Genomic DNA, 57,671 nt, shown 5'->3' on the forward strand with positions numbered 1-57,671 from the left:
CGTCGCGGACCTCACCATCGCGGCCCAGTACAACCCGAACTCCTCGAAGATCCCCGCAGGCTCCGAGGCCCACGTCTCCACCTACGCCTACTCAGGCGCCGCCTGGCACCGCGACGACTCCGACCTGACGGACGACCAGTACCGCACCTGGGACCAGTTCCGGGGCTTCCGCAACGTCACCGTGCGCACCGGCAAGGCGCCCGAGCCGGTCACCCAGCTGACGACCACCTATCTCCAGGGCATGGACGGCGACTACAAGGCCGACGGCTCCCGCCGCTCGGTCGGCGTGGACGCCACGGTCGGCGGCAAGACCGTCGAGACGGTCACCGACGACGACCAACTCGCGGGGACGGCACTCCAGTCGGACACCTACACCGCCTCCGGCGGCACGGTGAACGCCACCACCGTCAACGGCCCCTTCGACTTCACCACCACCGCGCACACCGGCCGCACCTCATGGACTGCCTGGACCCAGGAGGACCACCCCGGCGAGACCGAGCCGGACAAGGCCACCCTGCCCGACCTCACCGCCCACCGGGTCAAGTCCACCCAGACGCACGGCTACTCCCTGCTCGCGGACGGCAGTTGGCGGCACACCCGCACCGACACCGCCTACGACGACCAAGGCCGGGTGCAGTCGGTGGACGCGCACGGCGACGTCTCCGTGGCCGCGCAGGAGAAGTGCGTCACGACCGGCTACGCCTCGCCGGGCGCCGACACCATGCTGCTCGGCTACCCGGACCGCATCACCACGGTCTCCGGACCCTGCGGCACCAAGCCGGGCACCGACACCCTGCTCTCCGACAAGAAGATCTACTACGACGGCAACGGCTCGGTCACCGATCTCGGCTCCTACGGCACGATCGGCGTCCCGCGCGTCACCGGCACCCAGATCGCCACCGGCTTCGCCGCCGACGGCACCGAGAACTGGCGTACCACCAGCGGCATCTCCTACGACGGCGCGGGCCGCGTCACCGACGCCCTCGACACCACGGGCAAGGGCACCCACACCGACTACCTGCCCCAGTGGAGCGGCGCGGGCGGCAACACCAACCCGACCAGCATCGTCTCCACCAACCAGAAGCAGTGGAAGGTCACCTCCACCCTCGACCGGCTGCGCGGCCTGCCGCTGGAGAACGTCGACGCCAACAACCGCGTCACCGACATCACCTACGACGCCCTCGGCCGCCGCAGTGCCGTGTGGCTGCCCGGACGCGACAAGGCGACGCAGAGCGCGGACATGACGTTCGCGTACTCCCTCAACCCCGGCGCGGTGCCCGCCCCCGGCGGCACCATCACACAGCCCGGCGACCCGACGTCCGTCACCACGCGCACCCTGCGCGAGGACGGCACGTACGCGACATCGGTCAGCATCTACGACGGGATGCTCCAGCCCCGCCAGGTCCAGACGACCGCCGACGGCGACTCCGACTCCGGGCGGATCATCTCCGACACGTTCTACGACTCCCACGGCTGGCCGAGCGCCTCCTACGCCCCCTACTCCGAGCCGGGCCACGCCCCGTCGGCCACTCTGTACGCGGCCAATGAGAACGAGATCCCGGCGGAGACGACCACGACGTACGACGGCCAGGGCCGCGCCGTCACGGGCACCCTGTGGCACCAGGCCGTCCAGCAGTGGAGCACCGCCACCACCTACCCCGGCACCGACGAGACCGACAGCACCCCGCCGGCGGGTGGCTCCTCGACTGCCGCCTTCACCAACGCCCTTGGCCAGACGGTCAAGTCCGTGGTGAAGAACACCGGCGCCACGGTCAGCCTCAAGGGCGGCAGCATCATCCCGTCCGGCACCTCACTGACCTCCAGCAGTGTGCGCCTGACCATGCAGGCCGACGGCAACCTGGTGCTCAGCGCGCTCGCGAGCGGCAAGACCCTGTGGTCCAGTGGCACGGCCGGAAACCCGGGTGCCTACGCCCAGTTCGGCGCCGACGGCAACCTCGCCCTCCTCACCGCCTCCGGCACCTCCAAGTGGAGCACCGGCCTGACCGCGACCACCGGCGCCACCCTCCAGATCCGCAACGACTCCACCCTCGTCGTGGCCGGCGGCGACGGCAGCACGGTGCTGTGGAAGCAGGGCACCGCGAGCGCGGTCCCGGCCGCCGACGCCACCACCCGCTACACCTACACCCCCGCAGGGCAGCTCGACTCGGTCAGCGACAGCGCCGGCAACACCTGGTCGTACAAATACGACCTGCTCGGCGAGAAGACCTCCCAGTCCGACCCCGACACCGGCACGACGACCTTCGACAAGTACGACGTCCTCGGTAACCTCCTCCAGACCACCGACCCACGCGGCCAGGTCCTGTCGTACACCTATGACTGGGACAGCCGGGTCACCGCGGAGTACGCGGCCCCGTGGTCGGCCACGCCCGACCCTGCGAAGCAGCAGGTCTCGCGGGTGTACGACACGCTGGCCAAGGGCTACCCGACGTCCTCGACGCGCCACGTGGGCGGCAGCGCGTACACCGAGGCAGTCACCGGCTACAACACGGCCTACCAGCCGCTCGGTTCGACACTGACGATCCCCGCCGCCGACGGCTTCCCGGGCACGCCCGGCAAGGACAGCGGCACGATCACCTACACCCTGACCTCCACCTACACCCCCAACGTGGGCCTGCTGGCGACGACCCAGTACCAGGCGGACGGCGGTCTACCGGCCGAGCGCATCGGCTTCGGCTACACGGTGCAGGGCGCACTGGACGGCTTCGGCGGGGACATCAGCCCCTCCAACACGCCCTCCTACCTCGACGGCACGGTCCACGACCCCTTCGGCCGGGTCCTCCAGGCCAACTACGGTCCCGTCGGCAAGGAACTGGCGACCTTCGCCCAGTACGACGCGACGACCGGCCGCACCACACAGACCAGCAGCATGACGCAGACGTCGGCCACAGCCCTGGACGTCGTCAACTACCGCTACAACCAGGCCGGTGGACTCACGGCCACCGACGACCTCCAGAACAACACCGCCCACGACACCCAGTGCTTCACCTACGACTCCTTCCAGCGGCTGACCGCCGCCTGGACGGACACCGCCGGCATCACCGACACCGGCAGCGCACCGGTGGGCGCGGTCGGCGGCTGCGCCACGGCCTCCGTGCAGACCAGCGCGGCGCCGGTGAAGACGAAGACGGTGGGCGGGCCCGCGCCGTACTGGCAGTCGTACACCTACGACCTGCTCGGCGACCGCACCGGGATGGTCGACCACGACACGACCGGCAACGCGGCGGCCGACACCACCCAGTCGACGTCGTACCCGGGCGCGAACGGCACGGTTTCCATCGCCCACCCCAACCAGGCGGGCGCCACGACGACCAGCAACCCGGGCACGGGTACGGCGACACAGACCCCGTCGTACACGGACGCGGCCGGCAAGAACGCCGGCAACACGGTCAGCCGGGCCACGAAGACGACGGGCCCGCTGAGCACCGGCTTCACCCTCACCGGCGGCGGCAAACTGTGCGTCGAGGAAACCGGATCGGGGGCCAAGGTCCAGGTCAACACCTGTAGTTCGTCCTCCGCCGCCCAGAAGTGGACGATCGACACCGACGGCACGGTGAAGGCGGCCGGCCTGTGCCTGGACACCGCGGGCAACGCGACGACCTCCGGCGCCGGCGTCGTCGCGGAGACCTGCTCCTCGGACGCCACCCAGAAATGGCGGACGACGTCGACCGGCACGCTGGTCAACGCCGCCAAGAGCACCCTGTGCCTCACCGACCCGAGCGCCAGCGCGACCAAGGGCACCCAACTGACGGCCACGACCTGCGGCGGCAAGGGCCAGACGTGGTCGACGGCCAGGGCCGGGGCACTGCCGGCGGGCCAGACCCAGACCTTCACGTACGACGCGGAGGGCCGCACCGCGACGGTCTCCACGCCGTCCGGCACGACGGCCCGCACCAGCAAGTACCTGTACGACGCCGACGGCAACCTGCTGGAGCAGACGGCGTCGACGGGCGGCACCGACAAGACCCGCGTCCTCTATCTCTTCGGCGGCGCCGAACAGTTGACGCTGGACGTCACCGCGAAGACCTGCACGGCACTGCGGTACTACACGGGCCCGGACGGCACGCGGGTCACCCGCACCAACTCGGGTTCCGTCACCTACCAAGTGGCCACGTCCCAGGGCACGGCGACGACCGCCGTCGACGCCTCCACCCTGGCCGTCACCCGCCGGTACTACGACCCGTACGGCAACCCGCGCGGCACGCAGCCGTCGTCGTGGGTGGCGGCGGACGAGAACCACGGCTACCTGGGCAAGCCGACCGACTCGGTGACCGGACTGGACCTGCTCGGGGCACGGAACTACGACCCGACGCTGGGGCGGTTCCTGACAGCCGACCCGGTGTTCGAACCCGGCGACCCGAACCAGATGGGCGGCTACACCTACGCGGGCGACAACCCGGCGAGCGGTTCCGACCCGTCCGGCCTGTGCAGCGCATGCGACGGCGGGAGCGGGAGCGTGCACCACACCGGGTCCAAGAAGCCGACCACGCCTTCCCCGTCACCAGAGCCCGCGCCCACCAGCACCTCCAGCGGCAACAACGGTTCGTCGTCCTCCACCGTCCCGGCAGCACAGGAACTGCCGCACGCGAACCCCAACGAGAAGATCGACCCGCACGGCTTCACCGCGGTGCTGGACGTGGTCATCACGGCGCCGTACCACTTCGCCAACTGCACGTTCTGGCTGAGCGGCAGCTCCGGTCACGATGAGTCCTGCGACATCGCCGGCGGGATCTACTCCGGCGGCGCCGGAGGCGGTGGAGTCGGGGCCGCGGAAGGCGGTCTGGGGGGTGACCTGGAGGGCTCGCTCGAAGGCGCGGGTGTGCGGGCCGCCGAGGGCGACGCGGCGGTCGCGGCCGGGGCGGGGGCGAAGGCGGTCGACGAGGCGGCCGCAGACATGCGCGACCTGGTCGCAATGAAGCGAGCAAATGCTCAGGCCCGTGCTCAGGAGGCCGACGCGGCGGCAGCCAAGCCGGACACCCCCGAGACCGGGTCGTCCGGCACCGAGGCCGCCGGGCGGACAACTCCCGGCAAGTGCAGCTTCTCGCCCGACACGCCGGTCCTCATGTCGGGTGGGAAGACGAAGCTCATCGGGGCGATCAAGAAGGGCGACGAAGTCGAGGCCGCAGACCCTGGCAGCGGCATCCACAAGGGCACGCATCGGGTGACCGCCACCTGGGTCCATCGCGACCACGATCTGGTGGACGTGACTGTCCGGACGCCCAAGGGCCACACCTCGGTGCTGCACACCACGTCCCTGCACCCCTTCTGGGACCGGACAACGCACAGCTGGGTCCCGGCAGGGAAGTTCCGGGTCGGCCACGCCCTCACCACGAAGGATGATGAGGCAGCCTACGTCGTCGGGGTCCGGGGGACCCCGGGCAGCGCCGAGCGCTACAACCTCACCGTCGACAGTCTGCACACATATTATGTTGTGGCGGGCGGCGTCCCGATCCTGGTCCACAACACCTGCGGGCCGACTTTCGTCAAGAATCAGGCGCTTACGCCGAATCAGTTGAAACGGCCTGGCTTCCGATATCAAGTGAGGGTCACGGGGCAAGACTCCGAACAGGTATGGATTAACCAGGGTCAGGAAATCCATGTGGATGGAGGGCCGACCAGTGATGGGTACATAGTTGAGGCGAAGTGGACCGGGAATGATAACCAGTGGGGTAGCTCTCCGTATCATCCTTCCAACTACTTCAATGAAGATAGCGTCGTTTCTCAAGCCAGAAAGCTCCTTGGCCTGAATTCGGACCTGGGTGGTGCTGGGGTTAGGTATGCGGTGTCAAATCCGCAAGGGACTGCTTTCTTTGGGGCCGTATTCCGAGAATGGTTCCCCGAAGAGATGGAAAATGGAACCCTATCTGTATGGCATGTGCCAGGAAATGGGATGTGATGACGGTGGAGCCGGTGGTTGGAGTCATCGGGCGTGTGGTGCGCTCGACGTACGACCTTGATGCAGAGTCCCTGGCGGTGCTGTGTGGAGAGGCCGGATGGGTGCCCGCTGGTGCTACGGTGCAGCCTTTTCCTCGAAAGTGGAGTCATGGGAAGCTTCAGGCGTCTATTTTTTCCGAAGGGGCAGACAATTTCCTGGAGTTCGTCTTCCAGGTGATTCCTCCGGATTGGGATCTTTCGGAGTACGCGGAAGCGGTTGATGGAGAGTACTTCACAGAGATCGAAACTTTTCATCGGATCCGCGATGAACTCCTCGCCGCCGTCGGCGCCGACTTTTCCGTTGAGGAAATCCCGGATGTCAAGGAAGATGCTGTGGACTTCGTCGAAAGTGGATGCTGGAAGATTGGTCGCGGATATCTCTCGGCTGGGGTGGCGCATGCCGATGAGGATTCCCCGATTCTATTGCTTGCCCGGCTCAGGCAGTCATAGGAAGAAATTCGCGTTGGAGGCGGAGCCGGACAGGGGCGTAGACCGGGACCAACGAGGCGGCCACGCGACTTCCGGGGCTGGAGGGGGTGAGCGTGATCAAGGCCAAGGACGATGGATCGGGCGGTTCGACGGTGTACGTCGTCACGGCCGAGGACTCCGCCCAACCCTGCCCCTCGTGCGGGGTCTTCGCCACCCGGCTGAAGGAACTACCGCCCAGGCACCTGTCCCGTGGTGGGCGTCCGGTGAGTATCCAGTGGCGCACAGCGCGCTGGCGCTGCACCGAACCTGCCTTGCCCACGCGGCTCGTTCACCGAGGCGATCCGCGCGGTCCTCGCGGGGATGCGGACCACCACCGCCCTGCGCCGGGCGGCGGGGGCCGCGGTCTGCGACGGCTCTCGTACCGTCGTGCAGGCCCGCCGCGACCTGTGCCTGAGCCGACCGGTCGTGCAGCGATGCTTCGAGAACCATGCTGCCGAATTCCTGCCCGCGGACCCGCCGACCACCTCGGCGATCGGGATCGACGAGACCCGGAGGGGCAAGCCGGTGTGGAAGCAGAACCCCGCCATCGGCAAGTGGGAACTCGTCGCGGACGTCTGCACATCGGCTTCGCCGACGCGATCGGCGGACGCGGTCTGTTCCGCCAGGTCGAAGGCCGCAACGCGGCGTCGGTCGCCGACCGCTCACCTCCCAGCCCGCCACCTGGCGCGAGCAGGTCCGCTACGTCGCCATCGACCTGTGCTCCACCTCCCGCGCCGCCGAGGCCACCCGGAATACCAGGACATCGGGAGTTTCACGCATGAGCATCAGGCCGTCGTTGATCCAGGCCGAACGGGTCGACTGGGCTTCTCTGCGGTGCGGCTGCGGCGAGACCGGGGCGCATATCCCCGACACCTTCGCGGCCTTGGTCGAAGCGACGACGCCGCAGGAGTTGGCGGAGGCAACCCTGGAGGGCCACGTATACATTCAGTCCCTCCTTTTCGAGGTGGCGGTTCCTGTCTCCTCGATGATCGTGGCGGCCCTGAACGAGCCCCTCTGGGAGGACGTACGCGTCAGGCTTCTGGATGACCTCGGTACCTGTGTCGGCGGGGAGTCCCACTGGACCGAGGTCGAGGCAGGCGCACTTCGCGTATTTCGACGCCAAGCTGAAGGGCCGGATTCAGAAGCGGGCGAAGCGTCGCGGACCGACAGGCTGGTGAGGCGATCCCTCAAGAGCGGCTGCCAGATCATGGCGCGTGAGGGGATCTGGACGCTCTATGAGGACTTCGAATCCCCCTTTCGGGGTCGAGGGGCCGGATGTCCTGCCCTCCGCGGCTCCTGCACTGAAAGGATGCTGTTGGTGGCACACATGAAACGTCTGAGCGCTGCCGGTCGGTGCAGCGAACGCTGTACCACTCTCGATCGAGCAGGACTCCTGAGCGTGAAGTGTCAGCTCCCGTGGCGCGCGCCCGGGACCGGTTCCTGGGGGCGGAAGGTGCGGCGGTAGGTGTCGGGCGGGACGCCGACGCTGCGGTGGAAGTGGCGGCGCAGGGTCGTGGCGGTGCCCATGCCGGTCGCCGTGGCGATGGTGTCGACGGTGGCGTTGGTGGTTTCCAGGAGTTCCTGGGCGTGGCGGATGCGCTGGCTGTGGAGCCACTGCAGGGGTGTGGTGCCGGTGAGGTGCCGGAAGTGGCGGGCGAGGTGGCGTGAGCTCATGCGGGCCTGGCGGGCCAGGTCCTCCACCGTGAGCGGCTGGTCCAGTCGTTCCAGCGCCCAGGGGAAGAGCCCGTCCAGGGGGTGGTTGCCGGGCTCGGGCAGGGGCGTGGAGATGAACTGGGCCTGGCCGCCGTCACGGTGGGGCGGGACGACCAGACGGCGGGCGATCTTGTTGGCGTCGGCCGAGCCGTGGTCGAGGCGGACCAGGTGCAGGCACAGGTCCATGGCGGCGGCCTTGCCCGCGGAGGTGAGGACATCGCCGTTGTCGACGTAGAGGACGTCCGGATCCACGGTGGCCGTCGGGTGGCGCCGGGCCAGATCCTGGGTGTGGGCCCAGTGAGTGGTGGCACGCCTGCCGTCGAGCAGTCCGGCCGCGCCCAGGACGAAGGCACCCGTGCACAGCGAGGCCACGCGGGCGCCGGCCTCGTGAGCGGCGCGTACCGCCCGGACCAGGTCGGCGGGCGGTTCGCGGTCGGTGTCGGCCCAGCCGGGGACGATCACGGTGTCGGCATGCGCGAGGTGGTCGAGCCCGTGGTCGGGCGTCAGGTGGAAGCGGCCGACGCGCACCGGACCGCTTCCGCAGACGGAGAAGTCGTACCAGGGGTCCACGACGTGGGTCAGGTCGGTGCCGAAGACCTCGACGGCCACGGACATCTCGTAGTGGAGCATGCCGTCGGTGACGGCCAGCGCAACGGTGGGCATGTCCGAAACTGTACGCGCCATGTCGTTTCCGACGCTCGTGCGCGGTGCCGCCACGAGGACAGGATGTGCGGGTCAGGCCGCGGCGGATCGCCGTCGCGGCGGGTGTTCCGGTACGGGAGGCAGTCTCATGGGGGCTCAGCAGGTTGCGGTGTTCGGCGCGTACGGCCACACCGGACGGTTCGTGGTCGCCGAGCTGGCCGCGCGCGGACACGCGCCGGTACTGTCCGGGCGCAACGCCCAGGCGCTGCGGAAGACGGCCCAGGAGTACGGCTTCGAGGCCCGGGTGGCGTCGGCCGAGGACGCGGCGTCGCTGGACCGGGCCCTGGCGGGCGCGGTGGCGGTCATCAACTGCGCGGGCCCCTTCGCGACGACCACCGGTCCCGTGATCGAGGCCGCCCTCCGCGCGAGGATCCCGTACCTGGACGTGGCCGCCGAACTGGAGGCCAACCTCGACACCTTCGCGCACTACCGGGACCGGGCCCGGGAAGCCGGAGCGGTGATCGTCCCGGCCATGGCCTTCTTCGGCGGCCTCGGAGACCTGCTGGCCACCGCGGCGATGGGCGACTGGACGGCAGCGGACGAGGCCCACATCGCCTACGCGCTCAGCAGCTGGCACCCCACCGCCGGCACCCGCCTGTCCGGTGCCGTCTCCCGCGAGCGGCGCGGCGAGGTCCGGCTGCGCTACCGCGGCGGACAGTGGGAACGCCGCACCGACGCCGCGCCCACGCTCCGGTGGACCTTCCCGCAGCCGGTGGGAGCCCGGGAGGTGATCGGCGAGTTCACCATGGCGGACGTCGTCACCGTTCCCCAGCACCTGGCCGTTCCCGACGTGACCACCTACATGACCGTCGAGGCGGTCCGTGATCTCGCGGCCCCCCACACGCCGGCCCCGGCCCCCGCCGACCGGAGCGGGCGCTCGGACCAGACCTTCCTCGTCGACGCCGTCGTACGGTCCGGCGGAGTCGAACGCCGGGCCACGGCCGGCGGCCAGGACATCTACGCCGTCACCGCACCGCTCGTCGCCGAGGCCCTCGAACGCGTCCTCACCGGCCGTACCGAGGCCGTCGGCGTCGCCTCCGCCGGTGAGATCTTCGACGCGCCGGACTTCCTGCACGCACTCGCCCCGCACATCGCGTTCGACCTCCACGGGGTCACGCACCGCCCCGGTGCGTCTCGCGGAAGGCGCCCGGAGTGACCCCCGTCCGGCGGGTGAAGAACTTGCCGAAGTTGGTGGGTTCGGGGAAGCCGAGGCGGCGGGCGATGGTGGAGACGGGTTCGTCGGTGTGGGCGAGGAGGCGGCGGGCCTCCAGGGTGACGCGGGCGTCGATGACGTGTTTGACGGGCTGTCCGGTGGCGGCCGCGCAGGCGCGGGTGAGGGTCTTGACGGTGTAGCCGAGGCGCTGGGCGTAGTCGGCGGCGCGTCGGGTGGTGGCGTAGGAGTGTTCCAGTTCGGCGCGGAAGCGGGCGTAGGTCTCGCCGCCGGCCGCCGGGTCGGTGCCGTGGTCGGGGTGGGGCAGGCGGTCGAGGTGCAACAGCGCGGTGGCGAGGAGGAGTTGGAGGATCTCCGTCGATACGGGGTGGGCGGTGCTGTCGTACTCGGTCCGCAGTTGGGCCAGGAGGGTGGCCAGGGCGGTGTAGTGGGGGCCGGTGCCCAGTTGGCGGCACACCGGTCCGTACCACTGGTTCACCAGGCGCTCGGCGCCGCTGAAGGGCGGTGGGAACGAGGGGGTGAAGAGGAGGTGCGTGCCGGCGGTGGTGCCGGGGGCGGTGAAGCGCTGCACCTGGCCGGGCCGGATCCACAGGAGGGTGCCGGGGCGGCAGGGGTACGTCACGAAGTCGACCGCGTGCTCCCCGCTGCCCCCGGTGATCAGCGTGAGGGTGTGGAAGTCGACCCGGTGGACCGCGTCGGGCCGGCGGCGGCGTTCGTGCAGGGTCGCCAGGTCGATGATCTCGAAGCCGGGGACGCGCTCGTCGGGCGGGTTGAAGCCGAGCCGGGGGATCGCGCCGCCGCGGGAGGGACCACCGGCGTCCATGCCCGCCCGCAACCGGGAGGGACCACCGGCGTCCAGGTCCGCCGGACACATCGCGGCCTCCCGAGGCTCTCGATCGTCGTTCTCGCCGGGCCATTGTGACCCATGTCCCCGATTGACCATGCCGCGTCTTCGGCATACCTCGCCCACCTGCGGCTCCACGACGAGAGTGGAGGTCACCGAGGCGGCGCGAGGCCGCCTCCACCGCAAGGAGCCTCCCATGAACGGCACGGTCACGGTCCTCGACAAGGGCGCGGTCCGCATCCACAGCTACATGTCCCCGGCGGACACCTTCCACGCCACCACCCAGCTGATCGAGACCCCGGCGCGGATCGTCGCGATCGACGCCCAGCTGAACCCCGCCTACGCCGACGAGGCCGTCGCGTACGCCAAGAGCCTCGGCAAGCCCGTCGACCGCCTGATCATCACCCACGCCCACCCCGACCACTACAACGGCGCCGCCCGCTTCGCCGCCCCCGTCCACGCCCTGCCCCAGGTCCGCGAACAGATCATCGCCCGCGGCGACAGCACCCTGCCCACCGGAGAGACCGTCCCGCTCACCGACTTCACCCCGGACGTCGCCGTCGTCCCCGGCACCGAGACCATCGACGGCGTGCCGTTCGTCTTCGAGGCCGTCTCCGGCGGTGAGGCCGCCGACGAACTCCTCGTCAAACTGCCCGAGCAGGGCGTGCTGGTCGCGCAGGACCTCGTCTACCACGACGTCCACCTCTACCTGGGCAACAACGACATCACCGGCTGGGAGAAGGCCGTCGACGCGCTGGCCGCCGAGACCGGGTACGACACCGTCCTCGCCGGTCACGGCCTGCCCGCCGGGCCGGAGGTCTACGCCGGGATCCGCCGGTACCTCGCCGACGCCCGCGCGCTGCTGGGCGACGACGGTGAGGCGTACAAGAAGGCCATCGTGGACCGGTACCCCACCCACACCGGGCCGTTCCTCATCGACATCGCCAACCGGTCGCTGTTCGGCGCCGGTCACTGACCATCAGCCTCGCCACGGACCCATGCTCCCGCTCGTCCTCGTCCTGGGCTCCCTCACCGCGCTCGGCCCGCTCAGCGACACCCTCGGCCGCCGTCTGCGGGCTCGGCGCTCCCCGAGACGCTGCCGGCCGTACGGCGTCGGCGCGGTGGGCCGGCGACCGTGCCGCGGACGATGCGCGGCCTGCTCCGCGACGGCTCCTTCACCGGCTACCTGCTCACCGGGAGCCTCGGTTTCGCCGCCCTGTTCGCCTGTATCGCCGGGTCCTCCCGGCCGTCTCCCGGGCGGGAATGCCCTGGATCGCCGCCGCGCTCGCCCCGAGCCCCCGAGGTTCTAGCCGGCGGCCATGCTCTGCGTACCGATCACCGCCAGCAGCCTCAGCTTCTCGGCGTCCTCGGTGCCCGGTTCGGCCGAGTAGCCGAGGACGCGAAGGCCGGTGCCGTCCAGCCGGAGGACGGTGCGGTCGAGGGTCATGAGGCCCACCTGCGGGTGCTCGATCGTCGTACGGGAGAGGTCCGGGCCGCCGGTGACGTCCGCCTCCCACAGTTCGGCGAACCGTTCGCTGTCCGTGCGCAACGTGCTGATCAGGCGCCGCAGTCGAGGGTCGGCGGGGTACCGGTCGGCGGCGGCCCGCAGGTCGCGGACCAGGCCGGCCTCCTGGGCGCGGGTGTGCCGGAAGCGGCCGGACGCGCCCAGGAACACCTGCCAGGCCCCGTTGCGTTCGAAGCCGCGCGAGCGGGACATGTCGCCCGTCAGCGCCCGGTACAGCGGGTTGGCCACCAGCAGGGTCAGGGCCGCGTCGGTGACCGCGGCCGGGGTCCCCGCCAGCCGGTCCAGCAGCCGCAGGACACCGGGCGGGACGTACGACGGCACCGCCTCGGGGCCCGGAAGCGCCAGCCCGGCCAGGCCGAACAGGGACGCCCGCTCGTCTCCCGCGAGCCGCAGCGCCCGTGCCAGGGCCTCGACGACCTGCCCGGAGGGCGCGGCCGCCCGGCCCTGTTCGAGGCGGGTGACGTAGTCGAGGGAGATCCCGGCGAGCCGGGCCAGTTCCTCGCGACGCAGCCCGGGCGCCCGCCGCCGCCCGCCGGCGCACAGGCCGGCCGCCTCGGGGGAGAGCCGGTCACGCCAGCGCCGCAGCGCCGGCCCGAGTTCCGGTCGTGCGCCCGGGGCACCGCCGCTCACGGCATCCTCGTCCGCGCGCCGCAGCGCCGGCCCGAGTTCCGGTCGCGCGCCCGGGGCACCGCCGCTCACGGCACCCTCGTCCACGCGCCGTACTGCAACGCGCCCAGCACCTGGCTGCCCTGTTCCCACACCGCCTCCGCCAGGCGCTGCGGCAGGGTGTCGTCGGCGGTGAGGCCCTCGGGCAGGGACAGGCCCGCCTGGGCCAGCACCGGGGCGACGCTGCGCAGCGTGTACGCGAGCCACGGGACGAGCGGGGAGTGCGGGCCCGTCGCGACGAGGGCCTCGCAGACGACGCCCGGGGCGGGCAGCCCCGCGTCGAGGAAGGTGCGGTTCAGCCGGCGGCCGAAGTCGGGGGGCGTACCGGTGGCGAGGTAGACGTCCGAGAGGAGTTGGTTGCACGCGTCCCACAGGGGGCTCGGCGGCCAACTCGGGTTGTGGCCGGTGAAGTCGACCTCGTGGAACATCAGGATCCCGCCGGGCCGCAGGAACCGGGTGAACCGGCGCAGCAGGTCCGCGGGGTCCTTCTGGTAGAGCAGGACGTAGCGGCCCACCACGGCGTCGAAGCGCTCCGCGGTGTCGAACTCGTCGAGTTCGGCGACCTCGAAGCCGAGGCCGGTGCCGAAGCCCTCGCTGCGGGCCCGGCCGCGGGCCTTCTCCGTGGCCACGGGGTCGCGGTCGACGCCCAGGACCCGGCCGCGCGGCCCCACGATCTCGGCGGCCAGCAGCGAGACGTCGCCCATGCCCGAGCCGAGGTCGAGGACGGACATGCCCGGCGTGAGGCCGCTCAGGCGCAGGAACCGTTCCGTGGCGGGCCGCAGGATCCGGCCTTGCAGCATCAGGCGCTGATGCTCCAGGTCCGTCGCTCCGAGGACATAGCCGGCGGCTTGCGTGGGGTGTTCGTCCATCGTCGTTCCTCTGTGTGTGGGGGGGGGGAGAGAGCGGCTTCAGGCCGCCGTGGGGTGGATCGGTGTGGCGGCGCCGGTCAGTGGGGTGCCCGTGCCGCCCTGCCGGGCCGCGATGATCTCCGCCGCGATGGAGACGGCCGTCTCCTCCGGCGTCCGCGCCCCGAGATCGAGGCCGATCGGGGAGCGCAGCCGCGCCAGCTCCCCGTCCGTCAGGCCGGCTTCCCGCAGCCGCCGGGTCCGGTCGGCGTGGGTGCGGCGCGAGCCCATCGCACCGACGTACGCGACCGGCATCCGCAGGGCCTCGGTCAGCAGCGGTACGTCGAACTTGGCGTCGTGGGTGAGGACGCACAGCACCGTGCGCGCGTCGACCGGCGTCCGCCGCAGGTAGTGGTGCGGCCAGCCCACGACGACGTCGTCCGCGTCGGGGAAGCGGGCCCGGGTCGCGAAGACCGGGCGGGCGTCGCAGACCGTCACGTGATAGCCGAGGAACCTGCCGACCCGGACGAGCGCGGCGGCGTGGTCGATCGCCCCGAACACGATCATGCGGGGCGGCGGCACCTGCGACTCGACGAGCAGCGTGCGGCCCTCCAGCTCGACCGTGCCGCCGCGACCCGCGTACAGCAGGGCGCGCACCTCGGCCACCGCGGCCCGGTCCAGCTCCGCACCCCCGCCGAGCCCTCCCTCGTACACACCGTCGGGCCGCACGAGCAGGCCCGCGCCGAGCGTGCCGTCCGGGCCGCGCACCACCCGGGCGAGCGCCACCGGTTCACCGCGTACGGCGGCCAGGACGGCGGAGCGGAACGCGGTCCCGGCGGGGGTGCCGGCGGGTACGGGGGTGACCAGGATGTCGATGACGCCGCCGCAGGTCAGGCCGACCGCGAAGGCGTCCTCGTCGCTGTAGCCGAAGCGTTCGAGGACCGGCTCGCCGTCGGCCAGGGCCTGGCGGCACAGCTCGTACACCGCGCCCTCCACGCAGCCCCCGGACACCGAGCCGATCACCGTCCCCTCGGCGTCCACGGCGAGGGCGGCGCCGGGGCCGCGCGGGCTGCTGCCGGTCACCGAGACGACCGTGGCGACGGCGAAGCTGCGGGCCTCCTCGACCCAGCGGATCAGCTGGTCGGCGATGTCACGCATGGCGTACCCCCGCCGCCAGCACCCGGTCCGGCCTGATCGGCAGGTCCCGGTGGCGGACGCCCGTCGCGTGCCAGACCGCGTTGGCGATCGCCGCCGCCGCGCCGACGTTGCCGACCTCGCCGATGCCCCGGACGCCCACCGGGTCGTCGGGGTCCTCGTGGTCCAGCCAGTGCGCCTCGACGGCGGGGACGTCGGCGTGCGCGGAGAAGTGGTAGCCGGCGAGGTCGGCGCCGACGACGCCGCCCGTGAGGTGGTCGCGGAACGCCTCCTCGTGCAGGGCCATGGAGATGCCCCAGATCATCGCGCCGGTGAACTGGCCGCGCGCGGTGAGGGGGTTGACGATCCGGCCGGGTGCGAAGACGCCCAGCATGCGCCGTACCCGGACCTCCCCGGTGGCGGGGTCGACGGCCACCTCCGCGAAGTGCGCCCCGAAGGTGTGCCGCTCCTTGCGGGCGAGGGCGGCGACGGCCTCGGTGGTGTCGGACCGTACGGTGACGCCCTCCGGCGGGATGCCGGGATCCTGCCGCAGCCGCTCGCGCAGTTCCCCGGCGGCGGTCTGGATCGCCCAGGACCAGGAGCGGGTGCCGAGGGAGGCGGCGCCGAACGCGGCGGGCCCGAAGTCGCTGTCACCGATGTGCACGTGGACCAGTCCGGGGTCCACGCGGAGCGTCTCGGCGGCGATCAGGGTGAGCGCGGTGCGGGCGCCGGTCCCGTTGTCGGAGGCGGCGATCCGGACGGTGAAGGTGCCGTCGGCCTCGGCGGTGACGGCGGCCGTGGAGGGGGCGGCGCCGACGTTGTAGGAGCCGGCCGCGGTCCCCGTACCGAGCAGCCGGCGGCCCTCGCGGCGCACCCCCGGGCGCGGGTCGCGGTCCGCCCAGCCGAACCTGCGGGCGCCCTCCCGGAAGCACTCGGCCAGGTACCGGCCGCTGAACGGCAGCCCCGACACCGGCCCCCGCTCGGGCTCGTTGCGGATCCGCAGTTCGATCGGGTCCATGCCGAGCTTCTCGGCGAGTTCGTCGAGCGCCGACTCCAGCGCGAACGACCCGGGCGCCTCGCCGGGCGCCCGCATGAACGTCGGGGTCGGCACGTCGAGCCGGACCGCCTCGTTGGCCGTGCGGTGCGCGTCGGCGTCGTACATGACACGGGAGATCGTGGTGGCCGCCTCGACGTACTCGTGGACGGTCGAGGTCATGCTCAGGGAGCGGTGGTCCAGGGCGCGCAGGCGGCCGTCCGGGTCCGCGCCGAGCCGGACGCGCTGGGCGGTGGCGCTGCGGTAGCCGACGAGGGAGAACATCTGGCGCCGGGTCAGGGTGACCCGGACCGGGCGCCGCAGGAGGGTCGCGGCCATCACGGCGGCGATCTGGTGGACGCCGACGTTGCCCTTGCTGCCGAAGCCGCCGCCGACGTGCTCGGTCCGCACCCGCACCGACGCCGGGTCCAGCGAGAACAGCCGGGCGAGCTGGTCGAGGACGAAGGGGCTGCCCTGGTTGGAGTCGACGACCTCCAGGCGCCCGCCGTCCCAGCGGGCGGTCGCCGCGTGCGGCTCCATCGGGCTGTTGTGCTCCTGCGGGGTGGTGTACTCGGCGTCCACGACGACGGCCGACGCGGCGAGTCCGGCCGCCACGTCCCCCTTCTCCGTACGCCCCGGCCCGCCCAGCCCGGTCACCGGGTACGCGTCGGGCCGGTCGGCGGAGAACGCCAGGTCGTACGGCTCGCGCTCATAGCGCACCACGAGCGCCTCGGCGGCCTCCCGGGCCTGCTCGGACGTCTCGGCGACGACCAGCGCCACCGGCCAGCCCGCGTACGGCACCCGGTCGCTCTGGAAGAGGGCGTACGTCCCGTCCGGCGGGTGCCCGTGGGAGAGCCGGCCGGTGTCGACGGGCAGCGCGTGCCCGTGGTGCAGGACGTCGATCACGCCCGGCATCGCCCGCACCGCGTCGGCCTCCACCGCCAGGATCCGGCCGCGCGGGACGGCCGACAGCGCGAGCCAGCCGTACGCGAGGCCCTCGAAGGGGATCTCGCCGGAGTAGCGGGCGGCACCGGTGACCTTGTCCCGGCCCTCCACGCGGACATGCCCGTGCGGGGTCATCGGGCGGTCTCCTCGGCGAGTTCGGTCAGCGTGGCCACCACGAGGTTGCGCATGAGGGTCACCTTGTAGGCGTTGTGGGGGAGGGGCCGCGCCTGCGCCAGCTCGGCGTCGGCCGCCGCGCCGAAGACCTCGGCGCGGGCCGGGGCCCCGGTCAGCATCCGCTCGGCGGTACGGGCCCGCCACGGCCGGGAGGCGACCGCCCCGAAGGCCAGCCGCACGTCCTGGACGACACCGTCCCGGACGTCCAGCGCGGCGGCCACCGACCCGATCGCGAAGGCGTACGAGGCACGCTCGCGGACCTTGCGGTAGCGGGAGCGGGCGGCGACCGGGGCGGGCGGCAGGGTCACGGCGGTGATCAGCGCGCCCGGGGGCAGGGCGGTCTCCCGGTGCGGGGTGTCGCCGACCGGGAGGTAGAGGCCGGCGAGCGGTATCTCGCCCCGCGCGCCGGCCGTCTCGTACGTGACGACCGCGTCGAACGCGGTCAGCGCCACCGCCATGTCCGAGGGGTGGGTCGCCACGCAGTGCTCGGAGGCGCCCAGGATCGCGTGGTTGTGGTGCTCGCCCCCGACGGCGGGACAGCCGCTGCCGGGGATCCGCTTGTTGCAGGGCCTGGTCACGTCGGTGAAGTAGGCGCAGCGGGTGCGCTGGAGGAGGTTGCCGCCGACCGTCGCCATGTTGCGCAGTTGCCCCGACGCCCCGGCCAGCACGGCCTGCGCCAGCGCCGGGTGACGGCCCCGGACCTCCGGGTGCGCGGCGAGCGCGCTGTTGGTGACGGTGGCCCCGATCCGCAGGCCGCCGTCGTCCGTGAACTCGACGCCGTCCAGGGGGAGTCCGCGTACGTCGACCAGGCGGGCCGGGCGCTCGACGCCCGCCTTCATGAGGTCGACGAGGTTGGTGCCGCCGGCCAGGAGACGCGCCCCGGGATCGCCGTCGAGGAGGGCGAGGGCGCCGGCGACGTCGTACGCGCGCTGGTAGCCGAACTCCCTCATGCCGCCGCCTCCGTGCCGCCGCCCGACGCGGCGAGGGCGATTGCCTCGACGATCGCGACGTACGCGCCGCAGCGGCACAGGTTGCCGCTCATGCGCTCCCGGATCTCCTGCGGTGACAGGGGCGGGGGCTCGGCGGCGCCGACGTCCTCGGTGACGGCGCTCGGCCAGCCCGCCGCGTGCTCCTCGATCATCGCGACGGCCGAACAGATCTGCCCGGACGTGCAGTAGCCGCACTGGTAGCCGTCCAGGTCCAGGAACGCCTGCTGCACCGGGTGCAGCCGGTCACCGTCCGCGAGGCCCTCGACGGTGGTGATCTCCCGGCCCTCGGCGGCCACCGCGAGCTGGAGGCAGGACACCGTCCGGCGGCCGTCGAGCAGGACCGTGCAGGAGCCGCACTGGCCCTGGTCGCAGCCCTTCTTGGCGCCCGTCAGGCCCAGGTGCTCGCGCAGGGCGTCGAGCAGGGTGGTGCGGTGGTCGACGGGCAGGGTGTGTCTCTCGCCGTTGACACGCAGCGTGATGGTGCTGGCCGTGGGACTCGCCTTGGAGGGGGCCGTCGTCTTCATGGCCTTGACGATGATCCCGGCGGCGGACGGCAACCAGGGACGGGTCGACCGGAGGACCGGCGGTACCACCCTCGTGCCTGGTACCGAGCATCCCACCGTCACGGAGGGCACTGGTTGGCCTGCCGGAACTCACGGAGAGTGATGCGTGGCGTCGGCCGGCACCCGCTCGACCGCCCCCTCGACCCGAAGGAACGCATCACCATGACGACCATCGCATCCGGACACGTCTACGACCTCTTCGAGGGGCCCGCCCTCGACATGACCCGCTGGTTCCACCTGAGCTTCCCCCTCCCCGACGGCACGACGTTCGTCGCCCACGAGCCGGAGGCCGAGGTCACGGTCGGCGGCGGCGAAGTGTCCGTCGCCGTCGACCGGTTCACCCAGGGCCACCCCGTCCAGATGGCCGACAACTGCAAGTTCCTCGTGCTGTCCACCGAGGACTTCGCCCTGCCCGGGGCGGGCACGGTCCGCTTCTCCGCCTCGCTCGCGGCCGAGCGGTTCGACGCGACGCCGTACGACCCCCGCGACGGCTTCGCGGCCTTCGTGCTCTGCGATCCCGTGGGCGGCAGGGTCTACGACCTGTGCACGAGCGGCGACACCGTCTTCGCGATCAGCGAGCAGCTGCCGTACCCCGGGGTGGCCGCGCCCTTCACCCGGCTGGTGGGCGACCCGCTGTTCGGGCCGGACGCGGTGCCCGGGCGGTACCACGACGGCGAGATCGTCATCGACACGGCCGCCCGGCGGATCACCTGGCGGATGGACGGGAGGACCCTGCACGAGGAGCTGGCCGCCGGGCTTCCCGCGTCGCTCAAGGTCGGCATGGGCGTCTTCACCGCGCACCCCGTCGTCGAGGGGGACAGCGAATCCCTGCTCGGGCAGGGGCTCACGGCCGGCTGGCGTGATCTCCGGGTCCGCTACTGAGACACCCGGGAGCCGTTCGTGACCCGCAGGAACTCCAGCTTCTCCGCGTCGGCCGAGCCCGCGGCCACCGTGTAGACGACGAGCCGGATGTCGCAGCCCGGGACGGTGAGGACGTCGCAGTCGCACGTCACCTCGCCGACCTGGGGGTGCACGACGGTCTTGCGGGCCGAGACGTGCGGGCCCACCGCACCCCCGTCCCACAGCCGGGTGAACTCCGGGCTGGTGGAGCGCAGTTCCTCGACCAGGGCGGCCAGGGCACGGTCATGGGGGTGGTCGACGAGCGCCGTCCGCAGATCGGCGACGAGGGCCGGGTTCAGGGAGTCGTCGCCCTGGACCACCGGCCAGGACGCGAGCCGGCTGGGGCCCGTGGCGAAGACCGCCCGCGCGAGGTTGCGGTCGGCGGGCGCCTTCGCGCCCGGGTCGCCCAGCAGCACCGCCCACGAGGGGGTCCAGGACAGCAACGTCCAGTCGGCGCTGAACACGCCCACCGGGAGGTCCCCCAGCCGGGCCAGCATCCGCTGGATCCCCGCCGGGACATGTGTGGAGACCGTGCCCTCCTGGGGCGGGAGCAGGCCGGCCAGCCGGTAGGCGTGGTCGCGCTCCAGCGGCCGCAGTTGCAGCGCCCTCGCCAGGCTCGCCATGACCTGCGCCGAGGGGTTCGTGGCGCGGCCCTGCTCCAGCCGGACCACGTAGTCGACCGACAGGCCCGCCAGCTCGGCCAGCTCCTCGCGCCTGAGCCCCGCCGCACGCCGTCCGGGCTGCGCGGCCCGCCCGACGTCGGCGGGGGAGAGCCGGTCGCGCCAGCGGCGCAGCGCCGTGCCAAGAGTCTCGTCCACCCGGCCATTGTGTCCGCCGTGCGGCCGTCGTGCCTGGTACTGGCGGTCCTACTGTCGCGGGGGGCACTGGTTGCCGTCCCGGCCCGCGCCGACAGTGGACACATGACCACGACCTTCATCACCGGGGCCAACAAGTCCCTCGGCTACGAGACCGCCCGCCGCCTCATCGAGGCCGGCCACACCGTCATCGCCGGCGCGCGCGACCCCGAGCGCGGGCGGGCCGCCGCCGACGCGCTCGGTGCCCGCTTCGTGCAGATCGACGTCACCGACGACGCGTCCGTCGCCGCGGCCGCCGCCGACGTCGCCGCCCACGAGGGCACCGTCGACGTCCTCATCAACAACGCGGGCGTCTTCGGACCCCACATCCCCGCCGACCAGCTCACCGCCGACGACGCGAACGAGGTCTTCGGCATCAACGTCGTCGGCATCGTCCGGGTGACCCACGCCTTCCTCCCCCTCGTGCGCAAGTCCGCCCACCCCGTCATCGTCAACGTCTCCAGCGGCATGGGCTCCTTCACCCTCACCCAGGACGCCACCCGCGCCGAGGGCATCAACATCGCCCCCCTCTACACGGCGTCCAAAGCCGCCGTCACCATGCTGACCACCCAGTACGCCAAGTCCTGGCCCGGCATCAAGGTCAACGCCGCCGACCCCGGGTACACCGCGACCGACTTCAACGGACACAGCGGGCCCCAGACGGTGACCGAGGGGACCGACGCGATCGTCGCCCTCGCGACGATGGGCCCCGACGGACCGACGGGAACGTTCGTCGACCGCAACGGCGCGATGCCCTGGTGATCCGCCCCTGCACCTGAGGCGTGCCCGGCACGGACGAGGCTCCGGCCGGCCGAGGAGGCCGTCGCGGCGGTTGCCGGGCTGCTGAGGGTGGGGCGGCCGGTGGGACCGGTTCGCGGCGATGATGCTGCTGGACGAAGGGGCTGTCGGTGAGCGGCGGTTGCTCGCGGCGGCGGAGACGGCCGGGCGCGTCGAGGACGGCAGTGAGGGCGAGCACTCCTCGGACCGCGAGCGGTACGTCGACGAACTCTGCTGGGTCTACGGGGCCGCACCTGGGCGCCACCGCGGGCTTGTCGGCCCGGACGCCCTTCCCGCCGGGCGGGCGGAAGGCTGTGGGCGGGAGTGGGCCGCGGTTCGCGCTGCCTGGTCGACGGCGCTCGGGCCGGCTCTGCGGGAGGGGTGAGCCGTTGATCCGGGGGCTGTCGGTATTCAGAAGACGAGCGGTGTCCCGGGTGGTACCGGGCCCTCGCCCGCGTACGTGTCACCCCGTGGCGCCGGTGGGGTGGTGTCCTCGGTGAGGGTCAGGGTGGGCCAGGGGCCCGCGAGGGTGGTGTCGGTGAGGGTGATGCCGAGGTGGTCGAGGAGCAGGGCGACCACGGGGGCCATTCCGGCGTCGGTGCCCGCGTGTTCGGCGAGCGCCGCTTCCGTCCGGTTCCACCAGGGGGTGGGGTGGTCGGGGCGGGTGTGCTCCATGCCGGGCTCGAAGTTCTCGACGCAGGTGCCGTCGCGCCAGTGCTGGAACACGTCGAGCCCGTCGGTGGTCAGGACGCTGTACGTCTCGGTGCCCCGGGACAGGGCCGTGAGGGTCTCGTGCCAGGAGCCGGTGGCGCCGTCCTCCTCGACGCAGAACGTCCAGCCGTTGAGCCGCCCGGAGCGCAGGAGCGGGGCCGTGCCGTCGCCGGGGGCGTCGTCCGCGGCGAGGGTGCGGGCCTGTGCCGGGTCGGCTCCGTACCGGGTGAACACCTCCTCGGGGGTCAGCCCCCGGGTGAAGGTGACGCACATCCAGGCCGCGGCCCAGCCGAGCGTACGGATGTCCGTGGGTGCCGCCATGTTCCGCCTCCGCAGGTCGTCTGTGAGGGGATGCTTTCGCAGGTCCTCCACAGACGTACGTACAACCTTCGGAGAGCGTGACGCAGATCACGGATGATGCGTTGGGGTTGACGCGGTATGTCGTGTTTTCCGGCCCTCGACCTGGCGGACGCTTCGTGTTGGTATGGCGACGCGGACGACAATCGCCGAGACCGGGGGGCCTCTCGATGCGAGAGGTGAGGGGGCTGCTTCCCCGTCGCATTCCTGCGTACCCGAACACCGAGCCCGGCGACGGCCGTCCGGTTGCCGGCGACGAACGGGGGACGCGATGAAGGAGTACGGCAGAACACCGGGGAGGCCGCCGCGCGTACGGCCGGCCTCAGGCGCCGTCGAGGCCGCGGATCCGGCGGGACGCGAGATCAGGTCCTCCAAGTAGCCGCAGACGCAACCCCGTTCGCCCACCGCTCCGCGTCCCGGCGTTCGTCGGACGCGCGGTCCTCGTGCCCAGGAGTCGACGCTTCATGCACCTTTCCACCCGCCCACGCCTCTCCCTGCTGGCCGCCGCCCTGCTCGCGGCCCCGCTCATGCTGGACGCCTCCTCGGCGTCGGCCGTGAACGGCCCTGCCGCGCCTGACCAGTTGACGTACGTCGCGAAGGTCAACGTCGGTGAGCAGAGTGCCTGCACCGGCACCCTCGTCGACCCGCAGTGGGTACTGACCGCGGCCTCCTGCTTCGGCACGGTCGGCCAACTCCCCACGGGCAGACCGGCGGTGGCCACCACGGTCACCGTGGGCCGCACCGACCTGACGCAGACCACCGGCGCCGTCCTGCCCGCGATCCGGCTCGTCCCGCACGCCGACCGGGACCTGGTGCTCCTCAAGCTCGCCGCGAAGGTCACCGACCCGGCGGTCAAGCCGGTGCCGCTGGCGACCACGCCGGCCGCCGCGGGCGAGGTGCTGACGCTGGCGGGCTTCGGGCGGACGAAGACCGAGTGGGTGCCGGACAAGCTGCACGCCGGTTCCTTCACCGTCGCCTCCACCACGGCCACGACGGTGGACCTGAACGGCTCCGACACCGCGACCGTCTGCCAGGGCGACGCGGGCGGCCCCGCGCTGCGCACGGTGAACGGCGTCACGGAACTCGTCGCCGTCAACTCCCGCTCCTGGCAGGGCGGTTGCCTCGGCATCGACCCCGCCGAGACCCGTACGGGCGCCGTCGACACCCGCGTCGACGACCTCGGTGCCTGGGTCCGGCACACCACCTCCCGCAACCCGCTCGACCTCACGGCCGACGGCAAGGCCGACCTCCCGGCGATCAGGTCGGACGACGGCGTCCTGTGGGTCTACCCGGGCACCGGCAACGCGAGCGGCGCCACCTTCGGCCCCCGCTTCCAGGCCGGCACCAGCTGGAACAGCCAGGACGCCGTGACCATCGGCGACCTCGACAACGACGGGAACGGCGACCTGCTGTCGCGGCAGGCGTCGGACGGCACGCTGTGGGTGTACCCGGGGACCGGGAAGACGAGCGGCACGTTCGGTACGCGCTACCAGATCGGCCGGAGCTGGCAGTCGCAGGACGTCACCCGGACCGGTGACTTCAACGGCGACGGGCTGACGGACGTACTGACCCGCCAGGCGTCCGACGGCACCCTCTGGGTCTACCCGGGTACCACCGAGTCCGGCCCGGCGGTCCTGGGCACCCGCTACCAGGTCGGCACCGGCTGGAACAGCCAGGACGCCGTGACCATCGGCGACCTCGACAACGACGGGCGCGTGGACGTGCTGTCGCGGCAGGCGTCGGACGGCACGCTGTGGGTGTACCCGGGGACGGGGAGGACGAGTGGCGCCTTCGGTACGCGCTACCAGATCGGGCGGAGCTGGCAGTCGCAGGACGTCACCCGGACCGGTGACTTCAACGGCGACGGGCTGACGGACGTGCTGACGCGGCAGGCGTCGGACGGCACCCTCTGGGTCTACCCCGGGACCGGGAAGGCCGGCACGGAGACGCTCGGCACCCGCTACCAGGCCGGTACCGGCTGGGGGCCGTACCGCATCATCCTCTGAGCCGACGGAGCGCTCCCTCCTGAGGGGGCGAAGGCCCGCCAGGGCGCCGGCCGTGAAAGTTTTCTTCCGTTTCTTTCCGGCCGGTCCCTGCACAGGGGTTGTCCTGACATTCCGTCCGCCTCTAGGGTCACGCGAGCAAACGCTTTCTCTCTGGTTCCGGCGGGAGTTCGCATGACCATCCGTGTCACCCATGTCCACGGCGACCACATCGCGGTGGAGGCCGCGAACGGGACCGAGATCCTGAGGTACGTGTACCGGCCGGACCCGGAGGCGTACGAGGCGCGCAAACCGTACGCGCACCCGCTCCGGACGCTGGGCGGACGGCTGGTGAGCGGGTACCGGCCCAGCGACCACCGGTGGCACAAGGGCCTCCAGATGACGGCGAGCCACCTCTCGGGGCAGAACTTCTGGGGCGGGCACAGCTATGTGCACGGGGAGGGCTACCTCGACCTGCCGGACATCGTCGGCTCGATGCGGCACGACGGGTTCGTCGAGTTCACCGTCGAGGACGAACAGCTCGCGTTCACCGAGGAGTTGACCTGGATCGAGAACGGCGGCGCCGAATGGGCCAGGGAAGTGAGGGGAGTTCGCGTCCACTCCGTCGACGAGGCCGCCGGCGCCTGGGCGTTGGACTGGTCGATCCGGCTCACCAACCTCAGGGACGTCCCCCTCGCCTTCGGCTCGCCCACCACCGCCGGGCGTGAACTCGCCGGGTACACCGGGCTGCACTGGCGCGGACCCCGCGACTTCACGGGCGGCACCGCCTTCGCCCAAGAGGGCGACGGTGCCGACAAGTTGATGGGCACGCAGACGCCGTGGCTCGCCTACACCGGTGAACACGACGACGTGGACGGCCACTCGACGCTCGTCTTCGAGCACGGGCCGGACAACGATGCCACGCACCACTGGTTCGTCCGCGCCGAACCCATCCCCACGGTCTCGTTCTCCTGGGCGTTCTTCGAGGAGTTCGAGCTGCCGCCGGGGGAGTCGTTCGCGTACCGCTACCGGGTGGTGTTCGCGGACGGCGCGTGGGACAGAGAGCGCGTCGCCGGGCATCTCGCGGGACTCCCCTGGACCTGAGGCACGAGGAGAGCGAGGCAGGCATGCACCGGACCAAGGGACTCTCGGCCGCCGCCGCGCTGCTGCTGTGCGCGACGCTGGCCGGCTGCGGCGGCTCCGCCTCGGCGGACGGCGCCGTCGTCCTGCGCTACACCTGGTGGGGCAACCCGGACCGGGCCGCGCGCACGGAGAAGGCCGTCGCCCTGTTCGAGAAGGCGAACCCGGGGATCGACATCCAGACGTCGTTCGCCGGATACGACGCCTACAAACAGAAGTTGGCCACCCAGGCGGCCGGCGGCGACGCCCCCGACGTCATGCAGCTCGACTACCGGCAGATCGACCAGTACGCCGACGGCGGCATCCTCCTCGACCTCGGCAAGGAGCAGGCCACGCTGAGGACTTCGCAGATCGACCCGGGCCTGCTGGCCACCGGCCGCGTGGACGACGTGCAGTACGCGATCCCCCAGGGGCGCGGTACGGAGACCGTCGCGTACGACGTGAAGACGTGGACGGAGTCCGGTGTACCGCTCCCGAAGGGGCCCTGGACCTGGGAGCAATGGGCCGACGCCATGCGGGAGTTGACGAAGGCGACCGGGAAACCCGGCGCCACCGACCCCGGCTGGAGCGAGGACAGCTTCGAGGTCTGGCTGCGCGGCCAGGGCAGGACGCTGTACACCAAGGACAAGCGACTCGGGTTCACCGCCGACGACTTGACCAAGTGGTGGACGTTCACGGACGGCTTGCGCCGCGAGGGCGTCGTATCGCCCGCCCAGCAGACCACACAGCTCGACGGCACGGTCGAGAACACCCCGCTCGGGCGCGGCAAGTCGGTCACGGACACCAACTGGGACGCCCCCGCGAGCGGGTTCAAGGCGCTCCTCGAAGGCGGCGTCGGGCTCGCGCAGATGCCGACCGGGCCGGACGGCACACCCGGGCAGTACTTCAAGCCGTCGATGTTCCTCGGCGCTTCGGCGGACACACAACACCCGGACGCCGCCGCCAAGTTCATCGACTTCATGATCAACGACCCGGAGGCGGCGAAGGTCCTCGGCGCCACCCGCGGCATCCCCGTCAACGAGTCGGTCCGGGAGGCCGTCGAGCCGCAGCTCGCCGACTTCGACCGGACCATCGCCGACTACCAGGCGTCCCTGGAAGGGAAGCTGAAGGACCCGCCGCAGGCCCCGCCGGCCGGGGACAGCGCGTTGCAGACCACCTTCCAGCGCGACTACGACCAGGTGTCCTACGAGCGCATGTCGCCCCGCGAGGCGGCCGAGAACTACGTCACCGAGGCGAAGGCGGAGCTGCGGTCATGACCACCACCATCGCCCGGCCTGCCGAGGCGCCCCCCGCGCCTGTCCGGCCGAAACGTCAACGCGAGGGCGCCGCCTGGGTGTTCCTCTCCCCGTGGGTGCTCGGCGCGATCGGCCTCACGCTCGCCCCGATGGCCGTCTCGCTGTATCTCTCCTTCACCGACTACGACTTGTTCAACCCGCCCCGCTGGGTGGGCCTGCGCAACTACACGCAGATGTTCACGGAGGACCCCCGCTACTGGCGCTCCGTCGTCACCACCCTGACGTACGTCGTCATCGCCGTCCCCCTCCAACTCGCCCTGGCCCTCGCGGTGGCGCTCGCGCTGAAGTCGATGCGACGCGGACGCGCCTTCTACCGCTCGGCGTTCTACGCGCCGTCCCTGCTCGGCGCGTCGATGTCCATCGCCCTGGTCTGGCGGGCGGTCTTCAACGACGGCGGCACGGTCGACAACCTCTTCGGCACCGGCGGCTGGGTCAACGAACCCGGCTGGTCCCTGCTCGCCGTGGCGCTGCTGACGGTGTGGCAGTTCGGGGCGCCGATGGTCATCTTCCTCGCCGGACTCCAGCAGATACCGAGGGAGTTGTACGAGGCGGCGGCCGTCGACGGGGCGGGTCGGTGGCGGCAGTTCGTGTCCATCACCGTGCCGATGCTGTCCCCCGTCCTCTTCTTCAACCTGGTCCTCCAGACCATCCAGGCGTTCCAGGTCTTCACGCCCGCCTTCGCGATCAGCGCGGGCAAGGGCGGGCCGGCCGACTCGACGCTCGTCTACACGATGTACCTCTACGACCGGGGGTTCGTGGCTTCCCACATGGGTTACGCCTCGGCGATGGCGTGGGTGCTGCTCGTCGTCATCGGGGTGGTGACGGCGGTGCTGTTCCGTACGTCGCGCGCCTGGGTCTTCTACGCGTCGGAGGGGGAGCGATGAGCCTGATCCGTGGGGGCGCCGTGAACCGCAGCCGCCTTGTGCTGCACGTGAGTTGTCTCGCCGCGCTGCTCGTCATGCTGTATCCGCTGGCGTGGCTGCTGATGACGTCGCTGAAGCCCGCGAACGAGGTCATCGCCAGCCTCGACCTGTGGCCCAGCCATCTCGAATGGTCCAACTACTCCACGGCGCTCGACGGCGTGAGCGGCGTCTCCGTGACGCGGCTGCTCACCAACTCCCTGCTGATCGCGGGCGGTGCGGTCCTCGGCAACGTCATCAGCTGCTCGCTCGCCGCGTACGCGTTCGCGCGGCTGCGGTTCCGGATGCGCGGTCCGCTGTTCGCGTTCATGATCGCGACGATCATGCTGCCGCATCACGCCGTGCTGATCCCGCAGTACATCATCTTCAACCAACTCGGCCTGGTGAACACGTACTGGCCGCTCATCCTGCCCAAGTTCCTTGCCACGGAGGCGTTCTTCGTCTTCCTCATCGTGCAGTTCATGCGGGGGCTGCCGCGTGAGCTGGAGGAGGCGGCGCGGATCGACGGGTGCGGGCCGTTCCGCAGCTTCTTCCACATCATCCTGCCGCTGACCCGGCCCGCGCTGATCACCACGGCCATCTTCACGTTCATCTGGACCTGGAACGACTTCTTCACGCAGCTCATCTACCTCTTCGACCCCGACAAGTTCACCCTCACCCTCGCGCTGCGGTCCTTCGTCGACGCGTCCAGCCAGTCGTCGTTCGGGCCGATGTTCGCGATGTCGGTGATCGCGCTGCTGCCGATCGTGCTGTTCTTCCTCGCCTTCCAGCGGTTCCTGGTGGAGGGCATGGCGAGTTCGGGGCTGAAGGGGTGAGGGGATGAGCGGTGTGCGTGAACCGGGTGAGCTGTTCGGGCCCCGGTTCTCCCTGTTCGCCGACACGATGAGCGTCGGGCTCGCAACGGCCGTCGCCTGCCTGCCCGTTGTGACGATCCCGGCCGCGCTCTCCACGGCCTGTGCGGTGCTGCGGGGCGCGGGGGAGGACCGGCCGGCCACCGCGGGGCGGTACTTCTCGCTGCTGCGGCGGCGGTTGAGGGGCGGTGACCTGGTCGCGGGGGGAGTGGCCGTGGCGGGGGTGCTGTGGTTCCTGGCCGATCTCGCGCTGGCGCGGGCGGGGTTGCCCGGGGGCGCGGTGTTCGCCTTGGCGGCGGGGGCGATCGGCTGCTGTGCGGCGCTCGTCGGGCTGCGGGCCTGTGGGCGACCCGAGTCGGTGAGCGACTGGCGTGCGGCGGTCGGGGCGGCTCTCGATGACGCGGTCCGGGATGCCGGGGGGAGTGCGCTGGTGCTGCTCGCGGTGGTCACGGGGGTGTTGTGTGCGTGGATGCTGCTGCCGCTGGCGTTTCTCGTGCCGGGGCCGCTGGCGCTGGCGCTGACGGCGATCGATGTGCGGACGCGGCGGGAGGTACAGGGGAGTTGAGGGGGGAGCTTTTTCGGGGCGTCTAGGAGGCGGGCGCGTGCGGGGGTTCAGGCGCGGGGGTTCAGGCGCGGGAGTTCAGGCGGCGGGCGCTTCCCACACCGTCCGGCCGTCCACCGCCAGCCGTACGCCGGTCCGTCCGTCCGCGAACACCTCGATGTCCGCGTCCGTGCGTCCGGTGAGGGCTTCGCGCAGGGCGGTGAGGAGGGTGGGGGCGAGGTGGTCGGGGACCAGGGCGTCCACGGGGCCGGTGAAGCGGACGGACGGCTGGGTGCCGAGGGCGGCGGCGGCCTCCCGCAGAAGACGGGCGCGCAGGCCCGACGGCGGTTCGGCGGGGGGTTGCTGGAGGCGGAGGATGGCGGTGCGGATCTGCTGGACGGTGGCTTCCAGTTCGGTGACGGCGGCGTCGATGGCGGCTTCGGCGCGCTGGTCTCCGACCGGCCTGCCTCCGGCCGGCTCGTGCTGGGGCGGCCCGCTCCTGGCCCGCCCGTGCCGGGCCTGTTCAACTCCGGCTCGCTCGTGCGGGGTTGGCTCGTCCCTGGCCCGCTCGTGCCGGGTCTGTTCAACTCCGGTTCGCTCGTGTGGGGTTGGCTCGTCCCTGGCCCGCTCGTGCTGGGCTCCTCCGGCTTCGGTCTGTTCGTCCTCGACCCGCCCGCTTTCGGCCTGCTCCCCCTGGGCCCGCTCATCTCCCGCCTGCCCGTATCGAGTTGACTCGCCGCCGGCCCCACCGCCCTGGGGTCGCTCGACCCCGGCCTCCATGTTCGGCAAGGTCCCGCCGTTCTTCCCCCGGCCCTGCCCCCGTCCACCCCCGGCCGCCCGTCTCCCCGTCGCCTGGAGCATCATGCCCGTCGCGAACAGGCGTTGGATCACCAGGTCGTGGAGGTCCCGGGCGATGCGGTCGCGGTCCTCGTACACCGCGAGGCGTTGCCGGCGGTGGCGGGCGTCGGCGAGGAGGAGGGCCACGGCGGCCTGGGAGGCGAACTGGACGGCGAGGTGTCTCTCCGTCTCCGTGTAGGGGCGGCCCTCGTGCCGGCGGGGGAGCGCGAGGGTGCCGATGAGGCGGCCGTCGGCCTGGAGGGGGAGCATCATGCTGGGGCCGAACCGGTGGCGTACGTGGGTCGTCATCCGGGGGTCGCTCGCCGAGTCGTCGATGAACACCGGCTCACCGCCGAGGAGTTGGACGAGGACGGTGCTGCCGGGCCGGATCGTCGTACCGACGATGTCACCGGGGTCGTCGTACGTGGAGGCGGCGACGATCTCCATGCCGCCCTCGGCGGTGGGCTGGAGGACGACTCCGGCGGCGGCGTCGGCGAGGAGGCGGGCGCGGTCGGCGACGGTCATCAGGGGGTCGGCCGAACTGCCGTCGGAGAGCAGGGCGGTGGTGACGGCGGCGGCGCCCTCGATCCAGCGTTCCCGCTGGCGCGCGGCCTCGTAGAGCCGGGCACCGGCGAGGGCGGCGGCCGCTCGGGCGGCGAGGACGTCGAGGGCGGGGGAGGGACGGTCGCCGGCGAGATGCAGGCGGCCGTACCCCTCCACGGGGACGTGCAGGACGGGCGCGTCACAGGGGCCGGTCTCCAGAACCGCGCCGCGGGAGCCGGTGAGTTCGGCGGCCGCGTCCACGATGTGCCGTACGGTCGTGGCGAGTTCGAGGTCCGTCCCGATGGCGAGCAGCGCGTCGAGCCGCACGCGCGTCAGGCGCTGATCGGGTTCAACTCCAGCGGCTGGATGCGCCCTTCGAGCATCATGCCGAGCCCTTGCGCCGCGCAGATGTCGGGCCGGTCGGCGATGTGCACCGGCATGCCGGTGGCCTCGCGGAGCATCTGGTCGAAGCCCGGCAGCAGCGCCGAGCCGCCGACCATCATGATCCCCCGGTCGGCGAGGTCGGCGACGAGGTCGGGCGGGCAGTTGCGCAACACCCGCCCGATACCGTCGAGTACGGCGGTCAGCGGCGTCTCGATCGCGTCCCGGACGGCGGCCGTGTCGACCTGGACGCAGCGGGCGAGGCCGGTCGCGACGTCCCGCCCGTGGATCTCGGTGGACGAAGGGCCGTGCGGGGAGAGGCCGTTGCCGGACAGGGCGAGCTGAAGGGGCCGTACGGACTGGCTGGGCAGGATCAACTCGTGCTGGTGGCGCAGGTGTTGGACGATCGCGTGGTCGACGGCCACCCCGCCGACGGGCACCCGCTCGGCGGTGACGATCGCGCCGAGCGACAGCACCGCGACCTGCGTGGCCGCCGCACCGCACACCATGATCATGGTCGCCTCGGGCCGCTCGACCGGCAGCCCGCAGCCGATCGCGGCGGCCGTCAGCGTGTCCACCAGCTCCACCCGCCGCGCCCCGAGCCCCACCAGCGTCTCGATGGTCGCGCGCTGCGCCAGCGGGTCGGCGTCGTGCGGGGTGCAGGCGGCGGCCCGCAGACGCGGCTTGTAGCGCAGCTGGCGGCGGATCTTGTCCCCGAGGAGGTGGCGCAGCATCCGCTGGGCCATCTCGATGTCGACGACCGTCCCGCCGGACACCGGCCGCACCACCCGGATGTAGTCGGGCGTGCGCCCGGTCATCTTCTCGGCGAACTCACCGACCGCGATCAGCGCGCCGGTACGGGTGTTGACGGCGGCGGCCGACGGCTGGTCGACGACGAGCCCGGCCCCCTTCACGTACACCCGCGTCCTCGCCGCGCCCAGGTCGACGGCGAAGTGGCAGCGGCGCAACTGCTCCAAGCTGGCGGTCATGGACAGGTCCTCCCGAGAGCACGACCGTGGGACCGCCGGTCGGCGGCCTCCTTCGCATCGTGCGGGCGCGCGGGAGGGGCCGCCTGCTGGGATGGGCCGGGCAGGGAGCGACCGAACGGATGATTTGTCCGAAATGTCCACTACCTCGGATGTAGTGCGTTACCCCTCAGGTATCACCCGGCGCACTCAGGCGGGACCGAGCGTACGAGCCGCCTCCAGCACCGGCCCCAGCGACCGCACCACCACTTCGCCCCCCGCCTCCCGCAGCCGCTGCTCCACCGTCCGGTTGCGCGCCAGCCCGATGAAGGGCAGCCCCGCCCGCTGAGCCGCCGTCAGCTCGGCGACCGTCGACCCGAGGAACACGGCCTCCCCGGCGCCCTCGCCGAGCGCCCGCCGGACACAGTCCGGGTCGGGCATCAGCGCCGCCGGGTCGTCCGCCCGCCCGTGGATCCCGGCCAGCGGCAGCCGGTACGGCGCCACGTACCGCCGTACCGCCTCCGTACAGCAGTCGGTCACCACCGACACCCGCCTGCCCGCCGCGTGCAGCGTCCGCACCAGCGCCACCGCGTTGTGCGTCGTCGGCGCGTCGGGTACGGCGGCCAGCTCCAGCTTGTCGAGGTGCGCGCGCAGCACCGGGCCGACCGGGTCGTGGGCGTAGGCGCGTAGTACTTCCAGGGGATGGACCACGCCCTCGCGGGCCTGCGCCGTCCCGAACGGCCGGCCCGCCAGAGCGTCCTGCGGGTTGCGGAGCTCGGCCGCCACCGCCAACAGCACGAGCGCCGCCTCACGGGCCTGTTCCGCGGAGAACAGCCTGGTCAGCGGCCCGTCGAAGCCGAGCAGGACGGTCGGCGCGGCAAGCAGCGCCAGCAGGCCGGGCGCCGCCGTCCGCGCGCCCGCCTCCTGCGCGTACGGCACTATCCGTATCTCGCAGCTCACCTGGAGCCCCGGCACCGGCCACCGCCGCAGCTCCTTCGCGAGCGCCCGCTCGGCACCCTGGGGCCGGTTGTGCGAGTGGTGGCGGGTGACGCCGGGCGCCGCCTCGGCGACGTACGCGAACAGCGCGTCCGCGACCCGTGCGACCTCCGCGCGGACGAACGCGACAGGGTCCGTCACCCGCCACGTCAGATGCGCGGACGCCGCGAACCGCGCCTTGCCCGAACTGGGCAGGCGCAGCTCCCGCACCGCGCTCTGCGGAGTGAGGTCCACCTCGTAGTACGTCGCCCGGCTCGGCCGCCGACTCCCGTACGGCTGGGCCGGGTTGAGGAGGGTGAGGGGCGCGTCCGGCAGGGTGTGCACGACGGCGGTACGGCCCGGCGCCGGGAGGGGCAGCTCGTGCAGGTCCCGGGTGAGGTACGGGCCCTTCACCAGGTCCCGGTCGTCGTCCTCGGCGCGCGGCGCCGGCAGCGGGCAGTACCAGGCCGTCGGCGGCGAGTCGAGGGCCTGGCCGTACAGGGGGCGGAAGCGGTGCGGGCCGGAGGCTGCGGAACTCTCCGCGAACGCCTCGTACAGCGCGGGCGGGACCGTGACGGCGACCTGGGCGGGGGTGGACGGGGGCGCGGGGGCGTCGTCGAAGGTGACGTGCAGGCGGGGCGGGTCGGCGAGGGCGGCGAGGGGACCCGGGAGCCAGCGGACCGCCGCCGCGAGGAGGGGGACGAGGTAGGTCCCGGGGGCGATGTCGACCCGGTAGCCCTGAGGTAGTACCCGCGTCTCGTACTGGGCGGGGGTGAGACCACCCCGGTTCAGGACCTCGTCCACCACATACTCCAGAGTGATACGGGACTCGGGGGTGAGGGGGGTGAGCGTCTCGAAGCGCAGGGGGCGGGGGGTGTCGACGTCGGCGGACGGGAGGTGGAGGACATAGCCGTCCGGGACCTCGGCGACGGTGCTCGGGCCCAGGAAGCCGGTGACCAGCTCGGCGACCAGCTCCCGGACCCGGGCGGTGGACCGGTTCCCCTCCGGCAGGACGCGCGCCAGCTCGTCGGAGGTCACCCGGCGGCCCCGGTGGTGCACCAACTTGACCAGCAGCGCCATCAGTTCGGGGGAATGGATGTGCAGAGAGGTCGAACCCCGGGTGATCCGTATGGGGGACGCCAACTGGATCTGGAGATGGGGGGAGTCGCGGGCATTGTCGAGCTGTTCGGAACGGCTCTGGGACCGCTGGACCTCCGTGGAACGATCTCTCAACTCCCGCAGGAAGCCGTCGAATTCGAACAGATCGTCCGCCACGCTCCGGTCCACCGACTCCCGCCCCAGCGCGAACCGGCTGATGAGTACGGTGCCGTCCGCGCGCAGCAGCAGGCCGTTGCCGTCGGTCTGCCCCCGCACCAGGCCGGCCGCGTGCAGGGCTCGGAGCCCCTCCCGGACGTCGGCCATGAGCGCGGCGTACACCGGCAGCGACACCTCGGGCCCGCTCCCCAGCATCAGTTCCGACAGCGTCACCCCCTCCACGAACTCCGCGACCAGATAAGGGGTCTGCCCCTCGACCCCGTGGTCCAGCACCCGCGCCACATGCGGGCTGTCGACCCCGGCGAGCAGCTGCGCCTCCCGCGCGAACCGGTCGAGGTGGCCCGGCTGTCCGGGGTAGAGGTGGACGACGACCCGCTCCCCGGTCCGCGTGTCCACGGCCGCCCGCACCCGCTGCCCCGGCCCCCGCTGTTCGAGCACCCGGTACCGCCCGCCGAGGAGCGCGCTCTCCGTCGTCCCCCCGAGCCGGTCGACGGTCTCGCCGCGCACGGTCGCGAACGCCTCCCCGTCCCCCGCCCCGCCGCCCCCGCGCGCCCGGAACGCCCCCGGCGCGAACCCGGCCCGCTCGTCGATCAACTGCCCGATCTCCGCGAGGAATTCACTGGTGCGCCCGCGCACGGTCCTCGGCAGTGTCCGTTGCAGGACCTCCCGTACGCCGGGCCGGAACGCGTACGACCCCGTCGGCCCGTCGACGGCCGTGAGCATCCCGCTGAGGATCACCTCGGCCAGATGCTGCGGCCGGGGATCCTTCTGGACCGTGTGCTGCACGAGCCGCATCACCGGCACCGAGGGCGCCGCCAGCGACAGATGCCCGGCCAGCCGGAACGCCTCGGGGGAGGCCGTGGACTCGAAGCGCAGGACGATCTCACGGGCCGTCAGATCCCTTATGTCCGACGCCTCTTCACGGACGACCGGGGTAGCCGTCAGCCAGGCCGCCGCTCCCGTGATCCGCCCGCCGCCCGGACGCGCCAGCAGGGACGCCCAGTTGGCGAGCCACGGCGCGCTCGCCTCCATGACGGGCAGCGGGACGGCGTCCGCCGAGGGGGCGCCGGCGTCGGGGTCGTACGGGGTGAAGGCGAGGGCCGCCGCCGGGGCCGCGAGGGACGGGGAGGTGAAGACACCCGGTTCGGCGGGCAGCGCGGTCGGCGGCCACAGATGCTCGGGGAGGGGCTGAACCACGGCCAGCGGGGCGTGCGTTGCCCAGTGACGCAGGGTGCGGTACCAGCGGTCGCCGTCCGGGCCGGGGCGCCACTGCGGGCCCATGCAGTCGCTGAGGACGAGGATCGCGGTACGGCCGTCGGCCGGCGCGGCCACGCCCCGGGTGTGGCCGTCGGGGGTGAGCGGGTGCAGGGAGACCGTGCGGAAGATGCCCGACTGGGCGAGCGCCGCGTGCAACTCCCGTACCAGCGGCTGCCATACGGGCATCGTCGGGCCCGTGTCGTGCACGAGGCACAGGCGCAGCCAGCGGTCCCGGGCCGGGCGCAGGACCGGGAGCCACACCTCGGGGGCGGCGCCGAGACGGGCGATGCGGTCGGCGGTCGCGGCCTCGTCGAGGAGGTGCGCGTGGGGTGCCGGGACCGTGCGCTTGAGAGGTCGCAGGGCGCGCTGGAGAGCCAGCGGGTGGGGGAGCATCGGCGGGACGGGGACACGAAGCGGCTTGCCACCGACGGTCGTTCGGGGGTCGGCGGGTGACTCCGGTGGTGGGCTGGGGGCGGGGAGGTGGAGGGGGACACGGGGCGGGGCCGGGGCTGCCGGCGGGAGGGTGACGGCCGGGTCGTCCTGGTCGGGCCAGGGGACGACCGGCTCGGCCGGAGCAACGGGAGTCCGGGCAGCGGGAGTTGGCTGCTCTTCGGGGGTCTCGTCGCTCAACTGCCGCGCGAGCCACAGCACTTCGGCCAGTTCGCGCGGGGTCGGCCCGTCCGTTCCCTCGGCGGCGGCGTCCAGCAGGGCGGCCAGCCGCGCGAGGGGGTCCTCAGAGTCCATCCGCGTCCGCCACCGCGTCCAGATAGGGCATCAGCCGCTCCGCCAACTCGCCCCGACCGGCCGCGTCCAGACCCGTCACGCCGGTCAGGTACAGGGCGTTGAGGAGCTGGTCCGTCGCCAGGTCGCCGTCCGTGGCACGCTCCAGGAAGCGTTCGATCAGCGGATCCGCCTCGGCGGCCGGGGTGTCGAGGTGCGCGCGGACGATCTCGGTGAGCTGGGCGCGGTCGGGGCGCCGCAGCCGCAGCCGTACGCAGCGGCGCAGGAACGCGGGCGGGAACTCGCGCTCGCCGTTGCTGGTGAGGACGACGAACGGGAAAGCGCGGCAGCGGACCCGGCCCCGGGTGATCTCCACGGGGGTCTCCGAACCGTCCGCGAGGACCTCCACGGTCGGCCCGTCGTCCGCCGACTTCCGTGCCGCGCGCAGGAGTTCGGGGATGTCGTACTGGCCCTCCTCCAACACGTTCAGCAGGTCGTTCGGCAGGTCCAGGTCGCTCTTGTCGAGTTCGTCGACCAGCAGGACACGCGGCAGCTCGTAGGGCAACAGGGCGGTGCCCAGGGGGCCGAGGCGCAGGTGGTCCTCGACGCCGTCGTGCGCGTCGTCCCTGCGGGCCGCGTACAGGCGGGACAGCGGGTCGTAGCGGTACAGGCCGTCGGTGAGGGTACTGCGGCTCGTGATGTTCCAGCGCAGCACTGGGCCGAGCCCCAACTCCCTTGCCACCGCGTACGCGAGGGACGACTTGCCGGTGCCCGGCGGGCCCGTCACCAGGAGCGGGCGGCGCAGGATCAGGGCGGCGTTGACGAGTTCGACACTCTCCGGGGTGGCGACGTACGTACGGGCGCGGTGGACGCGGTCGGGGGAGACCGCCGCCTCGTCGTCCGTGTCGCGCGGCGGAGGCAGGACGGGGGCGCCGTCGAACGCGCGCCACGGCGGCGGGTCGGGCAACTCCCCGATCCCGGCGTGGGGTTGGTTCGAGCCGGTGTAGACGGACCAGTGCGGCATACGAGTCGGGTTCTTCCAGGGGGTCGGGTCGGTCAGGCCACCGGCGAGTGGCTGTGCGCCGTGGGCAGGTCGGGGAACAGCCGGGGATCGTCCCACAGGAGCTGGATGCTGCGCGCCCAGTGTTCCTCATCGGCCGCCGCCTCCTCCCGCAATTCCATGATGTGGCGCGGGAGTTCGGCGGGTGGGACGGCGGACACCCGCGAGTCCAGGTGGTCCAGGAAGGTCTTGCCCGCGCAGCCGGCGCCGCCCGCGCACTCCTCCTGCGGGCCGCCGGAACAGCCGTCGCGGGACCAGACCACGATCGGGGCGGGCGCGGCGAGCGTCACGTCGAAATGGGCGCGGGTGCGGGGCGCGGCGGGCGCGGTGGAGAAGCCCGCGAGGCAGGCGTCCGGCCTCCGCAGCCGCATCCGCAGCTTCACCGGCTCCTCGGCGGCCCCGCACTCGACGCGGTGAACTCGCGCGCCCGGTACGGAGTCCAGACGCTTCCACGCGCGCGTCAGCACATGGCGAGTGCTGTTCTTGCGGCGGCCGTGGTCGGTGACGACCAGCGGGAACGAACAGCCCAGCGGGGTGTCGTCGTCGGGGGCGCTGGGCCAGCGATCCACCGGCAGATCGAGCCAGTTGCGGGGCAGCGCGAACGCGATCAGCTCGTCCGCGCCCGGCGTCAGGAACGGGAACGCCGCCTCGATCTGCCGCTGCACGTACTCCGCGAGACCGTCCCGCGACACGGTGTCCGAGCCGATCGGGTGCCGCCGGCCGCCGCTGTACGCCGACACCTCGACGCGGACACGGTCGTCGCCGGAGCCGCTGTGGTGCAGGTCGACGAGGATCGGGGCCCATTCGGGGGGTGCGCCGGCGGGGGTGAACGGTCCGGTGGGCGGGGTGAGTTCGTGGCCGGGCGTGGTGAACGTGTCGTGCGGGCCGGGGGTGTTGGGTGTGCCAGGGGGTGTGCCGTCGTGTGCCGTGGGGGTGTTGGGCGTGCTCGGGGTGCCGTGTGTGCTCGGGGTGCCGTGCGTCGACAGCAGCGCCTCCAGGCGTTCCGCGAACCGCATCACCGTGCCCACCGCCTCCTCGCCCTCCAGCTCCGACAGCACGAACAGGGCCGCCGAACGCAGCGAGGAGAAACCGCCCTCCGGCGGCCGCGGGTCGAGCGGGTCGCGTACGGCGTTGTACAGCCGCGTCCAATCGCCGCCCAGGGCCGCCGACTCGGCCCGCTCCACCAGCCGGTACAGCCGGGCGCGGTCGGCCGGACGGTGATCGGCGACCGGGATCAGCCCGTCGAGGTCGCGCCAGTAGCGCTTCATCACCTCCGTCGGCATCATCCGCCCGTTGGACACACCGCGCGCTCCGGCCGCGGCGGTCACCATCCCGACGACCTCGCCCGAGCCGAACAGCGTGACCGCCGCACCGCTGAACCCCGGCGCGAGCACCTGCCCGCCCTGCCGCCACACCTCCAGCTGGTTCCACTCGTCACTGATCAACTGGGGTGCCGTGACCCGGTACTCGGCGATCGTCCCCTCGTCGAAACCGGCGGGGTAGCCGTAGACGACGAGCTTCCGGGGACCCCCGCCGGGCGCCTCGCCGTGCACCGCGCCCGGCGGGGCGAGCACCGCGGGGGTGACGTCGGCATCCCTCTCCAGGCGTAGTACGGCGACGTCCCCGCGGTCGTGCCCCGCCCGCGCGCTCCAGCCGCCGTGGGCCAGCAGGCGTACGGGTACGGGGTCGGTGCCGGGGCGCTCCGTGAACGACACCGCGAGCCCCTCCTCCCGGCCGTCCAGGACATGCGCGCAGGTCACGACCGTGTCCGGGGTGACCAGGAAACCGGCGCCGAGGACTTTGCCGTACGCCTCGACCCGGGCGTGCCATGCGGCGCTCTGCATCGGCGCCTCTCACTCTGTGGGGGTAGCGGGGGAGACGGGGGGAGTGGGGGGTGTCGGGGGTGCCGGGGCGGCGGGGGCTTCGGTGGGGGACGAGCTCCACGTCAGTTTCACCACCAAGTGGCCCTCGCTGGTGCCCTTGGCGATGATCGCGCCCGCCTCCGCGGAGAGCTTCACGCCGAACTCGATCTCCACGCCGTCCGGCTTCAGCGCGCCGTCCCGGAACACCCGCAGCGCCGACTGCGCGGCCGTCCGCACGCCGTCCAACGCCGCCTCGAACGTCCTCGCCGCCTGCACACCGCCGTCCCGCGACGCCAGCCGCGAACCGGCCCGCTCCTCGACGGACTCGACGGCGACGACCGTGCCGTCCTCCGTCTTGAACTCCACGAGCCCTTCCATGCCGCCCCCGTCGTACGTGCCTCACTGCACTGTCATTGTTACGTACGGTACTTGAGGTTGTCGCGCGGCACGGTGTGTTCCTCTTGTGAACGAGGCGGCTGTCTCACGGGCGGCGACCGTCCGTCCGGATCACACCCAGTTCCACCAAGTCCTGTGGTCTGATCCGGAGTTGGTCCGCCGTCGCCTCGACCTCGTCCGGGGTCCTCTTGAGGATCGCGGCCGCCAACTCCGGTGCGATGACGGAGAAGTAGCTGTCCGGCGTCGCCCACGTCCGCCCCGGCGCGGCCAGCGCCAGCGCCCCGCCGGAGCCGCCCTCGCCGATGACGAGCGTCGTGACCGGAGTCCGCGCCTCGGCGACGGCCGTGAACAGCTCGGCGATCGCCCCACCCACCCCCTGCCGCTCCGCCTCCGCGTCGTTCGCCGCGCCCGGGGTGTCCACCAGCGTCAGCACCGGAACGCCCAGCCGGTCCGCGAGCCTGATCAGCCGTACGGCGGTCCGGTACCCGGCGGGCCGCGTCGCCGCGCCGGTCTGGGCGGCGAAGGCGACGGTCCGGCCGCCCGGCCCCACCCCGAACCCGCAGACGATGCCCGCACGGTCGACGCCGCCGCAGCGGTCGCCGCTGATCTCGGTGCGGTGGGTGAAGTAGGCGTCCAAGTAGGCGTGGGCTCGGGGGTGTTGGGGAGACCGGGCACGCTGGACGGCGTCCCAGCCGGAGGCGGGGAGGCCGGTGACGCCGAGGGGGGAGGGAAGCGGGGCGGGGGCGGTCGGGGCGTCCGGCGACGGTGACCGGTCGGTCGGGCGGGGGCTCAGCAGGCGTAGCCACAGCCCCAGCGTCTCCCGCAGCTCCTCCGGACGGACGACCGCGTCGGCCGACCCGGCGGCCACCTGGGCCTGCGCCGTGTACGCCGTCGGGTCCGCGTCCGGGGGGCGGACCCGGGAGCCCGCGAAGCCCACTTGGGCGTTCGGCAGGGCGAGGATCACGTCCGCGCCCGCGCCGAGGGTGGCCCAGCCGCCGCCGGTCGTCGGGTCGCGCAGGACCGCGATCTGGGGGAGACCCGCCGCTCGGGTGAGCGCCGACTCGCGGGCCACGCGCTGGAGTTGGGTGAGCGCGAGCATGCCCTCCTGCATCCGGCTGCCGCCGGTGGCGACGAGGGGGACGACCGGGAGCCGGTGCGCGCGGGCGTGCCGGTACGCCGACTCCAGCCGGTCGCCGGTGCGTTCACCGAGGGAGCCGCCGAGGAAGCCGAACTCGAAGGCGATCAGGACGACTTGGGTGCCCTCGACGGACGCGGTGCCGCACACCACGGACTCGCTCTCGCCCGTACGCCCCGCCGCGCGCGCCAGCGAGGCGTCGTACCCCGCCCAGCCGAGCGGCCCGTCGGGCGCCGACTCCTTCCGCGGGTACGGGAGTTCGGTGAACGTGTCGGTGACCAGCGCGATGGCCTCGCGGGCGGAGAACCGGGTCACGAGGCCAGCGCCCGCTTCATGATCTTCCCCATGTCGTTGCGGGGCAGCGCGTCGAGGTAGTGGACGACCCGGGGCCGCTTGTGCGGGGCCAGCCGGGACGCCACATGGTCCGCCAACTCGCCCGCCGACGGCTTGTGTTCGGCGTCGCTCGGCACGATCCACGCCACGATCCGCTCCCCGAGGTCCGCGTCCGGCTCCCCGGTCACCGCGGCCTCCCGCACCCCCGGGTGTTCGAGGAGCGCGTTCTCGATCTCCCCCGCCCCGATCTTGTAACCCCCGCTCTTGATCAGGTCGGTGGCCTTGCGGCCGACGATGCGGACATACCCGTCGGGGTCGCGCACCGCCATGTCCCCGGTGCGGAACCAGCCGTCCGGGGTGAACGCGGCGGCGGTCGCGTCCGGGCGGTTCAGGTACTCGGTGAACAGGTTGGCGCCGCGCACCTGGATCTCGCCGACGCGCTCCGCGTCGTACCCGTCGATCGTCGTGCCGTCCTCCTCGACGAGCCTCAACTCCACGCCGGGCAGGGGGAGTCCGACGGTTCCGGCGCGGGCCTCGCCGTCCGCGCGGACGCTCGTGTTCATCAGGGTCTCCGTCATGCCGTACCGCTCGACGACCCGGCGGCCCGTGGCCCGCGCGATCCGCTCGTGGTCGTGCACGGGCAGCGCCGCCGAACCGCTCACCAGCAGGCGGGCGTTGGTGAGGGCCTTCACCAACTCCGGTTCGTCCGGGAGGGATTCGGCGATGCGGTGGTACATCGTCGGGACGCCGAACAGCATCGTCGCGCCGTCGTTCAGCTCCCTCGCCACGCCCTCGGTGGAGAAGCGGCCCAGGTGGCGGACGCCGGCGCCGCGCCGCAGGGGGCCGAGGGTGCCGAGGACCAGGCCGTGCACGTGGAACAGGGGCAGGCCGTGCACCAGCACGTCGTCGCCGGTCCACTGCCAGGCGTCGGCGAGCGCGTCGAGGGTGTGGGTGATCGACCGGCGGGGCAGGACGGCGCCCTTCGGCGGGCCCGTCGTACCGGACGTGTAGACCACGAAGGCGGGGGAGTCGGGACGGAAACCGTCCTCGGGGAGGGTGCCGGTGGCCCGGACGTCGACCTCGATGTGCTCGAACTCCCTCACTGCCTCGGGGAGTTCGGTGCCTGGCGCGGTCAGCACCAGGGTGGGCGCGCTGTCCGACAGGATGTGCCGCAGCTCCTTGTCACCCGACTTCGGGTTCAGCGGCACGGCGGTGCCGCCCGACAGCAGCACCCCCACGACCGCGACGGCGGTCTCCAGCTCCGGCGTCGCCCACACCGCGACCCGGCTCCCCGGCGTCAGCCGCTGCGCGACGGCCCCGGCCGCCGCCGCGAGCTGCGCGTACGTCAGGGAACGCGGTCCGAAGGTGAGGGCCGGCCGGTCGGACGGGCCGTCGGTCAGGGCGGGGAAGAGAGGGGACACGCGTCGTACTCCTTGCTGTTCGGCGTTCGTCCGGCGTTCGGTGTCGGTCGTTCGGGCTTCGGCGGCGATCGGACTCATACCCATGGCTCAGAAGTGCTACGGGTATGACGGGTACCACACGGCTCACCCGAAGCCCGGCACGACCATCACCAGCCATGCCACCGCGGGTACCACCGCCACCACGATCCCCCCGTAGATCATCAGCTGCCGGAAGAAACGCTCACGGTCGACGTCCGGCGCCGCGGCCAGCACCAGCGCGCCGTTCGTCGAGAACGGGCTCACGTCCACCACCGTCGCCGACACCGCGAGCGCGCACACCATCCCGACCGCCCCGATCTCGCCCTGCGCGAGGAACGGCACGGCGAGCGGGATCAGCGCGCCCATGATGCCGACGGACGAGGCGAACGCCGAGACCAGCGCGCCGATGTAGCACAGCAGCACCGCCGCGAGCAGCGGCACGCCGATGCCGCCGACGCCCTCACCGGCCCAGGTGATCGTGCCCATCTCGTCCAGCACGCCGACGTACGTCAGCACCCCGCAGATCAGCAGCACCGTCGACCAGGCGATCTCCCCGACCGCCTTCCGGCTGTCCGCCGGCCACACCGTGCTCAGCACCACGGCCAGCGTGATCGCGGTGAGCCCCGCGTCCAGGTCGAGGACCAGCACGGCGAGCACCAGCGCGACGAGGGAGACGAGCGTCGCGATACGAGCCGGGTTGAGCCGGACCCCCTCCGACGTGTCCGCCACCTCCGCACGGGGAATGACCTGGATGGGGGCATTCGTACCCTTAGTACCCGTAATACCTGCGGGGGACCCGCCAGTTGACATCCCCGCGGCCCCCGAGGCCCCGCCACCGGACGGCCCCGTCATACCCGTAGACCCCGTAGTACCTGAGGCCCCCGTCCCTCCGGCCGGCAGTACCACCCCCTGCCGCCACAGCTTCCGTCCGCCGCACGCCAGGAACACCACCCCGGCGATGACGATGTTCGCGAAGAGCGAGGCGAGGAAGAGCGCGATCTCGTTCCCGGGGAGCTTCTCGCGTTCGACGATGCCGTTGACGATCGTGCCGTAGATGCTGATCGGCGAGAAGCCGCCGCCCTGCGCCCCGTGCACGACCATCGCGCCCATCAGCAGCGGGCTGATCCCGTACTGCGCGGCGAAGCTGAGCGCGACCGGCGCGACGATCGCGACCGCCGCCGGGCTCACTGCGCCGATACCGGTGAGCGCGCCGGTCAGCGCGAACATCACCCACGGGATGAGCGCGACGCGCCCCCGCACGAGCCGGATCGCGGCGTGCACCAGCCAGTCGGTGGTGCCGTTCGCGCGGGCGATCGCGAAGAGGTACGTCACGCCGACCAGGACGACGAACAGGTCGCCGGGGAAGCCGGCGAAGATGCCGTCCGCGTCGAGGTCGGCGACGAGTTCACCGACGGCGAAGGCCGCGGCGAACGCCAGCGCGCCCATGTTGACGGAACGGGTGGTGGCGATGACGAACACGACCACCAGGACGAGGATCGAGATGAGTTCGGGGGACATACGGGCTCCCGTCGTTGGGTCCCGGAGCGGCAGGGGTGGGGGTGACCAGATGAAGAAGTGGCTGAGTGGCTGAGTGGCTGAGCCACTTTGATGTGTCGGCTGATTAGATTGCGCGGCTCGACGGCCGTCAAGAGGGTGCGCGAGAATTGGCTCAGCCACTTGTCCACTCAGCCACTCAGCCACCCGTCCACCGAGCCGCTTCGGGCCGCCCGCCCGATGCTAGGCTCCCGCCCGAAAGAGGGGGATTCCGTGAACGACGCCCTGCGGCCGATGATGAAGCAGCGCCTGTACGAGCAGGTGCTCGACCGGTTGCGGCAGTACGTGGTCGACGGCGGGCTCGCCGCCGGGGACCGGCTCCCGCCGGAGCGGGACCTCGCCCAGCGGCTCGGGGTCAGCCGGGCCTCCGTCAAGCAGGCGATCGTGGTCCTGGAGGTGCAGGGCCTGGTCGAGGCGCGGCACGGCGGCGGGACGTACCTCGTGCGCGACAGCCTCGACGTCGAACCCGTCGACCGGATGGTCGAGCGGCGCAGGCGGCTGCCGGACGTGCTGGAGGCGCGCGAGGCGCTGGAGACGAAGCTCGCCGAACTCGCCGCCGAGCGGCGCACCGAGGAGGACCTCGACGCGATGCGGGCCGCCCTCGCGCACATGGCCGAGGAGATCGAGGCCGGCGGGCACGGCATCGAGGGCGACCGGCTCTTCCACTCCGCCGTGACCGCGGCGGCGCACAGCGCGCTGCTCGCGGAGTTCATGCGGTCCATCGCCGAGCAGATCGCCGAGAGCCGTACGGAGTCGCTGCGCCAGCCCGGCCGCCCGGGCCGTTCCTGGGCCCAGCACCAGGCCATCTTCGACGCGGTCGCCGAACGCAACCCCCGCAGGGCGGCGACCGCGATGCGCACCCATGTCCGTACGGTGGCGAAGGTGCGCCTCCTGGACTGGGAACCGGCCGAGGCCGAAGAGGACGGCTGACCCCGCCCCCCCGTGCGGCGGCGGATCTGGTCCTCGGGTACTACCCGGGTAGGACCGTGGGGGCACGGCAGGCGGTGGTCGCCGGGGTGGGACCCGTGGGTGGGGTTCCCGTTGGCCGGGGTGCGGGGCCGGACCTTAAAGTGCAGGGGCGTTCGCAGGTCGTACCGTCATGCCGTCGTACTGTCGCAGGAAAGCAGGGGTTCGCCGTGCCTCGTATCGCGCTGGTCACCTGTCGTCCCGGGCCCGGGGTCGCCGTGGACGAGGATCTTCCGGAGCTGGTGGCGGCGGTGCGGGCGGCCGGGGCCGAGGCGCTGGCGGTGGCCTGGGACGACCCCGACGCGGACTGGGCCTCCTTCGATCTCGCCGTCATACGTTCGACGTGGGACTACTCCTGGCGGCCCGCGGAGTTCCTGGCCTGGGCGGGCAAGTGCGGGAGCCTCACCCGGCTCGCGAACCCGGCGGAGGTCGTGCGGTGGAACGCCGACAAGCGGTACCTGGGGGAGCTGGCGGCGGCGGGCGTACCCACCGTCCCCACCAGGTATGTGGCGCCGGGTGAGACCCCGGAGCTACCCCGTGAGGACGAGTACGTCGTCAAGCCCACCTCCGGCGCGGGCGCCCGGTTCGCCGCCCGCTACACCCCCGACGGCCACGACACCGCCGTACGCCAGATCGCGCGGATGCACGCCGAGGGGTTCACGGCGATGGTCCAGCCCTATGTCCGCAGCATCGACGCCGCCGGTGAGCGGGCGCTCCAGTTCTTCGGAGGGCGGCTGCTGCACGCCAGCCGCAAGGGGGCGGTGCTCGCTCCGGGGACGGCGTACGACGCGGAGAAGGTGGCGCATCCGGGGCTGACCGTGTGGGAGCCGACCGAGGCTGAAATCGCCACCGCGGAGCGGGCGTTGGCCGCGGTACCCGGGGGTGAGGAGCTGCTGTACGCGCGGGTCGACCTCGTCGACGGGGACGACGGGCGGCCCTGTGTGATGGAGCTGGAACTCGTCGAGCCGAACCTGTTCCTGTCGCTGCATCCCGGGTCGGTGGCCGGGGTCGTGGCGGGCATCCTGGAGCGGGCGGGCGGGTGATCGGGCGCCGGGTCAGTCCCTGACCGCGACGCGTTGCAGGAGCCCCCAGGTGAACTCCGCCACCACCTGACGGGGTACCCCCTGCTCGTCGGGGGCGGTGAAGGACAGGCCCCAGCGGGTGGGGGCGGTGCCCTCCAGGGGGCGCGCGGGGGCGAAGGCGCCGGCCGCCTCGTCGACCGTGCACGACCAGGGAGTGAGGTCGGCGAGTCCCTCCAGGGTAGGGGGCGGGGTACCGGGGGCCCGGATCAGCCACTCGTTCCAGATCCCGCCCGTGGGGGAGAGCAGGACCTCGAACCGCAGGGTGGGCCACAGAGGGACCGGCCAGAGCCAGGACTCGCAGGTCAGGTCGCCGATGCGGCGGGTGGCCGAGGTTTCCGGGGCGCCGAGGAGCGTGCGGTACCGGTTCGCCGCCGCGCGGCCCCGGGGGGCGTGCAGCATCGCCTGCCAGCGCTTGTTCGCCTCGCGCATCTCCGCCGAGGAGGCGCCGAGCCGGCGGCGTGCCTCGTCCACCAGGTCGGGGTTGTGGTCGGCCATGCGGCGCAGCAGGACGAGCTGGAAGTCGAGCGGCGTGAAGGGGTGCGGGGTGGGCGGCATGCCCTCCATCGTCGCCGATGGCGTACCCCTCAGGTACGAGTTCCGTCGCCACCGATGTGGATCGGGTCTTTTCACGACCATTGCCCGGTCGGTGGGCTTCTGATTAGCCTGTGTTCGTCATCCCGATCGCCTGTTGAAATATCGAACACACCTAAGGGAGGGGGCCGGCCGTGGGACGTCTGGTACCTGCCGTGACCCGGGCTCTGGACATTCTGGAGCTTTTCCTCGACGGGGACGGCACGCTCTCCGCCCCCGACATCGTGCGCCGGCTCCAGCTTCCGCGCACCACCGTGCACGAACTCGTCACCACCCTCGCCGCCCGGTCGTACATCGTGCCGGTGCCGGGCCAGCCCGGACGGTACCGGCTCGGCGTACGGCCGTACCAGCTCGGCAGCCGGTACGCGGAACAGCTCGACCTCGCGGCCGAGGGGCAGAACGTCGCCCGGTCGGTCGCCGAGACCTGCGACGAGACCGTGCACGTCGCGATCCTCGAAGGCACGGACGTCATCTACATCGCGAAGGTCGACTCGACGCACGCGGTGCGGATGGTCTCCGCCGCCGGACGACGGCTGCCCGCGCACTGCACGTCCGTGGGGAAGATGCTGCTCGCGTCGCTCCCCGAGCACGAACTGAGCCTGCGGCTGCCGGTGGACGCCGAGTTGGTGCGGATGACGCCCAACAGCATCACCGAACCAGGTGCGTTGAGGGAGGCGCTCGCCGTGATCCGGGAGCGGGGCCTCGCGGTGGAGAGCAGGGAGTCGAATCCCGACGTGAGTTGTGTCGCCGCGCCCGTCCGGGACCGTACCGGGCAGGTCGTCGCGGCGCTCTCCATCTCCGTCCCGATGATCCGGTGGAGCGACGAACGCCGGGTGGAACTGGAGCAGTTGGCGGCCAAGGGCGCCGTCGACCTGTCGGAGCGGCTCGGCTACCGGAGCGTGGCGTGATGGGATTCGACGTAGCGGTACGCGCCGAGGCGACGCTCGGTGAAGGGCCCACGTGGGACGCGGACGCGGGCCGGCTGCTGTGGCTCGACATCCTCGGGTCGCGCGTGTACACGTACGACCCGTCCAGCGGGCGGCAGACCCTGCGGACGACCGACCAGCACGTCGGCGCCGCCAAGCCGCGGGCCGGTGGCGGTCTCGTCCTCAACCTCCGTGACGGCGTGGCCCTGTTGGACGCCGACGACACCTTCCGCTGGCTGCACCGCGAGGTCGTCCCCGGGCGGCGCGCGAACGACGCGGCCGTCGCCCCCGACGGCACGCTGTGGGCCGGCACGATGCGCTACGACGAGGCGCCGGGCGGCGGCACACTGGCCCGCTTCGGCTCAACCGGTCTGCTGGAGACGGTCCTTGACGACGTCGCCGTCAGCAACGGCACCGGCTGGAGCCCCGACGCGACGCTGATGTACTACGTCGACTCGCCCACCCGCCGCATCGACGTCTTCGACTACGACGGCGAACGCGTCGGCGGGCGACGGGAGTTCGTGACGATCGAGGACGGCGCCGGATTCCCGGACGGCCTCACGGTCGACGCGGACGGCTGCGTGTGGGTCGCGCTGTGGGACGGCGGCGCCGTACGGCGCTACACCCCCGACGGCCGGCTGGACCGGGTGATCTCCCTGCCCACGCCACGTGTCACCGCCTGCGCGTTCGGCGGCGCCGACCTGAGCGACCTGTACATCACGACCGCGCGGATCGGCCTCACGGATCCGCACCCGGTCGCGGGATCGTTGCTGGTGGTGCCCGGAGCGGGGAAGGGGCTGGCGCTTCCCGCGTTCGCGGGGTGAGCGCAGGCGGGGCGGAGGGCAGGACGGGGGGCGCGGTGGCGAGGCGTGGTGCGGTGCGCATCCGCGCCTCACACCCCGCACGGATTCCCCTCCGGGCCTCCGTCGCCCGCTACTCCAGCCCCGCCCGCTTCCTCTCCTCCGCCGTCAACGGCGCGTCCGCCAGCGGCGGTTGGAGCGGGCCGAGGGCGGCGGCCAGCAGCACCGAGGGGGCCAGCAGGACATGGCCCCCTCGTTCCAGCGCCGTCACGTCGGTGACCGCCCGTGCGATGCGCCCGTTCCCCGTCGCCGTGTGGAGCAGCCGGCCCACGTAGGCGGCGAGGACACGGTCCCTGAGGGTGGGCCCCGTCTCCGTGGCGCCCGGGTAGAAGACGTCCATCCCGAGGGCGAGGTCCCAGGCCGCCGACGCCGGACGGGACACCGCCTGCTGGATCCGGCGGGACAGCCCCCGCCCGCCCAGTCCGTGACGGAGTGTCATGTCGCGCAGGATCAGCGCCTGTTGCGCGGCCACCGACATGCCGTGCCCGTAGAGCGGGTTGAGGGCGCACAACGCGTCGCCCAACACCGCGTAGTTGTCGGGCCAGTCGCGGACGCGTTCGTGGAAGAAGCGCCGGTTGGCGGTGGTCCGGGTGAAGGAGACGTCGGTCAGCGGGGTCGCTCGCGCGATGAGGTCGGCCAGGACCGGGTGCCGCAGCGTACGGGCGTAGGCGTCGAACTCCCCGGTGTCCGCGGTGGGTTCGGCGCCCCGGCTGCCGAACAGGGTGACGAGCCAGGTGCCGTTCTCGACGGGCAGCAGCACCCCGCCCCGGCCGGGTTCGCCGGTGCGCGGGTCGGGCTGGACGTTGACCACGGGGAACGTGTCGCGCGCGGCCTCGGGTGCGCGGAACAGGCGTGAGGCGTAGGCGACACCCGAGTCGACCTCGCGGCGCGGCGGCTCGGGAAGCCCGAGTTCCTCGAACCAGTGGGGAGTTCGGGAGGCCCTGCCGGTCGCGTCGACGAACAGGGCGGCGTCCAGGGTCTGTTCGGTGCCGTCCCGGTGGCGGAGCCGCACACCGGTGACCGCCTGCCGGGTGCCTTCCAGGCCCAACGCCTCGGTCTCCTGGACCAGTCGGATACGGGGGTGGGTGAGGACCGCCTCGCGGACGGTCGCGTCCAGGAGGTCCCGGCCGGCCAGCAGCATGTGGTGGGACTCCGGCCAGCGGCGGTACCAGCCGTACGGGGAGAGGACCACCATGTCGGCGGTCACCGGGTGCCGCCGTACGCCTGCCTCGGCGAGGCGGGCGTCGATGCCGGGGACGAGGTCGGCGAGGGCGCGGGCGCCGCCGGACCAGAGCTGGTGGGCGTGGCGTGCCTGCGGGAGCCCCTTGCGGGGGGCGGGCCCGTCGGGGAGCAGGTCCCGCTCGACCACGGTGACTTCGGTGGCGGTCTCGGCGAGGGCGCGGGCTGCCAGGAGCCCGGCGAGGGAGCCGCCCAGGACAACGGCGGTGCTGGTCATGGGCGGTTGCTTTCTGCGGGCTTGCGGGAGGCGACAGGGTGTTGAGGAGCGGCGGCGCCCGACGACGGTGATGGTCCCGACGAGGCCGTGACGCTCGACGGGACCGCGGGGCCCGCGGACGCGCCGGAACCCCTCGGTCCAGCGGCACTTGAAGGCGCCGAGGCTTGCCGGGCCGCCGCCGCCCGGGCGCGAACGGCGGTGAGGTCGTCGGGGCGGCGCAGCGCGCGGGAGACGTCCAGGATGGTCTGGAGGAGGCCCGTGGGGTCGGGGTGACCGGCACCCTCGCCCCGGCGTTCCACCGCGTCCTGGATCGCGACGGCGGCGGCCAGCGCGCGGGCCCGCTCGACGGGGTGGCCCAGCGCCACGGCCGCCTCGTAGGCGCGGCTCGCCTCCGCCTCGTCCAGCCGGCGGGTGAGTGTCAGCAGGACGTCCCGGATGAACGTCTCCCGCCGGATCAGCCGCAGTTCGGCCCCGGCCCGCAGCGTGAACGGGACTCCGGAGCCCTGCGCCCTGCGCAACAGCGTGTACAGCGGGCGCAGTTCGATGCGGGTGCGATGCAACAGCCAGCGTTCGCGCAGGTATTGACCGGTGTGCGGGAGGATGAAACCGAGGGCGACCAGGACCGCCGACAGACACGCGGCGAGCGGTGCGACCGTCGTACTCAGCACGTCGAGGTCGTTGCCGGTCCAACGGGCCACGACCGCCGTGAGTTTGAGGGCGTCGAAGACCAGGTTCAGGGCGTAGCCGATGACCAGGAACACCAGTCCCGAGCGCAGCCACGCGTCGAGGCCGTCGGTGCGGATCCAGTTCCAGATGAGGCGGCTGGTGACGAGGACGGCGACGCAGTGCGCGAGGAGGTAGAGGACGATCTCCTCCCGCATGAAAGGGGTGTTGGCGTAGTACGTGTCGAGGTCGCGGACCCGTTCCACGGGCACGTCGGCGAGGAGGAACAGCACCCACAGCGCGACGATGACGGCGGAGTAGGCGCCGATCACCCACCGCATCGCGCGCCGCGTCGCGGGCGTCAGGTCCGACAGGCCGTTGCGCCAGGCGATGATGAGCAGCAGACACGAGCCGGCGAACGCGGTGAGCAGCGAATAGCACCACGGGGCCGAGAAGTTGGGCACGCCCGTGACCCGGTTCGTCCAGCTGATCGTCGACGGCGCCACGAACACGAACACCGCGCACGCGAGCAGCAGCAGTCCGCCCACCGCCCGCAGCAGCGGGTCGCGCCACAGCCGGACGATCGTCGGGAGCTTGATGGCGAGCGCCGCGCACAGCATGACGGTCGGCACCCAGAAGGAGACGGCGACCGGATCGAGCCTCATCGCCCCCGGCCCCCGAACCCGGGGTACCCCAGCAGCCGTTGGGCGGTTCCGGACCTCGACTCGCTGTCCTCCGGGCGCAGATAGGGACGTACGGCGGCGGCGAGCCGGTGTCCGAAGTCGTCGGCCTCGGCCTCGTCGACCTGGCGGGAGCCGTCGCGGGCGGCGGCCGTCAGGGGGACGCCCTCCCAGCCGGACAGGGCGTCCACGGCGGCGTGCCGGTGCTGGTGCCGGGCGTGCAGGTGCCACAACTCGTGGCCGAGGATGACGAGTTGCTGGACCTCCTCGGCCCGCTCCTCGACGATGACCAGGTCGAATTCCTGGAACTCCACCCACAGGCCGGTCACGTCGATCTCGTCGGGGAAGCGCTCGAACCGGACCTCGACCCGCCGCCCGCCCCGCCGGACGGTCATCTCCTCGCACAGCGCGTGGCACAACTCCCGTGCGCCGGAGGGGCGTCGGTCGCGCCGGCCGAGCCCTTCCGCCAGTTCGGCGGTGAGCCCGCGCATGGCCGAGCCGGTTCTCGCGCGCCGGAACGCGGAGGTGAACCGGGCCGAGCCCGCGATGTCCATCGGTGCCCCCTTCTGCCTGCCCTGCGGCAGCCGGTTCGAGACTACGCGGGTGGATGTGTCCGCGTCATGAGGGAGCGGTGGAAATCGGGGGCGCCCTCACCGGCGGATCGTGCGGCCCCGGTAGAGGCGGCCGGGGACGTCGGTGAAGGTCAGGTCCAGGCCGACACCGTCGCGTTCGGCGTGCAGGTGGAGGTGCGGTTCGGTGGTGTTGCCCGAGTTGCCGACCTCGCCCAGGAGTTGGCCGGTGCGGACGAGGTCGCCGGGGCGCACGGTGACCGAACCGGGGCGCAGGTGGGCGAGTTTGACGAGCTCGTGCCCGGTGTCGAGGAAGACGTGGTTGCCGTAGAGGGGCTGGTAGCGGATCTCGCCGGGCTTCTGGTCGGCGATCGCGCCGGCCGCGGAGACCACCCGGCCGTCGCAGGGGGCGTGCACGGCCCTGCCGTACGCGGCGTACGCGTGCGCGTCGTGGCCCGGTCCGGTGCGGGTGCCGTGCGGGCCGAGGCCGACGAGGTCGACGGCGCCGCGCTGTTCGGGGATCCGCGCGTGGTGGTTGATCAGCGTGCCGCCGCCCTGGAGGACGTACCAGGTGCCGTCCAGCGGGAAGCGCAGCGGCTGCGACAGGGACGTACCCCAGCGGTGCCGGCGGGCTACGGTCACCACGGCCACGGCCGCGAGCAGGAGCGCCGGACCCAGGACCAGGGATACCCCAGGGCTACCCGTGGGCAGGCCGGGAAGGCGTACGGCGGAGACGGGGGCGAGGATCGCGCCGGCCGCGGCGATCCGGCGCAGGGTGCGGGGCTGCTGGGCGAGGGCGCCCCAGCCGCCGACGAAGACGAGGAGCGCGGCGAGGAGGGTCAGGTCGCCGAGCCAGGTGAGGCGGTCGTCGGCGCCCCAGAGCGGCAGGGCGATCCACAGGGCGACCGGGAGCAGGGCGAACAGCCAGGTCAGGGGTGCGGGCAGGGCGCGGGCCGGGGGTGTCGGGGCGTAGGGGGTGTGCTCGAAGAGCAGGCCGGTCAGTTCGCCGTCGGGCATGGTCTTCGCCCACACGCGGACCCGGTCCGGGCCGCCGCCGCGCAGGACGAGGCCGTCGGGACTGTCCTCTACGGCCTCGAAACCGCCGATCCGTTCCAGGGTGTCCTGGACGACCTCCTCCAGCCGCTCGGCGCCGACCGCCTCGGCCACGGTGGGGGCCAGCGCGGGCCGGTCGGCCGGGGCCGCGGTGAGGAAACGGGCCAGGGCCGCGGCTTCCGGGGGGAGGTCGGGCATGGTGGGTCCTGTCTGGGGAGGGGGTACCGGGGGACTACAGCTATCGGGGTACCTGCAAGACGATCAAGAACGTGGCGAGGTTTCCTCCCGGGGTTCGTGTTCCGTGCGAGTCGTGTCGCACCCATTGACGTGAGACGGAAGTGAACCTACGGTCCCTGTTCGAAGTTACGAGCGTCATTCGATATTTCGGACAATAACGGGTCTCGAAGAGCAAGGGCAGGCAATGGGACGACCTGACCTGAATCGCAGGCAACTTCTCGCGGCGGCCGGCGGTCTCGCCGTCGCCGGCAGCTTCGGCTTCGCCGCACTCGGCAGCGGAGCCGACGCACTCGCCTCCGGCGCACGGACGCGGGTGCGCTACTGGAACCTCTTCCAGGGCGGCGACGGCGGCAACATGGTCGCCATGGTCGACGCCTTCCGCAAGGCCACCCCCGACGTCGACGTCAAGGACTCCACCCTCTCCTGGGGCGGCCCCTACTACACCAAACTCGCCATGGCCGCCGCCGGCAACCGCGCGCCGGACCTCGGCGTCATGCACCAGGGCCGCGTCCCCGGATTCGCGCCGGGCCGCCTGCTCGACCCCTGGGACATGAACCTGCTCGCCAAGTACGGCGTGAAAGAAGCCGACTTCAACCCCGTGCTGTGGCAACGCGGACTGGTCGGCGGCGAGTTGTACGCACTGCCGCTCGACATCCACGCACAGCTCAACTTCTACCGCAAGGACGTCTGCCGCAAGGCCGGACTCCTCGACGCGAACGACCGGCTGCCCGAGGCGACTTCGGTCGACGCGTGGTTCGACATCCTCAAGTCCGCCAGGAAACAGCTCAAGCCGGGCGTCCAGACCCTCGGGCTGCACGCCAACGACCAGAATTTCTCCTGGTGGTTCTTCGTCGCCTTCTACCAGCAGCTCGGCGGCACCTACTTCGACGACGCCCGCACCCACGTCACCCTCGACACCGAAAAGGCCACCGAGGTACTGGAGTTCCTGCGCAAGCACGTCACCGACGGGTACGTCACCGTCGGCGCCTCCGACGGCGAGGCGTTCATCGCCGGGTCGCCGTTCGCCTGGGAGGGCAACTGGTCCGTGCCCTACTACAAGGGCGCCGAGGTCGAGTTCGGGGCACAGCCCCTGCCGCCCGTCTTCGGCACGCCCGCCACCCACGTCGAGTCGCACTCCTTCGTCCTGCCCCACCAGTCCGACCGGGGCGGCGCCGCGAACGACGGGGCCCACCTCCTCGCCGCGTACCTCGTGAAACACGCCACCGCCTGGGCCGGCGGCGGCCATATCCCCGCCTATCTCCCGACGTTCAAGGACCCCGAGTACCTCAGGCTCAGCCCGCAGAACGAGTACTCCCGGCCCGCGATGGACCACCCCGCGACCGAGCCCCACATCTGGTTCGCGGGGTCGACCGGCGTACTGGCCAACAAGATGGGCCCCGTCATCGCCGCCTCCAACCTCGGCTCCACGAAACCCGCCGACGCGGCCCGCCGCATGAAGCGCGCGCTGGAGGAACTGCTCGCGTCGAAGAACCCGATGGACGGACTGACCGCCGCACAGGAGGCGAAGGGGGAGAGCGCGTGAGAACCGCCGACCAGAAGGGAGTTGGCGCATGAGCAGCACCGGCGTACTCGGCGCCCGCGCCGCCCGCCCCAAGGCCGCCACCGCCGCCGACTCGGCCAGAGCCCGCTGGGGCCGCCGCTTCCAGCACGGCGGCTGGTTCGTCGCCCCGTTCTTCGTCCTGTACGGCCTGTTCGTGCTGCTGCCCGTCGTACGCGGCCTCTACCTCAGCCTCACCGACGCCAACATCTCCGGCGACCATACGAGTTACGTCGGACTCGCCAACTACCGTGAGGCGCTGGGCGATCCGCTCGTCTGGTCCTCGCTGTGGCACAGCGTCAAGTTCACCCTGTACGTTGTCCCGGCGATCGTCGCCGTCGCCCTTCTGATGGCCCTCATCGCGCACCACGCCGCGCACTTCAAGTGGGTGTGGCGGCTCTGCTTCTTCGCGCCGTTCCTGCTGCCCTCGGCCGTCATCGGCAACCTGTGGTGGTGGCTGTTCCAGCCCACCAACGGCATGGTCAACCACGTCCTCGGCCTCGACACCCCCTGGCTCACCCAGAAGTCGACGGCCCTGCTCGCCGTCGTGATCGCCACCCTGTGGTGGACGGTCGGCTTCTCCTTCCTCCTCTACCTGGCCGCACTCCAGGCGGTCCCCCAACACCTCTACGAAGCCGCCGAGTTGGACGGCGCGAACGCCTTCCAGCGGCTCCTGTACATCACCGTCCCGGGCCTCAGGAACATCACCGGGCTCGTCATCTCGCTCCAAGTCCTCGCCTCGCTCCAGGTGTTCGACCAGGTGGTGGTCATGTACCAGTTCTCGCCCGGACCGGAGGAATCGACGCGCACGTTCGTGCAGTACACCCTCGAAGAGGGCTTCACCAACTACCGCGTGGGATACGCCTCCGCGATCTCCATGGTCCTGTTCGTCATCGTCGCGGCCGTCGCCCTCGGCCGGATGTGGCTGCTGCGCAACCGAGAGGAGGCGGGCACCCGATGAGCACCACACCGACTCCCGTGCTCCGCAAGCCCCGTAGCACCTGGACGCCCGGACAGATCGCGCTGACCCTGGTCGCCGCCGGCCTCTCCCTGCTCTGGCTCGCCCCGCTCGCCTGGGCCCTGTCGACGTCCCTCAAATCACCCCAGGAGTCGGTCGCCGCCCCGCACTGGATCCCCGAGGACGTCACCCTGGAGTCCTGGAAGGCGGTCTTCGAGGCCGGCAACATCCCCAACTGGTTCGTGAACTCGGTGGTGGTGTCGGTCTGCGTCACCTTCCTCGTCCTGATCGTCTCCGCCCTCGCGGGATACGGCTTCGCGCGCACCGAATTCCGGGGAAAATCAGCCCTGTTGGGGCTCACCATGGCGGGCCTGATGTTCTCCCCGGCGATCCTCGGCGTGCCGCTCTTCACGACCGTCCAGTCGCTCGGCATGGTCGACACGTACTGGGGGATGATCCTGCCGCAGTGCGCGCCGGCCGCGATGGTCTACATCCTGTACAAGTTCTTCCAGTCCCTGCCACGGGAGTTGGAGGAGGCCGCGTTCATCGACGGCGCCGGACGCTGGCGGATCTTCTTCACGATCGTGCTGCCGCTGTCCAAGCCGTCCCTGTCGGCGGTCGGCATCTTCACCTTCATCGCGTCCTGGAACAACTTCCTGTGGCCGTACATGGTGACCAACAACCCCGACCTGATGACCATGCCGAACGGCATCGCCACCGTCCAGAACGCGTTCGGCATCGTCTGGCCGCAACTCATGGCGGGCGGCCTCATCGCGGGGCTGCCGCTCATCATCGTCTTCGTCTTCTTCCAGAGCCAGATCGTGCGCGGCGTCGCCCACACCGGTCTGGCGGGACAGTGAGAGGGGCTCCCATGCGCCTGCGGACGGCGACCGCACTGACCGCCGCACTCCTCGCGTTCGCACCCGTGACGGCGAACGCGGCCACGACAACCGACGCCGCCACGACAGCGAACGCCACCACGACAGCGAACGCCACCACGACGGAGTACGCCGCCACGACAGCCGGCGCCCCCACGGCAGCCACCCTCACCCCCACCTACCCCGACCCCCAGCCCATCACCGGCCAGCAGATCATCCACGACCCCACCGTCACCCGCCTCAAGTCCGGCGGCTACGTGGCCTATTCGACCGGCGGAGTCATCGGCGCCCGCCTCTCGAAGGACCGCGTGCACTGGACCGACGCGGGCAACGCCTTCGCGATGCCCCCGAGTTGGTGGTACGAGTACAACGACACCGCCGACCCCTGGGCGCCCGACATCTCGTACCGGAGCGGCAAGTACTGGCTCTACTACGCCGTTTCGTCCTGGGGCACCAACCACTCCGCGATCGGTTTCGCGACCTCCCCCTCCGGCCTCCCCGGCACCTGGACCGACCACGGCAAGGCGTTCACCTCCGAACGCACCGACACCTGGAACGCCATCGACCCCGCGCTGATCCGCGCCGCCGGAAAGCTCTGGATGAGCTTCGGCTCGTACTGGACCGGCATCCGCATGGTCGAACTCGACCCGAGGACCGGCCGCTCCGCCCCCGGCGCCGAGGTCCATCACCTGGCGACCCGCCCGGACGCGCCGTACGCGGTCGAGGGGCCGGCCATCGTGCGGCACGGCCGGTACTACTACCTCTTCGCCTCCTACGACACCTGTTGTGCCGGAGTGAACTCCACGTACAAGATCAGGGTGGGCCGGTCCACCTCGGTGACCGGCCCTTACACGGACAGCCAGGGCCGGCCGATGCTGGAGGGAGGCGGCGATCTCGTACTGGAGAGCCACGGGAGGTACGTGGGCACGGGGGGCGAGTCGGTGTTCCGGGACAGGGGCCGGGACTGGCTGGCGTACCACTACTACGACGCCGAGGACAACGGCGTGCCGAAGCTGGGACTGAACCGACTGGACTGGACGAAGGACGGCTGGCCGCACGTGGTCTAGCCGGCCCGGACCAAGGAAGCCCCGGACCAAGGAAGCCCCGGACCAAGGAAGCCCCGGCCCAGAGAAGCACAGCACGAAAGGAAGACATGCGCACCGCCCGTCTCACCCTCGACCCCGCCTTCACGGTCGGCGAGGTCAGCCCCCGGATCTTCGGCTCGTTCGTCGAACACCTCGGCCGCTGCGTCTACACCGGCATCTTCGAGCCCGGCCACCCGACGGCGGACGCCGAGGGCCTGCGGCAGGACGTCCTCGACCTGGTCCGCGAACTCGGTGTCACCACCATCCGCTACCCCGGCGGGAACTTCGTCTCCGGCTACAAGTGGGAGGACTCGGTCGGCCCGGC

Annotated in this window: 46 protein-coding genes and 1 pseudogene (2 of these 47 cut by a window edge); 22 read left to right on the top strand and 25 right to left on the bottom strand. The window is 72.2% G+C overall.

The features are described 5' to 3' along the window. Positions 1-5,914, top strand: the 3' portion of a protein-coding gene (locus ACLZOT_RS27635) for a ricin-type beta-trefoil lectin domain protein (RefSeq protein ID WP_416971793.1). Its footprint begins 2,315 nt before the window's first position; 5,914 of the gene's 8,229 nt are visible here — the last part of the coding sequence; its start codon lies off the left edge, out of view; its stop codon occupies positions 5,912-5,914. Beyond that, positions 5,914-6,402 carry a hypothetical protein gene (locus ACLZOT_RS27640; RefSeq protein ID WP_416971794.1) on the top strand — a complete coding sequence of 163 codons (489 nt, stop codon included), beginning with the start codon at positions 5,914-5,916 and terminating at the stop codon, positions 6,400-6,402. The genes ACLZOT_RS27635 and ACLZOT_RS27640 overlap by 1 nt, the downstream gene beginning before the upstream one ends. 717 nt (positions 6,403-7,119) lie before the next feature. Here the strand turns inward: ACLZOT_RS27640 and ACLZOT_RS27645 are convergent. Together ACLZOT_RS27645 and ACLZOT_RS27650 are read right to left on the bottom strand one after the other, a co-directional pair. Further along, entirely contained in the window at positions 7,120-7,365 is a 246-nt protein-coding gene (locus ACLZOT_RS27645; protein ID WP_416971795.1) for a hypothetical protein, read from the bottom strand. A gap of 462 nt (positions 7,366-7,827) precedes the next feature. Next, the gene (locus tag ACLZOT_RS27650) at positions 7,828-8,796 is read right to left on the bottom strand and encodes a helix-turn-helix domain-containing protein (RefSeq protein ID WP_416971796.1); all 969 of its coding nucleotides are present in this window, start codon (positions 8,794-8,796) and stop codon (positions 7,828-7,830) included. A gap of 127 nt (positions 8,797-8,923) precedes the next feature. Here ACLZOT_RS27650 and ACLZOT_RS27655 point away from each other — a divergent pair, with 127 nt between their 5' ends. Beyond that, complete coding sequence (locus ACLZOT_RS27655) at positions 8,924-9,991, top strand: saccharopine dehydrogenase family protein (protein WP_416971797.1); 1,068 nt, start codon at positions 8,924-8,926, stop codon at positions 9,989-9,991. On the opposite strand, the gene ACLZOT_RS27660 is transcribed toward ACLZOT_RS27655, so the two are convergent. Continuing rightward, positions 9,948-10,829, bottom strand: coding sequence for an AraC family transcriptional regulator (locus ACLZOT_RS27660; RefSeq protein WP_416971916.1), 882 nt, complete (start codon positions 10,827-10,829; stop codon positions 9,948-9,950). The genes ACLZOT_RS27655 and ACLZOT_RS27660 overlap by 44 nt on opposite strands. Before the next feature lie 217 nt (positions 10,830-11,046). On the opposite strand from ACLZOT_RS27660, the gene ACLZOT_RS27665 reads away from it, so the two are divergent. Beyond that, positions 11,047-11,826, top strand: a complete 780-nt coding sequence (locus ACLZOT_RS27665) for an MBL fold metallo-hydrolase (RefSeq protein WP_416971798.1) — start codon at positions 11,047-11,049, stop codon at positions 11,824-11,826. Positions 11,827-12,156: 330 nt separating this feature from the next. Here the strand turns inward: ACLZOT_RS27665 and ACLZOT_RS27670 are convergent, their stop codons facing one another. The 6 genes from ACLZOT_RS27670 to ACLZOT_RS27695 form a co-directional block, all read right to left on the bottom strand. Beyond that, complete coding sequence (locus tag ACLZOT_RS27670) at positions 12,157-13,005, bottom strand: helix-turn-helix transcriptional regulator (RefSeq protein ID WP_416971917.1); 849 nt, start codon at positions 13,003-13,005, stop codon at positions 12,157-12,159. Positions 13,006-13,070: 65 nt separating this feature from the next. Next, positions 13,071-13,910 (bottom strand): class I SAM-dependent methyltransferase, encoded by an 840-nt coding sequence (locus ACLZOT_RS27675; RefSeq protein WP_416971799.1) that lies wholly within the window; start codon positions 13,908-13,910, stop codon positions 13,071-13,073. A 39-nt stretch (positions 13,911-13,949) separates the two neighbouring features. After that, positions 13,950-15,044, bottom strand: a complete 1,095-nt coding sequence (locus ACLZOT_RS27680; RefSeq protein ID WP_416971800.1) for an XdhC family protein — start codon at positions 15,042-15,044, stop codon at positions 13,950-13,952. Next, positions 15,037-17,133, bottom strand: a complete 2,097-nt coding sequence (locus ACLZOT_RS27685; RefSeq protein ID WP_416971801.1) for a xanthine dehydrogenase family protein molybdopterin-binding subunit — start codon at positions 17,131-17,133, stop codon at positions 15,037-15,039. Before ACLZOT_RS27685 ends, ACLZOT_RS27680 begins: the two co-directional genes overlap by 8 nt. After that, positions 17,130-18,122, bottom strand: a complete 993-nt coding sequence (locus ACLZOT_RS27690; RefSeq protein ID WP_416971802.1) for an FAD binding domain-containing protein — start codon at positions 18,120-18,122, stop codon at positions 17,130-17,132. Before ACLZOT_RS27690 ends, ACLZOT_RS27685 begins: the two co-directional genes overlap by 4 nt. After that, a complete protein-coding gene (locus ACLZOT_RS27695; RefSeq protein WP_416971803.1) occupies positions 18,119-18,685 on the bottom strand; it encodes a (2Fe-2S)-binding protein in 567 nt (188 codons plus the stop codon). Before ACLZOT_RS27695 ends, ACLZOT_RS27690 begins: the two co-directional genes overlap by 4 nt. Positions 18,686-18,886: 201 nt before the next feature. Here ACLZOT_RS27695 and ACLZOT_RS27700 point away from each other — a divergent pair, with 201 nt between their 5' ends. Beyond that, the gene (locus ACLZOT_RS27700; protein ID WP_416971804.1) at positions 18,887-19,606 is read left to right on the top strand and encodes a DUF6081 family protein; all 720 of its coding nucleotides are present in this window, start codon (positions 18,887-18,889) and stop codon (positions 19,604-19,606) included. Here ACLZOT_RS27700 and ACLZOT_RS27705 read toward each other — a convergent pair. Next, positions 19,600-20,442, bottom strand: coding sequence for a helix-turn-helix domain-containing protein (locus tag ACLZOT_RS27705; protein ID WP_416971805.1), 843 nt, complete (start codon positions 20,440-20,442; stop codon positions 19,600-19,602). The two genes, ACLZOT_RS27700 and ACLZOT_RS27705, sit on opposite strands and share 7 nt — an antisense overlap. A 102-nt stretch (positions 20,443-20,544) precedes the next feature. Between ACLZOT_RS27705 and ACLZOT_RS27710 the strand changes: the two genes are divergently transcribed. Continuing rightward, positions 20,545-21,240 carry an SDR family NAD(P)-dependent oxidoreductase gene (locus ACLZOT_RS27710; RefSeq protein WP_416971806.1) on the top strand — a complete coding sequence of 232 codons (696 nt, stop codon included), beginning with the start codon at positions 20,545-20,547 and terminating at the stop codon, positions 21,238-21,240. Between the two features lie 115 nt (positions 21,241-21,355). Then, positions 21,356-21,640: pseudogene (locus ACLZOT_RS27715) on the top strand (DUF4344 domain-containing metallopeptidase); the annotation flags it as partial. Between the two features lie 26 nt (positions 21,641-21,666). On the opposite strand, the gene ACLZOT_RS27720 reads toward ACLZOT_RS27715, so the two are convergent. Continuing rightward, positions 21,667-22,287: a DUF6461 domain-containing protein gene (locus ACLZOT_RS27720; RefSeq protein WP_416971807.1), complete on the bottom strand. Its 621-nt coding sequence runs from the start codon at positions 22,285-22,287 to the stop codon at positions 21,667-21,669. Between the two features lie 500 nt (positions 22,288-22,787). On the opposite strand from ACLZOT_RS27720, the gene ACLZOT_RS27725 reads away from it, so the two are divergent. The 6 genes from ACLZOT_RS27725 to ACLZOT_RS27750 all read left to right on the top strand — a co-directional run bounded on the left by ACLZOT_RS27725 (position 22,788) and on the right by ACLZOT_RS27750 (position 29,076). After that, positions 22,788-24,329, top strand: a complete 1,542-nt coding sequence (locus tag ACLZOT_RS27725) for an FG-GAP-like repeat-containing protein (protein ID WP_416971808.1) — start codon at positions 22,788-22,790, stop codon at positions 24,327-24,329. 171 nt (positions 24,330-24,500) lie between these two features. Next, a complete protein-coding gene (locus ACLZOT_RS27730; protein ID WP_416971809.1) occupies positions 24,501-25,409 on the top strand; it encodes a PmoA family protein in 909 nt (302 codons plus the stop codon). A gap of 23 nt (positions 25,410-25,432) precedes the next feature. Continuing rightward, positions 25,433-26,701, top strand: a complete 1,269-nt coding sequence (locus ACLZOT_RS27735) for an ABC transporter substrate-binding protein (RefSeq protein ID WP_416971810.1) — start codon at positions 25,433-25,435, stop codon at positions 26,699-26,701. Next, complete coding sequence (locus ACLZOT_RS27740; RefSeq protein ID WP_416971811.1) at positions 26,698-27,624, top strand: carbohydrate ABC transporter permease; 927 nt, start codon at positions 26,698-26,700, stop codon at positions 27,622-27,624. The genes ACLZOT_RS27735 and ACLZOT_RS27740 overlap by 4 nt, the downstream gene beginning before the upstream one ends. Next, positions 27,621-28,475, top strand: coding sequence for a carbohydrate ABC transporter permease (locus ACLZOT_RS27745; protein WP_416971812.1), 855 nt, complete (start codon positions 27,621-27,623; stop codon positions 28,473-28,475). The genes ACLZOT_RS27740 and ACLZOT_RS27745 overlap by 4 nt, the downstream gene beginning before the upstream one ends. A 4-nt stretch (positions 28,476-28,479) precedes the next feature. After that, positions 28,480-29,076 carry a hypothetical protein gene (locus tag ACLZOT_RS27750; RefSeq protein WP_416971813.1) on the top strand — a complete coding sequence of 199 codons (597 nt, stop codon included), beginning with the start codon at positions 28,480-28,482 and terminating at the stop codon, positions 29,074-29,076. Positions 29,077-29,151: 75 nt separating this feature from the next. Here ACLZOT_RS27750 and ACLZOT_RS27755 read toward each other — a convergent pair whose 3' ends face one another. The 9 genes from ACLZOT_RS27755 to ACLZOT_RS27795 form a co-directional block, all read right to left on the bottom strand. Next, a complete protein-coding gene (locus ACLZOT_RS27755) occupies positions 29,152-30,759 on the bottom strand; it encodes a GAF domain-containing protein (RefSeq protein WP_416971814.1) in 1,608 nt (535 codons plus the stop codon). Positions 30,760-30,764: 5 nt separating this feature from the next. Then, positions 30,765-31,802 carry a rod shape-determining protein gene (locus ACLZOT_RS27760; RefSeq protein ID WP_416971815.1) on the bottom strand — a complete coding sequence of 346 codons (1,038 nt, stop codon included), beginning with the start codon at positions 31,800-31,802 and terminating at the stop codon, positions 30,765-30,767. 186 nt (positions 31,803-31,988) lie between these two features. Further along, the gene (locus tag ACLZOT_RS27765; protein WP_416971816.1) at positions 31,989-36,029 is read right to left on the bottom strand and encodes an SAV_2336 N-terminal domain-related protein; all 4,041 of its coding nucleotides are present in this window, start codon (positions 36,027-36,029) and stop codon (positions 31,989-31,991) included. Then, the gene (locus ACLZOT_RS27770; protein WP_416971817.1) at positions 36,019-37,029 is read right to left on the bottom strand and encodes an AAA family ATPase; all 1,011 of its coding nucleotides are present in this window, start codon (positions 37,027-37,029) and stop codon (positions 36,019-36,021) included. Before ACLZOT_RS27770 ends, ACLZOT_RS27765 begins: the two co-directional genes overlap by 11 nt. A gap of 32 nt (positions 37,030-37,061) precedes the next feature. Continuing rightward, positions 37,062-38,909: a trypsin-like peptidase domain-containing protein gene (locus ACLZOT_RS27775; RefSeq protein WP_416971818.1), complete on the bottom strand. Its 1,848-nt coding sequence runs from the start codon at positions 38,907-38,909 to the stop codon at positions 37,062-37,064. A 9-nt stretch (positions 38,910-38,918) separates the two neighbouring features. Next, entirely contained in the window at positions 38,919-39,305 is a 387-nt protein-coding gene (locus ACLZOT_RS27780; RefSeq protein WP_416971819.1) for a CU044_2847 family protein, read from the bottom strand. 103 nt (positions 39,306-39,408) lie between these two features. Then, a complete protein-coding gene (locus tag ACLZOT_RS27785; RefSeq protein WP_416971820.1) occupies positions 39,409-40,773 on the bottom strand; it encodes a carboxyl transferase domain-containing protein in 1,365 nt (454 codons plus the stop codon). Then, on the bottom strand, positions 40,770-42,212 hold the full coding sequence (locus ACLZOT_RS27790) for an acyl-CoA synthetase (RefSeq protein ID WP_416971821.1): 1,443 nt from the start codon (positions 42,210-42,212) through the stop codon (positions 40,770-40,772). Before ACLZOT_RS27790 ends, ACLZOT_RS27785 begins: the two co-directional genes overlap by 4 nt. A gap of 123 nt (positions 42,213-42,335) precedes the next feature. Beyond that, a complete protein-coding gene (locus ACLZOT_RS27795; protein WP_416971822.1) occupies positions 42,336-43,748 on the bottom strand; it encodes an SLC13 family permease in 1,413 nt (470 codons plus the stop codon). Positions 43,749-43,997: 249 nt separating this feature from the next. Between ACLZOT_RS27795 and ACLZOT_RS27800 the strand changes: the two genes are divergently transcribed. Together ACLZOT_RS27800 and ACLZOT_RS27805 are read left to right on the top strand one after the other, a co-directional pair. After that, positions 43,998-44,714: a FadR/GntR family transcriptional regulator gene (locus ACLZOT_RS27800; RefSeq protein WP_416971823.1), complete on the top strand. Its 717-nt coding sequence runs from the start codon at positions 43,998-44,000 to the stop codon at positions 44,712-44,714. Between the two features lie 206 nt (positions 44,715-44,920). Continuing rightward, positions 44,921-45,793 carry an ATP-grasp domain-containing protein gene (locus ACLZOT_RS27805; RefSeq protein WP_416971824.1) on the top strand — a complete coding sequence of 291 codons (873 nt, stop codon included), beginning with the start codon at positions 44,921-44,923 and terminating at the stop codon, positions 45,791-45,793. Positions 45,794-45,805: 12 nt separating this feature from the next. Here the strand turns inward: ACLZOT_RS27805 and ACLZOT_RS27810 are convergent, their stop codons facing one another. Further along, entirely contained in the window at positions 45,806-46,396 is a 591-nt protein-coding gene (locus ACLZOT_RS27810; RefSeq protein ID WP_416971825.1) for a hypothetical protein, read from the bottom strand. A 161-nt stretch (positions 46,397-46,557) separates the two neighbouring features. Here ACLZOT_RS27810 and ACLZOT_RS27815 point away from each other — a divergent pair, with 161 nt between their 5' ends. Together ACLZOT_RS27815 and ACLZOT_RS27820 are read left to right on the top strand one after the other, a co-directional pair. Next, the gene (locus ACLZOT_RS27815) at positions 46,558-47,331 is read left to right on the top strand and encodes an IclR family transcriptional regulator (RefSeq protein ID WP_416971826.1); all 774 of its coding nucleotides are present in this window, start codon (positions 46,558-46,560) and stop codon (positions 47,329-47,331) included. Further along, on the top strand, positions 47,331-48,173 hold the full coding sequence (locus ACLZOT_RS27820; RefSeq protein ID WP_416971827.1) for an SMP-30/gluconolactonase/LRE family protein: 843 nt from the start codon (positions 47,331-47,333) through the stop codon (positions 48,171-48,173). Before ACLZOT_RS27815 ends, ACLZOT_RS27820 begins: the two co-directional genes overlap by 1 nt. A gap of 109 nt (positions 48,174-48,282) precedes the next feature. Here the strand turns inward: ACLZOT_RS27820 and ACLZOT_RS27825 are convergent, their stop codons facing one another. From ACLZOT_RS27825 to ACLZOT_RS27840, 4 genes are all read right to left on the bottom strand, one after another. After that, positions 48,283-49,665: an FAD-dependent monooxygenase gene (locus ACLZOT_RS27825; RefSeq protein WP_416971828.1), complete on the bottom strand. Its 1,383-nt coding sequence runs from the start codon at positions 49,663-49,665 to the stop codon at positions 48,283-48,285. Beyond that, the gene (locus tag ACLZOT_RS27830) at positions 49,662-50,993 is read right to left on the bottom strand and encodes a DUF6545 domain-containing protein (protein ID WP_416971829.1); all 1,332 of its coding nucleotides are present in this window, start codon (positions 50,991-50,993) and stop codon (positions 49,662-49,664) included. The genes ACLZOT_RS27825 and ACLZOT_RS27830 overlap by 4 nt, the downstream gene beginning before the upstream one ends. After that, entirely contained in the window at positions 50,990-51,562 is a 573-nt protein-coding gene (locus ACLZOT_RS27835; RefSeq protein ID WP_416971830.1) for a toxin-antitoxin system, toxin component family protein, read from the bottom strand. The genes ACLZOT_RS27830 and ACLZOT_RS27835 overlap by 4 nt, the downstream gene beginning before the upstream one ends. A gap of 96 nt (positions 51,563-51,658) precedes the next feature. Next, the gene (locus ACLZOT_RS27840) at positions 51,659-52,828 is read right to left on the bottom strand and encodes a peptidoglycan DD-metalloendopeptidase family protein (protein ID WP_416971831.1); all 1,170 of its coding nucleotides are present in this window, start codon (positions 52,826-52,828) and stop codon (positions 51,659-51,661) included. 223 nt (positions 52,829-53,051) lie between these two features. Between ACLZOT_RS27840 and ACLZOT_RS27845 the strand changes: the two genes are divergently transcribed. From ACLZOT_RS27845 to ACLZOT_RS27865, 5 genes are all read left to right on the top strand, one after another. Next, on the top strand, positions 53,052-54,410 hold the full coding sequence (locus ACLZOT_RS27845; protein ID WP_416971832.1) for an extracellular solute-binding protein: 1,359 nt from the start codon (positions 53,052-53,054) through the stop codon (positions 54,408-54,410). A 28-nt stretch (positions 54,411-54,438) separates the two neighbouring features. Next, positions 54,439-55,386, top strand: a complete 948-nt coding sequence (locus ACLZOT_RS27850; protein ID WP_416971833.1) for a carbohydrate ABC transporter permease — start codon at positions 54,439-54,441, stop codon at positions 55,384-55,386. Further along, positions 55,383-56,243: a carbohydrate ABC transporter permease gene (locus tag ACLZOT_RS27855; protein ID WP_416971834.1), complete on the top strand. Its 861-nt coding sequence runs from the start codon at positions 55,383-55,385 to the stop codon at positions 56,241-56,243. Before ACLZOT_RS27850 ends, ACLZOT_RS27855 begins: the two co-directional genes overlap by 4 nt. An 11-nt stretch (positions 56,244-56,254) precedes the next feature. Continuing rightward, positions 56,255-57,328, top strand: a complete 1,074-nt coding sequence (locus ACLZOT_RS27860; protein WP_416971835.1) for an arabinan endo-1,5-alpha-L-arabinosidase — start codon at positions 56,255-56,257, stop codon at positions 57,326-57,328. 86 nt (positions 57,329-57,414) lie between these two features. Then, positions 57,415-57,671, top strand: partial view of an alpha-N-arabinofuranosidase gene (locus ACLZOT_RS27865; protein WP_416971836.1) — the 5' portion only. Its footprint extends 1,255 nt past the window's final position; only the first 257 of its 1,512 coding nucleotides appear in the window; it begins with the start codon at positions 57,415-57,417; its stop codon lies beyond the right edge, outside the window.

Source organism: Streptomyces sp. 4F14, assembly GCF_048159485.1.
Lineage (GTDB): Bacteria > Actinomycetota > Actinomycetes > Streptomycetales > Streptomycetaceae > Streptomyces.

Bases quoted from the DNA above. Each gene is read 5' to 3' on its own strand.
- ACLZOT_RS27640 (WP_416971794.1), top strand. From the start codon at position 5,914: ATGACGGTGGAGCCGGTGGTTGGAGTCATCGGGCGTGTGGTGCGCTCG.
- ACLZOT_RS27645 (WP_416971795.1), bottom strand. From the start codon at position 7,365: ATGTATACGTGGCCCTCCAGGGTTGCCTCCGCCAACTCCTGCGGCGTC.
- ACLZOT_RS27650 (WP_416971796.1), bottom strand. From the start codon at position 8,796: ATGCCCACCGTTGCGCTGGCCGTCACCGACGGCATGCTCCACTACGAG.
- ACLZOT_RS27655 (WP_416971797.1), top strand. From the start codon at position 8,924: ATGGGGGCTCAGCAGGTTGCGGTGTTCGGCGCGTACGGCCACACCGGA.
- ACLZOT_RS27660 (WP_416971916.1), bottom strand. From the start codon at position 10,829: ATGGACGCCGGTGGTCCCTCCCGCGGCGGCGCGATCCCCCGGCTCGGC.
- ACLZOT_RS27665 (WP_416971798.1), top strand. From the start codon at position 11,047: ATGAACGGCACGGTCACGGTCCTCGACAAGGGCGCGGTCCGCATCCAC.
- ACLZOT_RS27675 (WP_416971799.1), bottom strand. From the start codon at position 13,910: ATGGACGAACACCCCACGCAAGCCGCCGGCTATGTCCTCGGAGCGACG.
- ACLZOT_RS27680 (WP_416971800.1), bottom strand. From the start codon at position 15,044: ATGCGTGACATCGCCGACCAGCTGATCCGCTGGGTCGAGGAGGCCCGC.
- ACLZOT_RS27685 (WP_416971801.1), bottom strand. From the start codon at position 17,133: ATGACCCCGCACGGGCATGTCCGCGTGGAGGGCCGGGACAAGGTCACC.
- ACLZOT_RS27690 (WP_416971802.1), bottom strand. From the start codon at position 18,122: ATGAGGGAGTTCGGCTACCAGCGCGCGTACGACGTCGCCGGCGCCCTC.
- ACLZOT_RS27695 (WP_416971803.1), bottom strand. From the start codon at position 18,685: ATGAAGACGACGGCCCCCTCCAAGGCGAGTCCCACGGCCAGCACCATC.
- ACLZOT_RS27700 (WP_416971804.1), top strand. From the start codon at position 18,887: ATGACGACCATCGCATCCGGACACGTCTACGACCTCTTCGAGGGGCCC.
- ACLZOT_RS27710 (WP_416971806.1), top strand. From the start codon at position 20,545: ATGACCACGACCTTCATCACCGGGGCCAACAAGTCCCTCGGCTACGAG.
- ACLZOT_RS27720 (WP_416971807.1), bottom strand. From the start codon at position 22,287: ATGGCGGCACCCACGGACATCCGTACGCTCGGCTGGGCCGCGGCCTGG.
- ACLZOT_RS27725 (WP_416971808.1), top strand. From the start codon at position 22,788: ATGCACCTTTCCACCCGCCCACGCCTCTCCCTGCTGGCCGCCGCCCTG.
- ACLZOT_RS27730 (WP_416971809.1), top strand. From the start codon at position 24,501: ATGACCATCCGTGTCACCCATGTCCACGGCGACCACATCGCGGTGGAG.
- ACLZOT_RS27735 (WP_416971810.1), top strand. From the start codon at position 25,433: ATGCACCGGACCAAGGGACTCTCGGCCGCCGCCGCGCTGCTGCTGTGC.
- ACLZOT_RS27740 (WP_416971811.1), top strand. From the start codon at position 26,698: ATGACCACCACCATCGCCCGGCCTGCCGAGGCGCCCCCCGCGCCTGTC.
- ACLZOT_RS27745 (WP_416971812.1), top strand. From the start codon at position 27,621: ATGAGCCTGATCCGTGGGGGCGCCGTGAACCGCAGCCGCCTTGTGCTG.
- ACLZOT_RS27750 (WP_416971813.1), top strand. From the start codon at position 28,480: ATGAGCGGTGTGCGTGAACCGGGTGAGCTGTTCGGGCCCCGGTTCTCC.
- ACLZOT_RS27760 (WP_416971815.1), bottom strand. From the start codon at position 31,802: ATGACCGCCAGCTTGGAGCAGTTGCGCCGCTGCCACTTCGCCGTCGAC.
- ACLZOT_RS27765 (WP_416971816.1), bottom strand. From the start codon at position 36,029: ATGGACTCTGAGGACCCCCTCGCGCGGCTGGCCGCCCTGCTGGACGCC.
- ACLZOT_RS27770 (WP_416971817.1), bottom strand. From the start codon at position 37,029: ATGCCGCACTGGTCCGTCTACACCGGCTCGAACCAACCCCACGCCGGG.
- ACLZOT_RS27775 (WP_416971818.1), bottom strand. From the start codon at position 38,909: ATGCAGAGCGCCGCATGGCACGCCCGGGTCGAGGCGTACGGCAAAGTC.
- ACLZOT_RS27780 (WP_416971819.1), bottom strand. From the start codon at position 39,305: ATGGAAGGGCTCGTGGAGTTCAAGACGGAGGACGGCACGGTCGTCGCC.
- ACLZOT_RS27795 (WP_416971822.1), bottom strand. From the start codon at position 43,748: ATGTCCCCCGAACTCATCTCGATCCTCGTCCTGGTGGTCGTGTTCGTC.
- ACLZOT_RS27810 (WP_416971825.1), bottom strand. From the start codon at position 46,396: ATGGAGGGCATGCCGCCCACCCCGCACCCCTTCACGCCGCTCGACTTC.
- ACLZOT_RS27820 (WP_416971827.1), top strand. From the start codon at position 47,331: ATGGGATTCGACGTAGCGGTACGCGCCGAGGCGACGCTCGGTGAAGGG.
- ACLZOT_RS27825 (WP_416971828.1), bottom strand. From the start codon at position 49,665: ATGACCAGCACCGCCGTTGTCCTGGGCGGCTCCCTCGCCGGGCTCCTG.
- ACLZOT_RS27830 (WP_416971829.1), bottom strand. From the start codon at position 50,993: ATGAGGCTCGATCCGGTCGCCGTCTCCTTCTGGGTGCCGACCGTCATG.
- ACLZOT_RS27835 (WP_416971830.1), bottom strand. From the start codon at position 51,562: ATGGACATCGCGGGCTCGGCCCGGTTCACCTCCGCGTTCCGGCGCGCG.
- ACLZOT_RS27840 (WP_416971831.1), bottom strand. From the start codon at position 52,828: ATGCCCGACCTCCCCCCGGAAGCCGCGGCCCTGGCCCGTTTCCTCACC.
- ACLZOT_RS27845 (WP_416971832.1), top strand. From the start codon at position 53,052: ATGGGACGACCTGACCTGAATCGCAGGCAACTTCTCGCGGCGGCCGGC.
- ACLZOT_RS27850 (WP_416971833.1), top strand. From the start codon at position 54,439: ATGAGCAGCACCGGCGTACTCGGCGCCCGCGCCGCCCGCCCCAAGGCC.
- ACLZOT_RS27855 (WP_416971834.1), top strand. From the start codon at position 55,383: ATGAGCACCACACCGACTCCCGTGCTCCGCAAGCCCCGTAGCACCTGG.
- ACLZOT_RS27860 (WP_416971835.1), top strand. From the start codon at position 56,255: ATGCGCCTGCGGACGGCGACCGCACTGACCGCCGCACTCCTCGCGTTC.